This is a genomic window from Stenotrophomonas sp. TD3, assembly GCF_001939825.1.
In the GTDB taxonomy this organism is placed as follows: Bacteria; Pseudomonadota; Gammaproteobacteria; order Xanthomonadales; family Xanthomonadaceae; genus Stenotrophomonas.
In genome coordinates, this window is sequence record NZ_MOYM01000001.1 from 1,081,171 (window position 1) to 1,137,231 (window position 56,061).

The 56,061-nt window shown below is 66.9% G+C and carries 52 protein-coding genes (2 of these 52 cut by a window edge); 27 read left to right on the top strand and 25 right to left on the bottom strand.

The window, feature by feature from the left end; translation table 11 throughout:
* On the bottom strand, positions 1-1,437 hold the 5' portion of the coding sequence (locus BKE09_RS05080; protein WP_075675032.1) for an autotransporter domain-containing protein. Its footprint begins 1,437 nt before the window's first position; the window shows 1,437 of its 2,874 coding nt (coding positions 1-1,437); it begins with the start codon at positions 1,435-1,437; its stop codon lies off the left edge, out of view.
* A 232-nt stretch (positions 1,438-1,669) separates the two neighbouring features.
* On the opposite strand from BKE09_RS05080, the gene BKE09_RS05085 reads away from it, so the two are divergent.
* The 5 genes from BKE09_RS05085 to BKE09_RS05105 are packed head-to-tail and all read left to right on the top strand — an operon-like array spanning position 1,670 to position 7,696.
* Complete coding sequence (locus tag BKE09_RS05085) at positions 1,670-2,203, top strand: sigma-70 family RNA polymerase sigma factor (RefSeq protein WP_014036388.1); 534 nt, start codon at positions 1,670-1,672, stop codon at positions 2,201-2,203.
* Positions 2,200-3,168, top strand: a complete 969-nt coding sequence (locus tag BKE09_RS05090; protein WP_075675033.1) for a FecR domain-containing protein — start codon at positions 2,200-2,202, stop codon at positions 3,166-3,168. The genes BKE09_RS05085 and BKE09_RS05090 overlap by 4 nt, the downstream gene beginning before the upstream one ends.
* Positions 3,169-3,182: 14 nt before the next feature.
* Positions 3,183-5,978 (top strand): TonB-dependent receptor, encoded by a 2,796-nt coding sequence (locus BKE09_RS05095; protein WP_075675034.1) that lies wholly within the window; start codon positions 3,183-3,185, stop codon positions 5,976-5,978.
* Positions 5,979-6,023: 45 nt separating this feature from the next.
* Entirely contained in the window at positions 6,024-6,980 is a 957-nt protein-coding gene (locus BKE09_RS05100) for a hypothetical protein (RefSeq protein ID WP_075675035.1), read from the top strand.
* On the top strand, positions 6,977-7,696 hold the full coding sequence (locus BKE09_RS05105) for a hypothetical protein (RefSeq protein ID WP_075675036.1): 720 nt from the start codon (positions 6,977-6,979) through the stop codon (positions 7,694-7,696). The genes BKE09_RS05100 and BKE09_RS05105 overlap by 4 nt, the downstream gene beginning before the upstream one ends.
* An 82-nt stretch (positions 7,697-7,778) precedes the next feature.
* Here the strand turns inward: BKE09_RS05105 and BKE09_RS05110 are convergent, their stop codons facing one another.
* The 9 genes from BKE09_RS05110 to murJ all read right to left on the bottom strand — a co-directional run bounded on the left by BKE09_RS05110 (position 7,779) and on the right by murJ (position 19,096).
* Positions 7,779-8,444, bottom strand: coding sequence for a lysoplasmalogenase (locus BKE09_RS05110; protein WP_075675037.1), 666 nt, complete (start codon positions 8,442-8,444; stop codon positions 7,779-7,781).
* Entirely contained in the window at positions 8,441-10,324 is a 1,884-nt protein-coding gene (locus BKE09_RS05115; RefSeq protein WP_075675038.1) for a M61 family metallopeptidase, read from the bottom strand. Before BKE09_RS05115 ends, BKE09_RS05110 begins: the two co-directional genes overlap by 4 nt.
* 160 nt (positions 10,325-10,484) lie before the next feature.
* A complete protein-coding gene (locus tag BKE09_RS05120; RefSeq protein WP_075675039.1) occupies positions 10,485-11,063 on the bottom strand; it encodes a hypothetical protein in 579 nt (192 codons plus the stop codon).
* Complete coding sequence (locus BKE09_RS23185; protein ID WP_075675040.1) at positions 11,044-11,640, bottom strand: hypothetical protein; 597 nt, start codon at positions 11,638-11,640, stop codon at positions 11,044-11,046. Before BKE09_RS23185 ends, BKE09_RS05120 begins: the two co-directional genes overlap by 20 nt.
* A gap of 498 nt (positions 11,641-12,138) precedes the next feature.
* Complete coding sequence (ispH, locus tag BKE09_RS05130) at positions 12,139-13,089, bottom strand: 4-hydroxy-3-methylbut-2-enyl diphosphate reductase (protein WP_075675041.1); 951 nt, start codon at positions 13,087-13,089, stop codon at positions 12,139-12,141.
* 27 nt (positions 13,090-13,116) lie between these two features.
* Positions 13,117-13,641: a signal peptidase II gene (lspA, locus tag BKE09_RS05135; RefSeq protein ID WP_075675042.1), complete on the bottom strand. Its 525-nt coding sequence runs from the start codon at positions 13,639-13,641 to the stop codon at positions 13,117-13,119.
* Positions 13,641-16,472 (bottom strand): isoleucine--tRNA ligase, encoded by a 2,832-nt coding sequence (gene ileS, locus BKE09_RS05140; protein WP_075675043.1) that lies wholly within the window; start codon positions 16,470-16,472, stop codon positions 13,641-13,643. Before ileS ends, lspA begins: the two co-directional genes overlap by 1 nt.
* Positions 16,469-17,416 (bottom strand): bifunctional riboflavin kinase/FAD synthetase, encoded by a 948-nt coding sequence (locus BKE09_RS05145; protein ID WP_075675044.1) that lies wholly within the window; start codon positions 17,414-17,416, stop codon positions 16,469-16,471. Before BKE09_RS05145 ends, ileS begins: the two co-directional genes overlap by 4 nt.
* 75 nt (positions 17,417-17,491) lie before the next feature.
* Positions 17,492-19,096 carry a murein biosynthesis integral membrane protein MurJ gene (gene murJ / locus BKE09_RS05150; RefSeq protein ID WP_075675045.1) on the bottom strand — a complete coding sequence of 535 codons (1,605 nt, stop codon included), beginning with the start codon at positions 19,094-19,096 and terminating at the stop codon, positions 17,492-17,494.
* A gap of 117 nt (positions 19,097-19,213) precedes the next feature.
* On the opposite strand from murJ, the gene rpsT reads away from it, so the two are divergent.
* Positions 19,214-19,483, top strand: coding sequence for a 30S ribosomal protein S20 (gene rpsT / locus BKE09_RS05155; protein ID WP_005408560.1), 270 nt, complete (start codon positions 19,214-19,216; stop codon positions 19,481-19,483).
* Positions 19,484-19,706: 223 nt separating this feature from the next.
* Here the strand turns inward: rpsT and cgtA are convergent, their stop codons facing one another.
* The 3 genes from cgtA to rplU form a co-directional block, all read right to left on the bottom strand.
* A complete protein-coding gene (gene cgtA, locus BKE09_RS05160; RefSeq protein WP_075675046.1) occupies positions 19,707-20,759 on the bottom strand; it encodes an Obg family GTPase CgtA in 1,053 nt (350 codons plus the stop codon).
* 177 nt (positions 20,760-20,936) lie between these two features.
* The gene (gene rpmA, locus BKE09_RS05165) at positions 20,937-21,200 is read right to left on the bottom strand and encodes a 50S ribosomal protein L27 (RefSeq protein ID WP_075675047.1); all 264 of its coding nucleotides are present in this window, start codon (positions 21,198-21,200) and stop codon (positions 20,937-20,939) included.
* Positions 21,201-21,218: 18 nt separating this feature from the next.
* On the bottom strand, positions 21,219-21,527 hold the full coding sequence (gene rplU, locus BKE09_RS05170) for a 50S ribosomal protein L21 (RefSeq protein WP_005408557.1): 309 nt from the start codon (positions 21,525-21,527) through the stop codon (positions 21,219-21,221).
* 317 nt (positions 21,528-21,844) lie between these two features.
* On the opposite strand from rplU, the gene uvrA reads away from it, so the two are divergent.
* From uvrA to BKE09_RS05185, 3 genes are all read left to right on the top strand, one after another.
* The gene (gene uvrA, locus BKE09_RS05175) at positions 21,845-24,838 is read left to right on the top strand and encodes an excinuclease ABC subunit UvrA (RefSeq protein WP_075675048.1); all 2,994 of its coding nucleotides are present in this window, start codon (positions 21,845-21,847) and stop codon (positions 24,836-24,838) included.
* Positions 24,838-25,245 carry a thioesterase family protein gene (locus BKE09_RS05180; RefSeq protein ID WP_006424673.1) on the top strand — a complete coding sequence of 136 codons (408 nt, stop codon included), beginning with the start codon at positions 24,838-24,840 and terminating at the stop codon, positions 25,243-25,245. Before uvrA ends, BKE09_RS05180 begins: the two co-directional genes overlap by 1 nt.
* Positions 25,246-25,343: 98 nt before the next feature.
* Positions 25,344-26,069, top strand: coding sequence for an enolase (locus BKE09_RS05185; RefSeq protein ID WP_075675049.1), 726 nt, complete (start codon positions 25,344-25,346; stop codon positions 26,067-26,069).
* Positions 26,070-26,141: 72 nt separating this feature from the next.
* Here BKE09_RS05185 and BKE09_RS05190 read toward each other — a convergent pair whose 3' ends face one another.
* Positions 26,142-26,588, bottom strand: coding sequence for a copper chaperone PCu(A)C (locus BKE09_RS05190; protein WP_075675050.1), 447 nt, complete (start codon positions 26,586-26,588; stop codon positions 26,142-26,144).
* Positions 26,589-26,622: 34 nt separating this feature from the next.
* Here BKE09_RS05190 and BKE09_RS05195 point away from each other — a divergent pair, with 34 nt between their 5' ends.
* The 4 genes from BKE09_RS05195 to BKE09_RS05210 all read left to right on the top strand — a co-directional run bounded on the left by BKE09_RS05195 (position 26,623) and on the right by BKE09_RS05210 (position 30,335).
* The gene (locus BKE09_RS05195; protein WP_075675051.1) at positions 26,623-27,399 is read left to right on the top strand and encodes an enoyl-CoA hydratase/isomerase family protein; all 777 of its coding nucleotides are present in this window, start codon (positions 26,623-26,625) and stop codon (positions 27,397-27,399) included.
* 140 nt (positions 27,400-27,539) lie between these two features.
* Positions 27,540-28,448 carry an acyl-CoA thioesterase II gene (tesB, locus tag BKE09_RS05200; RefSeq protein ID WP_008265305.1) on the top strand — a complete coding sequence of 303 codons (909 nt, stop codon included), beginning with the start codon at positions 27,540-27,542 and terminating at the stop codon, positions 28,446-28,448.
* A gap of 4 nt (positions 28,449-28,452) precedes the next feature.
* The gene (locus tag BKE09_RS05205; protein WP_075675052.1) at positions 28,453-28,962 is read left to right on the top strand and encodes a pathogenicity-like protein; all 510 of its coding nucleotides are present in this window, start codon (positions 28,453-28,455) and stop codon (positions 28,960-28,962) included.
* 155 nt (positions 28,963-29,117) lie between these two features.
* On the top strand, positions 29,118-30,335 hold the full coding sequence (locus BKE09_RS05210) for a sigma-70 family RNA polymerase sigma factor (RefSeq protein WP_075675053.1): 1,218 nt from the start codon (positions 29,118-29,120) through the stop codon (positions 30,333-30,335).
* 51 nt (positions 30,336-30,386) lie between these two features.
* Here the strand turns inward: BKE09_RS05210 and BKE09_RS05215 are convergent, their stop codons facing one another.
* The gene (locus BKE09_RS05215; protein WP_014036369.1) at positions 30,387-30,947 is read right to left on the bottom strand and encodes an EF-hand domain-containing protein; all 561 of its coding nucleotides are present in this window, start codon (positions 30,945-30,947) and stop codon (positions 30,387-30,389) included.
* A gap of 156 nt (positions 30,948-31,103) precedes the next feature.
* Here BKE09_RS05215 and BKE09_RS05220 point away from each other — a divergent pair, with 156 nt between their 5' ends.
* Both BKE09_RS05220 and BKE09_RS05225 read left to right on the top strand, forming a co-directional pair.
* Positions 31,104-31,859 (top strand): arginyltransferase, encoded by a 756-nt coding sequence (locus BKE09_RS05220; protein WP_014036368.1) that lies wholly within the window; start codon positions 31,104-31,106, stop codon positions 31,857-31,859.
* A 38-nt stretch (positions 31,860-31,897) separates the two neighbouring features.
* On the top strand, positions 31,898-33,106 hold the full coding sequence (locus BKE09_RS05225; protein WP_014036367.1) for an endonuclease/exonuclease/phosphatase family protein: 1,209 nt from the start codon (positions 31,898-31,900) through the stop codon (positions 33,104-33,106).
* Positions 33,107-33,251: 145 nt separating this feature from the next.
* On the opposite strand, the gene purT is transcribed toward BKE09_RS05225, so the two are convergent.
* Entirely contained in the window at positions 33,252-34,439 is a 1,188-nt protein-coding gene (gene purT / locus BKE09_RS05230; RefSeq protein WP_046985246.1) for a formate-dependent phosphoribosylglycinamide formyltransferase, read from the bottom strand.
* Positions 34,440-34,576: 137 nt separating this feature from the next.
* Here purT and BKE09_RS05235 point away from each other — a divergent pair, with 137 nt between their 5' ends.
* The 5 genes from BKE09_RS05235 to BKE09_RS05255 are packed head-to-tail and all read left to right on the top strand — an operon-like array spanning position 34,577 to position 37,275.
* Positions 34,577-35,458: an SPFH domain-containing protein gene (locus BKE09_RS05235; RefSeq protein ID WP_075675054.1), complete on the top strand. Its 882-nt coding sequence runs from the start codon at positions 34,577-34,579 to the stop codon at positions 35,456-35,458.
* A 45-nt stretch (positions 35,459-35,503) separates the two neighbouring features.
* Positions 35,504-35,683, top strand: a complete 180-nt coding sequence (locus BKE09_RS05240) for a hypothetical protein (protein ID WP_014036364.1) — start codon at positions 35,504-35,506, stop codon at positions 35,681-35,683.
* Positions 35,680-35,859, top strand: coding sequence for a DUF4177 domain-containing protein (locus BKE09_RS05245; protein ID WP_075675055.1), 180 nt, complete (start codon positions 35,680-35,682; stop codon positions 35,857-35,859). The genes BKE09_RS05240 and BKE09_RS05245 overlap by 4 nt, the downstream gene beginning before the upstream one ends.
* 3 nt (positions 35,860-35,862) lie before the next feature.
* Complete coding sequence (locus BKE09_RS05250) at positions 35,863-36,456, top strand: PH domain-containing protein (protein ID WP_075675056.1); 594 nt, start codon at positions 35,863-35,865, stop codon at positions 36,454-36,456.
* A gap of 9 nt (positions 36,457-36,465) precedes the next feature.
* Positions 36,466-37,275, top strand: a complete 810-nt coding sequence (locus tag BKE09_RS05255) for a M15 family metallopeptidase (protein WP_075675057.1) — start codon at positions 36,466-36,468, stop codon at positions 37,273-37,275.
* A gap of 511 nt (positions 37,276-37,786) precedes the next feature.
* On the opposite strand, the gene BKE09_RS05260 is transcribed toward BKE09_RS05255, so the two are convergent.
* The 4 genes from BKE09_RS05260 to BKE09_RS05275 all read right to left on the bottom strand — a co-directional run bounded on the left by BKE09_RS05260 (position 37,787) and on the right by BKE09_RS05275 (position 41,408).
* Positions 37,787-38,158 (bottom strand): DUF423 domain-containing protein, encoded by a 372-nt coding sequence (locus BKE09_RS05260; protein WP_075675058.1) that lies wholly within the window; start codon positions 38,156-38,158, stop codon positions 37,787-37,789.
* A 104-nt stretch (positions 38,159-38,262) separates the two neighbouring features.
* The gene (locus tag BKE09_RS05265) at positions 38,263-39,336 is read right to left on the bottom strand and encodes an SRPBCC family protein (protein WP_014036359.1); all 1,074 of its coding nucleotides are present in this window, start codon (positions 39,334-39,336) and stop codon (positions 38,263-38,265) included.
* Between the two features lie 234 nt (positions 39,337-39,570).
* Positions 39,571-40,212: a response regulator transcription factor gene (locus BKE09_RS05270; RefSeq protein WP_006424175.1), complete on the bottom strand. Its 642-nt coding sequence runs from the start codon at positions 40,210-40,212 to the stop codon at positions 39,571-39,573.
* Positions 40,212-41,408, bottom strand: a complete 1,197-nt coding sequence (locus BKE09_RS05275) for a sensor histidine kinase (protein ID WP_075675059.1) — start codon at positions 41,406-41,408, stop codon at positions 40,212-40,214. The genes BKE09_RS05270 and BKE09_RS05275 overlap by 1 nt, the downstream gene beginning before the upstream one ends.
* A 151-nt stretch (positions 41,409-41,559) precedes the next feature.
* Between BKE09_RS05275 and BKE09_RS05280 the strand changes: the two genes are divergently transcribed.
* Genes BKE09_RS05280 through BKE09_RS05300 form a run of 5 tightly spaced genes read left to right on the top strand, consistent with a single transcriptional unit; the run spans position 41,560 to position 44,583 of the window.
* Positions 41,560-42,156: a GNAT family N-acetyltransferase gene (locus BKE09_RS05280; RefSeq protein ID WP_014036357.1), complete on the top strand. Its 597-nt coding sequence runs from the start codon at positions 41,560-41,562 to the stop codon at positions 42,154-42,156.
* Positions 42,102-42,947, top strand: a complete 846-nt coding sequence (minC, locus tag BKE09_RS05285; RefSeq protein WP_014036356.1) for a septum site-determining protein MinC — start codon at positions 42,102-42,104, stop codon at positions 42,945-42,947. The genes BKE09_RS05280 and minC overlap by 55 nt, the downstream gene beginning before the upstream one ends.
* Before the next feature lie 37 nt (positions 42,948-42,984).
* A complete protein-coding gene (gene minD, locus BKE09_RS05290) occupies positions 42,985-43,794 on the top strand; it encodes a septum site-determining protein MinD (RefSeq protein ID WP_005415682.1) in 810 nt (269 codons plus the stop codon).
* Between the two features lie 2 nt (positions 43,795-43,796).
* The gene (gene minE, locus BKE09_RS05295) at positions 43,797-44,057 is read left to right on the top strand and encodes a cell division topological specificity factor MinE (RefSeq protein ID WP_005408532.1); all 261 of its coding nucleotides are present in this window, start codon (positions 43,797-43,799) and stop codon (positions 44,055-44,057) included.
* Positions 44,058-44,103: 46 nt separating this feature from the next.
* Positions 44,104-44,583 carry a hypothetical protein gene (locus BKE09_RS05300; protein ID WP_075675060.1) on the top strand — a complete coding sequence of 160 codons (480 nt, stop codon included), beginning with the start codon at positions 44,104-44,106 and terminating at the stop codon, positions 44,581-44,583.
* Between the two features lie 86 nt (positions 44,584-44,669).
* Here BKE09_RS05300 and BKE09_RS05305 read toward each other — a convergent pair whose 3' ends face one another.
* From BKE09_RS05305 to BKE09_RS05315, 3 genes are all read right to left on the bottom strand, one after another.
* Positions 44,670-45,914 (bottom strand): DUF819 family protein, encoded by a 1,245-nt coding sequence (locus BKE09_RS05305; protein WP_049443746.1) that lies wholly within the window; start codon positions 45,912-45,914, stop codon positions 44,670-44,672.
* Between the two features lie 154 nt (positions 45,915-46,068).
* Positions 46,069-48,147 carry a S9 family peptidase gene (locus tag BKE09_RS05310; RefSeq protein WP_075675061.1) on the bottom strand — a complete coding sequence of 693 codons (2,079 nt, stop codon included), beginning with the start codon at positions 48,145-48,147 and terminating at the stop codon, positions 46,069-46,071.
* A 234-nt stretch (positions 48,148-48,381) separates the two neighbouring features.
* Positions 48,382-50,346: an oligopeptide transporter, OPT family gene (locus BKE09_RS05315; RefSeq protein ID WP_075675062.1), complete on the bottom strand. Its 1,965-nt coding sequence runs from the start codon at positions 50,344-50,346 to the stop codon at positions 48,382-48,384.
* A 255-nt stretch (positions 50,347-50,601) separates the two neighbouring features.
* Here BKE09_RS05315 and BKE09_RS05320 point away from each other — a divergent pair, with 255 nt between their 5' ends.
* Positions 50,602-52,356, top strand: coding sequence for an oligopeptide:H+ symporter (locus tag BKE09_RS05320; protein ID WP_075675063.1), 1,755 nt, complete (start codon positions 50,602-50,604; stop codon positions 52,354-52,356).
* A gap of 56 nt (positions 52,357-52,412) precedes the next feature.
* On the opposite strand, the gene BKE09_RS05325 is transcribed toward BKE09_RS05320, so the two are convergent.
* Positions 52,413-54,401 (bottom strand): prolyl oligopeptidase family serine peptidase, encoded by a 1,989-nt coding sequence (locus BKE09_RS05325; RefSeq protein ID WP_075675064.1) that lies wholly within the window; start codon positions 54,399-54,401, stop codon positions 52,413-52,415.
* 163 nt (positions 54,402-54,564) lie between these two features.
* Complete coding sequence (locus tag BKE09_RS05330) at positions 54,565-55,200, bottom strand: LysE family transporter (protein WP_005415673.1); 636 nt, start codon at positions 55,198-55,200, stop codon at positions 54,565-54,567.
* 137 nt (positions 55,201-55,337) lie between these two features.
* On the opposite strand from BKE09_RS05330, the gene BKE09_RS05335 reads away from it, so the two are divergent.
* Positions 55,338-56,061: the 5' portion of a LysR family transcriptional regulator ArgP gene (locus tag BKE09_RS05335; protein WP_075675065.1), read on the top strand. It continues 182 nt past the right edge of the window; 724 of the gene's 906 nt are visible here — the first part of the coding sequence; its start codon is at positions 55,338-55,340; its stop codon lies off the right edge, out of view.

Consider the following 56,061-nt stretch of genomic DNA (forward strand, 5'->3'; position numbering starts at 1 on the left):
GGCACCGGCATAGAAGCCCTGGGCCACGTTCAACGCCAGGTGCGCACCCTGCGCGATCACCAGCGCACCCTCCTCGGCGCCGTCATCGTAGAAAGTGCCGACGCGCAGGCGGCCACTGCCGGTGCCACCGGCCTCGGTAACGTCGAACAGCAGCTGGCCGCCGGGCATGATGTTGACGTAGCCGTGGGTCACCAGATCACCGCCGCGCGGCATCAGCGTGCCGAACACGCGCAGGCGGTTGAAGCCGTCCTCGCGCCAGGAGGGGCCGGTGCCATCCAGCAGCGCATCGGTATCGATGCCCACCGATGCGATATCGCCGTGACCGACCACGACGCTGCCCGGCATCACCCGCAGCTCGGGGGTGCGCAGCGCACCGCCCTCCAGTGCGATGGTGCCGTTGTCGACCAGCATGAAATCGGCGCCGGTGGTTTCGGCGGTGCGCCAGGTGGCGCCATTGCTGACACGGATCACGCCGGCGGAGTTGGCCAGGGTCGAGACATCCAGATCGGCCAGCCGCAGCTGGCCGCGCAGTTCATCCTGCAGGTCGGGGTCGGCAAGCAGCTGCTGCAACGACTGCGCGCCGATGCCGTTCGCCCCGCGCGTGGAGAAGTTGTACAGGCTCACCGCGTAGTTGATGTAGGTGCTGGCCCAGTCGGTGTTCCAGCGCGCGAAATCATCGTCGACGAAGGCCTGCAGCTGGCGCGCGGTGCGCAGGTAGCCCGGATTGATGTCGCCGCTGACGTTGCTGGTGACGGCCAGGGTGTCGCCCGGATCGCGGTAGCCTGCCGTGTTGATGATGTTGTTGCTGCGGATGTCCTGGCCCGGGAATGACTCCAGCTTGCTGCCGCTGCCATCCGGATCGAAGGTAACCGACGTACCCGTGGTGCGCGCCGGGTCGCGGAACACCAGCAGGCCGTTGGGCGCCACCACTTCGTACATGGCCTTGTGCAACAGGCCGGCATCCATGCCGCCGCCATAGTTGCCGGTGTAGATCTGGGTCATGCGCGGCGACGGTGCGTAGGTGATCCTGCCACCACTGCTGGCAGCATGGATCTGCACCGAATCGACCACCGGCAGGTCGCCGCCGAGATAACGGTTGACGCCGCCGGACTGCATGATCGAGCAGGACGAAATGCAGTGGCCGGACACGATGGTGTCCAGGCCCTGGGTGCGGATCATCGCCTGCAGCCACTCACCGGCGATCAGCGCGCCACCGTTGGACGTGCGCAGCACGACTTCGCGGATCGGACGGCCTTCGGCCTGCGCCTTGGCCAGCAATGCGGGCAGCGCCACCACATCGGCAACGGTTACGCCGCCGCTGAGGAAGACGCGATCGCCCTGCACGTGATAATTCATTGCCATGACGTCATCAACCGCCGCCATGGCGGTGATGCCCAGCAGCCCCGCCAGGGTCAGGCTCAACTTCGAATGCTTCATGTGTTCTCTCTCTCCACCCGCAACGCACGGGTCGAAAGTTCAACGTCCGGACGGTGTGCTCTCCCCCAGTGCACCGGCCCTCGAAACATGAACGCATTCACAATGGAATCGTGGGTCACGCACACTCTTCCCCATCCGGTCATCGTCGCGTAAAACTCGAAGACGTACCCGCCACCGACGTCCGAGGCCAGCCCTGTCCGCCCCCTCTCCTCTGATCCATCGCGCGCCGGACCTGTCCGCGCCGGCGGACGCGTTCATTGCGTTCGTGCGGGAGGAACGCGCGCCGTTGTGTGCGTTCCTGCGCACGCGCGGCGTTGGGCCGGAAGATGCAGAGGACATCGCGCAGGACTGCATGGAGCGGCTGATCCGCTATCGCGCGCACAGTGCCGACGAGCTGCGGCTGCTGCTGTATCGTATCGCCCGCAACCGCCTGGCAGACCGCGGCCGATCGTCGCAGTCGCGGCCGCATCTGTCCCTGGCCGAGCATGATGGCGGCAACGAGCCTTCCAGCACGTCGCCCGATCCATTGCGCCAGGCCGAGTCCGGGCAGATGCTGTCCCTGCTGCGGCAGGCCCTGTTCAAGCTGCCCGAGCGCGCGCGCGAGGTGTACCTGCTCAACCGGATCACCGGCATGAGCTATACGCAGATCGCGCGGCACTGTGGAATTACTGCCAAGACCGTGGAAAAACATATCGCCCGCGCCCTGCAGGGCCTGCGCCAGGAACTCGGATCGGATCCGCTGCACAACGACAGGGACAACGGATGAGTCACGCCAGGCCCAGGGAAGACACCCAGCTGTTCGAACGTGCCAGCACCTGGGTGGCGCGGCTGGAAGCTGCGGACTGTACGCCGGCCGAGCGCGAGACGTTCGAGGACTGGCTGGCCGAAGACCCGGCGCATGTCACCGCCTGGATCCAGGCCGAGACGCTGTTCCAGCAGGGCGAGGAACTGGCCGCCGACCCGTGGCTGCGCACTGCCGCGGCACGCGTGGCGCGGCCGGTGCGGCGCCGCTGGCTGCCGGCGCTGGGCGCTGCCGCAGGCGTCTGCCTGGCCATCGGGATCGGCTGGATGGTGGCGGTCGACGGCAACCCCGCGCCGCTGCGTTATGCCAACGATTCCTACCAGCCGCGGCAACAGACGCTGGCCGATGGCAGCGTAGCGACGCTGGATGCCGGCACCACCCTGCACGCCCGTTTCGGTTGGCGCCACCGCAACCTGGTACTGGAACGTGGACGCGTGCAGCTGCAGGTTGCGCCGTCGGGCAAGGCGCTGCAGCTGCGCGCCGGCGACAGCACCATCCGCGACATCGGCACCACCTTCCAGGTGGAACGCCTGCACGACGGCCTGGTCGAAGTCGCGCTGCTGGAAGGCGCGGTCGAGGTCAGCAATGGCGGAACCCAGCACACCCTGGCGCCCGGCCAGCAACTGCAGGTGCTGCCGTCGGGCCGCATCCAGCCCGGCCCGGCGCTGTCGTCCAATACCGCCGCTGAAGGCTGGCTGCAGGGACAGCTGGTGTTCGATGCCACGCCGCTGTCGATCGTGGTCGAACGCATGAACCGCTACGGCCGCACGCCGCTGGTGATCGCCGATCCGGAGATCGCCAACCTGGCGGTGAGTGGCACCTTCCGTGCCGGCGACGCGCAGGAACTGCTGTCGGCACTGGAACTGGGTTGGTCGGTGGCTGGCCAGACGCGACCGGATGGCGCGCTGGAACTGCGCCGCACGTACTGAGGAGGCCTGCGGTGATGGCAGTACCGGGCGCGCTGCAGGGGGGGCTGCTCCGCACCCTGTTCTGCCTCGCGCTGAGCATCCCCGCGCTGCCGTCTGCCGGTGCGGCCGAGCAGGCCGGCACCCTGGAGGTCGATGTTGGTTCGGGCCCGCTGGCACCGGCCCTGCAGCAATGGGCGCGACAGAGCGGCATTGCCCTGCTGTTCGATGCGCGTGAGCTGGATGGCCTGCGCACGGCCGGCACCCATGGTCACCGCGATGCGGCCGCGGCCCTGAAGGAACTGGTTGCCGGCATGCCGGTGAACATCCTGCGTACGCCTGCTGGCGGATTCGTCGTCCGCCGCACCCACCCCGCGCCGCCATCGCCGACGTCGGTCACGGCACGCGCCACGCCCGCAGCACCTCCGCCACACAAGGCCGCCGACGCTCCACCGCAGGTGGAACTGGCGCCGATCCATGTCACCGGCAGCCGGCTGCCACGCACCTCCGTGCAGACCACGCTGCCGGTCACCATCATCGACCGCGATGACATCCTGCGCAGCGGCTACGGCAGCCTGTTCGACCTGCTGCGGCACTTGCCGGGCATGAACGGCCACCCGGCGATGAGCACCTCGCGCAGCGGCGATTCGCAGTACCTGCCGGTGGGTGCGGCCACCACCACCAGCCTGGACGGCATGGGCCCGCGCGCGACCTTGTTCCTGGTCAATGGCCGGCGCCTGCCACGCTATCCCATGGTGTCGCTGGAACAGGGTGGGCTCACCAATCTTGGGGGCATCCCGCTCAGCTTCGTCGAACGCATCGAACTGGTGCGTGGCGGCGCCTCGGCCATCTATGGTGCCGACGCGATGTCCGGCGTGGTCAACATCATCCTGCGCGACCAGGCCGACGGCCCCGAAGCCATGCTGCAGACCGGCCTGAGCGGGCGCGGTGACGCCGGCCAGTATCGCGTGCAGGCGGCCACCGGTGGCGTGCGCGACGGAGGGGACCGCTGGTTCGCCGGCATCGACCTGCACCGCATCGACCACGTGGCCGGTGATCGCCGCCAATGGCATGCGGAAACCTCGCAGTACCTGATCGGCGCGTTCCGCGATGGACGCTACTGGCCAGCAAAACGCTGCGAAGGGCCCTTGAAACGGCGCGATGGTGCCTGCTGGTTCGACAGCGCACGCCCGCGTTCGCTGCAACCGGCTTCGGACACCGCCTCGGCCTACCTGCGCTACCGGCATGAACGCGGCGAAGGTCGCTATGCCTACGCCGAGGCGCGGGCCAGCCACAACCGGCAGCGCTTCGACCTTGGCCCGACCGCCGTTGCCATCGGCCTGTATGGGTTCACCTTCAACAGCGTGCTGCGCGAAGCCGGCAACGTGCGCCCGCATGTACGCGCCACCGACGCTGACGTCACCTTCGGCATCGGCCGTGACCAGGGCCGGCGCAGCTGGGATGCCGGCATCAGTGCACAACGCAGCGATGTCACCCTGTCCACGTCGGGCACCGTGCGCGCCGAACCACTGCTGCGTGCGGCGGAGACGCTGGACTTCCTGCCCGGCTTCACGTCGCTGCCGGCAGGCGCGGCCGAGCAGTTGTTCCCGTCGATCCGCAACCGTGGCCGCACTGAACAATGGCAGGGCTGGTGGGGCATGCAGCGCGAGTTGATGCCGCTGGCCGGCGGCCACGCACAGCTGGCCGCCGGCATCGACCTGCGCCAGGAACGCTGGACCTCGCATCCCGACGCACTGCTGAGCCAGGGTGACCTGGCGCTGGGCCTGCCGCAGGAGCAGCGCCACCTGGCGCGCCGCAGTGGCGGCGCCTACGCCGAACTCGGCCTGCCCCTGGCGCACACGCTGCGCATGGACCTGGCAGCACGCTGGGACCGCGATGGCGACTACCAGGCCTTCTCGCCCCGTGTGGGCCTGCGCTGGAGCCCCACGCCGCAGTGGTCATTCCTGCTTGCCAGCGGGCGCGGCTACCGTGCGCCCAGCCTGTTCGAGCAGCGGCGACCACCGGGCTACTTCGGCGCGATCGAACTGCCCGCCTCCAGCGCACTGCCCGACTGCGCGCAGAGCACCGGCAACGGACGCTGCAGCGTCACCGTGGACGTGGTGGAGAACGATGCGCTGAAGGCCGAGCGGTCGCTCAGTCATTCCCTGGCCGCCACCTGGACGCCGACCGACACGTTCTCGCTGTCACTCACCCACAACATCGTCGAACTGCGCAACGAGATCCTGGCCCTGCAACCGACCGACGCGGTGTGGAACCCCGGCACCTGGGAGCTGGACGAGGACGGCCACCTGAGCAGCCTGCGCCTGTCCTTCGACAACATCGGCCGCACCACCTCGCGCAACTGGGTGCTGCGCGGGGAGTACCACATCGACACCGGCAGCACCGGCCAATGGCTGTTCTCGCTCGATGCGCTGAAGCAGCAGGAGCTGCGCCGCGAACGTGGCCATGATGCAACGGTGGACCTGCGCGGCCATGTCACGCCGACGATGGCTGCCGTGCTCAACGTGCAGTGGCAGAACAGCAACTGGGACATCGCCCTGCGCGGCAACCAGGTGGGGCGCACGCGTGCCTGGCTGCCCGGCGCGGAATGCCCGGAGGAGCAGCGCGAGCAGAACCATTGCATGAACCCGCGGCAGCTGCGCTGGAACCTGCATCTCGCACGGCGGCTGGGGCCGCGCGTGGTCGCCGCACTGGACGTGCACAACGTGCTCGACACACAACCAGTGAACTACCTGGTCGGCAATGGCGGCCAGATGCCGGGGCTGGACGACCCGCTCGGCCGCTACTTCCTGCTGACCCTGCAGATCCGCTGAGCGTAGTACCCTACGCGCCCTGTTCCATCGGTCCCCCACCACCCCATGAAGGCCTATCTCTGGTTCTGGGGCGCGTTCCTGCTGTTCTTCGCGTTGCCCTTCCCCTGCATCCTCTACTTCGGCACATCGTGGCCGGTGCAACTGGCCGACCGCAGCGCGCCATGGCTTGCCCTGCTGCTGCTCGCCCTGTCGCTGGCCCTGTGGCTCGCATTGCTGCTCGCCTTCCTGCACTACCTGCTGCTCGGCCCACCGCGCGCCCTGCATCGGGTGCGCTCGATCCTGGCCGACGGCGAGCCGCGTGATGCGTTGATCGAACAGGCCGAGCAGACCGGCGTGCACGTGCGCGGCTTCGCGCAGTGGACGCTGCAGCTGGGCTTCCAGAACCTGTCAGGCACGCCGATCAACGAACAGATGCTGGTGGTGGACAGCAAGCCACAATTGCAGCGCTTCGTTGCCGGCAAGCGTATCGAGGTTCGCCTGAGCCGGATGCCGGGCGCGTTCCCCAATGTGGTGCTGGAGGGCGCCCAGCCGGAACTGGATGTCGCCAGCCTCTGGCGCCGCGGCGTCGGCGCGGCGATCGGCATCGTGGCGGTTGCCAGCACCTACGTGTTTGCCTACCGGCTGCAGAGCGAGGGCCTGGGCTGGACCTTCCTGTCCCTCGGCCATCCGCTGCTGGTGTGTCCGCTGGTGTTGTGCGGCTATGCGCTGGGCCTGCGCCTGCTGGGTCGCGTGCTGCAGGCCGATGCCCGCGGTGACGCGCTGAAGTATCGCGGCATCGGCGTGGAGGCGAAGGTGCTGAAGCTGCGCCAGACCGGAACCTACCTCAACGAACAGCCGCAGGTGGAATTCCAGCTGGAGTACATCGACCGCGAAGGCGGCGTACAGCAGGTGAGCGTGCGCCGTTTCATCCCGTTGATCGAGCTGGCCAACCTTCCCCGCGAGCAGGTCACGCTGCTGTACCACCCGGAAGATCGCGGTAACGTGCGCTTGGAGGGTATATGAAGCAGCCGCCCTCGACCCGCACCGTGTTCCTGGTACTGCTGCTGGTTCTGGCGGGCGTGGCCGTGGCAGGGGGGGCACTGCAGACGCTGGGCGAAACGCTGGGCCATTCGGTGCAGGCCGATCGGTTGCCGCCATTCGTTTCGTCGCAGCCGCCGCGCGAGCAGCCCGCATCGCTTGCGCCCGGCGTCACTGTGGCTGCCGGACCGCAGCCCGCGCCGATTCCCGCGCGCAGCAATCGCCTGTTCGATGCCGACCATCTGCTGGCCGCACGCCAGGCACTCGAAGAACTGCCGGCACTGGCCGGGCATCGGTTGACGGTGTTCCACAGCATCCACTTCTACGATGATGGCCGCATCAACCTGGACCTGGTCGATCCGCAGCACCCCTCGCGCGTGGACAGCTACCACTTCGAGCGCGGCCAGTGGCGCAAGGGCGCCCCGGTCGATCCGCAACGCTTCGCCCCCACCATCACCCTGCGCCGCAGCAGCACAGCGCTGGCCAACATCGATTTCGAGGCGGTGCCACGCGTCGCCCAGGCGCTGCAGTCACAGCGCAACGCCTTGATGGGCACACCGGGTGAAGTCGGTCACGTCTATGTGATCGTGCGCAAGGGTGGCACTCTGGTCTGGCTGCCGGACGAAGTCGCCGTTGACCGCCAGTCCGCACGCCTCTCGTTCGACGCACAGGGTGCCCTGCGCAGCACGAGCCACCGATAGTCAACACAAAAAGGGGACGGAGGGGATTAAGTCGTTTGTGCCTTGGTGCCGTCTGCGACTTAATCCCCTCCGTCCCCTTTTGCTATTTCACCGAGCGGGCGATGGCGTACTGCGCGCCGTAGTAGGTGGACAGCACCAGCAGGCTGGCCAGCGGCAGGCCGCCGGCGAAGCGGTCCCAGGCCAGCAGCGAATCGCTGGCGACGAACAGCAGCGCACCGGCGGCCGCCCAGCGTGTACTGCTGGCTTCCACCGCACCGGGCGGTGGCCGGCGCCACTGCCGTGCCAGTGCCAGTACCGCCATCGAGGCCAGCACCACCACGTACGCCAGCACCGGAATACGCATCGGTGCGGGCAGGTGCGGCCACAGGCCAAGTACATTGAGTACTGCGAACGCGCCGAGCAGGACGCTGGCGGCGAGCAGGCCGCGCCCGGCACGCAGGCCATCGCGGAAGGCGACGATGTAGCAGAGGTGCGCCAGCAGGAACGCCACCAGCCCCGGTACGAACGCGTCCATCGGCAGCATCAGCGCGATGTCACCCACGCACGACAGCAGCATGCCGGCCAGCACCGCGCGACGGTAGAACGGCTGCGCGGGATCACGCACCCGCCAGGCGATGGCGGCGATCAGCAGCGTGGTGGCCGGCTTGGCCAGCCAATGCAGCCAGCGCCCGTCGCCGTGCAGGAACGCGCCGATGATGGCGAGGATCGCTATCAGCAGGATCAGGCCATCGCGGGCGCGCGGCGTCATCGTGCCTTCCACAGGTCCGCAAGGCGGTCAGGCTTGCCGGCGATGCGCTCCAGCACCGGATACTGCAGGCCACCGTGATAGTCGATGTTCATCGTTTCGATGCGGTCGAACTGCTTCACCAGCAGCACGATCGGCGCCTTGTCGTTCGCCGCCGTGGCTACTGCATCCTTCAAGCGCTGGCTGCTGTACTCGCGGCCGCTGACCGCGATCACCTTCATGCCCGGCGCCAGGCCGGCATTGAACGCCGGGCTGTCCCAGATCACGTCGCCAACCACGCCGCTGTCGAGCACGGTCGCGCCCAGCGAGTACGCCAGCAGCGCCGCCTTCGCGCGCTTTTCCTGCGCCTTGTAGGCGTCGTTCGGAGTATCGCGGTAGGCCAGCTTCCAGCCCGCCAGTTCCAGGCCTCCGGTCAACGAACCATGGCCGTCCAGGCGACCGCGCAGGAACGTCGCCCAGTCGTACGGCGCGATGCCGTTCAAGGTCGCGACCACGTCGTCGAAGGTATAGGGGTTGACGTCCCAGTCGCCGTTGCCGACCCCGAAGAACGCACGTGCGAAGTCATCCAGGCTGCGACGGTTGCCGCTCAGTTCGCGCAGCTTGCCCTCCACTTCCAGCCACAGCATCTGGCCGCCGGAGTAGTAGTCCTCGCTCATCTGGTAGTTGCGGTAGGGCAACGTGCGGCGCTGGGCGATGGTCGGGTCGTTGGTGGTGTCCTGCAGCGGCCGCCAGGCCAGGCCCGGGCGGCCACGGTCATAGGTCGCGGCCACATTGGCCAGCATGTCGCGCGCCTGCGCCGTCGACCACAGCCCCGAGCGCGCCGCCAGCACCTGGCCCCAGAACTGGGTCTGGCCTTCGTAGACCCACAGCAGGCTGTCGCCCATCGGCGTGTTGAAGTTGGCGGTGGCCAGATCGGCGCCGCGACGGTATTTGCCATTCCAGGAATGGGTGTACTCGTGCGGCAGCAGATCGCGCATCCATGCATTGCTGTCCCACTCGGTGAAGTACCCCGGGTCGGCGCTGTTCTCGCTGGAACGGTGATGCTCCAGGCCGATGCCGCCGAGGCGATCGGTCAACGCCAGCAGGAATTCATAGTGGTTGTAGTGACGCGCACCGTAGAGCTTGTCGGCCTGCTGCACCAGCGCGCGGTGCATGGTGATCTGCGCCTCGCTCGGCTTCAGCGACTTGGCCTCGTCGGCGAACACATTGAGGTGTACCGGCACCTTCGCGCCCGGATCGAGATCGATGCGCTGGTAATGCTCGCCGGCAAACAACGGCGAATCGACCAGATGGTCATACGAGATCGGCTTGAACACCACGGTATCGCCATCGCGGCGCGCGGTCTCCAGCGCAGTGGCGAACGACCAGCCCTTGGGCAGGGTCACGCTGGCCTGCGCCTGCAGGTTGCGTGCATCCACCCCGGCCGGGTACAGCGAGTTGGCGTTCCACTGCAGGTTGAGCATCTCCGGGGTCATCACCACCCGGCCCTGGCTGCCGCCCTGCGAGGACAGGAAGTCGACGTGGGCGACGATCTCGCTCACGCCCTCGGGCACGTCCACCTTGAACGCATAGACGTTGTACTGGTCACGCTGCCAGGCCAGCGGCTTGCCGTTGGCGGTCACGCGCAGACCGGCCAGCTTGTCGATCGGGCCGGTGGGCGAATGGTTGCCGGGAATCCACTGCGGGTACAGCAGGGTCATCGGGCCGGGCTTGGCCGGTACGGTGGCCGTCACCTTGAAGATGCGCCGGGCCAGATCGCGCGCGTCCACATCGATGCGCAGCAGGCCGGGAGCCGCCGCGTTCGCCGGTGGCGAGGTCTGCGCCAGTGCAGGCGTGGCCGCCAGCGCAAACAGCAATGACATCGCCAGGGCTCGGGTCTTCATCGGGCAGGTTCCAACAACGATAGAGGTACCGATGCTAGGCCTGTCGCGCGTGTGGCCCCATGGCCGAAGGTCATGGCCGAGAGAACTGTCTACGCACATCCATCAGGGAGCCTGCTTGCCAGACCGATCATCGGCCTGGCAAGCCACCCGGAAGGAAAGTCTAGTTTGATGCGCCTTCTTTGTAAGCCGCCTCAATGGCCCCCTTCAATCTCGTCGGATCTTCGATCCTCACACCGGTCAAGCATTTGGAGCCGGTCGCATCGAAAAACACTGTCGATGCGGAGCCGCCCTGGAAGTGTGCATAACCAAACACCGGCGCGGGGGAATCGGCCAACGGCGCCCATACGATCTTTCCGAGGAGCAGTCTGGCCTTGGCAACATCCCGCTCGATGCATCCGCCCGACGCCTTCACGATGATCGTTACCTGGCCGGATCGCTGTTCAAGTTGGGTCACAAGCTCGATACCACCGAAACTGCGGGCGATGCCGGAAGCCGAAGCGGAGTCCGCGCGGAAGCCATTCTTAATACCCACTGCATCGGCGGCGGCCTGCGGCCCAGCATTTCGCGCCACCTCCAGCCTCTCGATGTAGTCCAGTGCTGCCAGTTGGGACTCTCTTGAGACGGCACTCCACATTTGAGAAGGAGGTGTCGCCGCAATCGCTGCGAGGGGAATGACCGCGGACAAGATGAGTAGTGCTTTCAGGGGCACTCTCACGAAATCACCAAGGATAGTTGGCATCGTGGTAGTCCTCATGCTGCTTGGTATAGGTTTTCCCCGATGCGACATGGTTGTTGTCACAGAATGCCTTGCCAATATCCACAAGCGAAGCACCACTTGACCACATGTCCCATAGCGTAGCGGAATTCTCGGAAATCAGCGGAATCTCAACGGTTCCTTCTGAAAATCCTCGAATCTGATCACTCACGACAGCGTTATTGACAACGGCCTTGGCCTCCCACACACAATTCCTTTCAACGTACTGGGCCTTGGTGATCGGAGCATCAATATTGGGAACACCGGCCACATGATGACCAATCTCATGACTGAGATAGCCTACCGTCTTGTAGAGCCCGGGCAGATCAAAGCTATCACAGGAGTACGGCGGGACCAGTATTTTCGCAGTAAGCGGGTCATAGCTGGGGGGGAGGCCATACGCCCTGACGCCCGCATGAGCCTGGATCTGCGAGGTAAGTGTTGTGGATGCAGCTGAGATGAAGTCTACGCACTGGCCTAAGCCAGTTACAGGATAGGTTTGCGCCTTCGCGTAGGCGGGATAGAGAAGTGAGAAGATCAAAATCAGGTATTTCCATACCATTCTCTAGCCCCGTTCCTCGGATCACAGCGATCCGACTCAAATCCTGGCGCTAATGATCCTTTCGCTCTATAGGAAAACTCCTAGAGACTCCGTTATCCACTCCCGATCACACCTGAAACGAGAAAGCCTTGGAACTTTCCGGCGTAAGAGGGCAACGGCTACGGACTTGAGACCAGGCGCCACATGCTTGCAGAACGACCGCTCTCGGGTGAGACAGCCGATGCGGCCACGCATCACAGTGGGGTACATTCACATCACCATGCTCGTCCTGTTCAGCCAACAGTGAGCGGCGCAAGGATACGTGTCTTCATCAGGAAGGCTCCAGCGACGGCACCGCTGCCAGGCTTGGAGCGCGTGCGCCCCCGCGGCCGAAGGTCATGAGTGGAGAGCCGATCCACGCATGGCGTGGATCTACTTGGTGAGATGCGCTCGCGCTGCAGGAATACACCAGACCGGGGGCAGTAAATCCACGCCATGCGTGGATGAGGCCTTCTCCGGTCAGTCGACCAGGCGCAGGCGCAGTTCCTTCGGCAGCGCGAACACCATCGATTCCGGTTCGCCGTCCAGCTCGCCCACGCCGGTGGCGCCCAGCTCGGCCAGGCGCGCGAGCACACCATCGACCAGCACCTGAGGCGCAGAGGCGCCGGCGGTCACGCCGATATGCTGCTTGCCGGCCACCCACTGCGGGTCGATCTCGTGCGCGCCGTCGATCAGGTACGACTCAACGCCCTCACGACGGGCCAGCTCGCTCAAGCGGTTGGAGTTGGAGCTGTTCGGCGAGCCGACCACCAGCACCAGGTCGCAGCGCTTGGCCAGGTCGCGCACGGCGTCCTGGCGGTTCTGCGTGGCGTAGCAGATGTCGTCGTTCTTCGGGCCCTGCATCGCCGGGAAACGCTCGCGCAGTGCATCGATGATGCCGCGCGTGTCGTCCACCGACAGCGTGGTCTGGGTGGTGTAGGCGAAGTTTTCCGGCTGGTTGATCACCAGCGTGGCGACCTGCTCCACATCTTCGACCAGGTAGATCTGGCCGGTACCGGCTTCGCGGTTCCACTGGCCCATGGTGCCTTCCACTTCCGGGTGACCGGCATGGCCGATCAGCACCACGTCACGGCCGGCACGGCAGTGGCGGGCGACTTCGAAGTGGACCTTGGTCACCAGCGGACAGGTGGCGTCGAACACCTTCAGGCCACGGCGCTCGGCTTCCTGGCGCACCGCCTGGGACACGCCATGCGCGCTGAAGATCACCGTGTTGTTGTCCGGTACCTCGTCGAGTTCCTCGACGAAGATCGCGCCGCGCTGCTTCAGGTCGTCGACCACGAAGCGGTTGTGCACCACTTCATGGCGGACGTAGATGGGCGCGCCCAGCGTTTCGATCGCGCGCTTGACGATCTCGATCGCACGATCGACACCGGCACAGAAACCACGCGGGTTGGCGAGCAGCACATCCATCAGTTCAATCTCCCGGCAGCGGCCGGCTTACGGTTTCGGGTTGGCATTATCCGCCTTTTTGGCGGACTTGCCGTCGAACAGGCCAAACAGGGCGATGCCGATGGCACCCACCACGATGGCCGAGTCGGCGATGTTGAACGAGGGCCAGGTGTAGCTGCCCACGTACCACTGGATGAAATCGACCACGTGGCCGTGCACCTGGCGGTCGATCACGTTGCCGATGGCACCGCCGATGATCAGCGCATACGGCACCGCGGCCTTCCAGTTGCCGCGGGCGGTGCCGCGCAGCCACCAGGCCATCAGGCCGCTGATGGCGATCGCCAGTGCGGTGAAGAAGTACTTCTGCCAGCCACCGGCGTCGCTCAGGAAACTGAACGCCGCACCGGTGTTGTAGGTGCGGTACCAGTTCCAGAAGCCGTCGATGACCACCACCGGCTGGAACTCCGGCAGGCTCGACAGCACCCAGGCCTTGGACCACTGGTCCAGGCCGATGATGGCGGCCGACAGCAGCAGCCAGACCAGGGCGTTCGGATGCGGACGTGCGGCGCTCATCAGAACCAGCTCCGCAGTTCGCCGGCGCCGGTGACGTTGCTCACGCAGCGGCCGCACAGTTCCGGATGGTCGGCGTTGCTGCCGACATCGGCGCGGTGGTGCCAGCAGCGCACGCACTTGGCCTTGGTGGTCGGCTGGGCGCTGACGAACACCTCGTCGGTGGTCGCCGGGCGCACCTGCACGTCGCCGCTGATGAACAGGAAACGCAGTTCATCGGCCAGCGGCTGCCAGCGCGCGGCCTGCTCTTCGCTGGCGGCGATGGTGATTTCCGCTTCCAGCGCGGCACCGATGGCGCCGTTGGCACGCATCGGCTCGAGCACCTTGGCGACCTGCTCGCGCACGGCCAGCAGCTGGTCGAAGTCAGCGGCGTTGAGCTGGGCATCGGCCGGCAGCGGCGCAAGGCCGTCATACCAGGTGGTGAACAGCACGTGGCCGGCATGCTCGCCCGGCAGGTAGCCCCACAGCTCGTCGGCGGTGAAGGTCAGGATCGGCGCGACCCAGCGGGTGAACGCTTCGGCGATGTGGTACATCGCGCTCTGTGCCGAACGGCGACCATGCGAATCGGTCGGCATCGTGTACAGGCGATCCTTGGTCACGTCCAGGTACAGCGAGCCCAGGTCCACGCTGCAGAAGTTCAGCAGCAGCTGCACGATCTCGGCCATGTTGTAGCCGTCGTAGGCCGCCTTGATCTTCTCCTGCAGCTCCCACGCGCGATGCACGATCCAGCGGTCCAGCGCGACCATCTGGTCGAGCGGCTGCAGGTGCTGGGCCGGATCGAAACCGTCCAGGTTGCCGAGCAGGAAGCGCGCGGTGTTGCGCAGGCGACGGTAGGCGTCGGCATTGCGCTTGAGGATCTCCTGCGACAGCGACATCTCGTTGCTGTAGTCGGCCGAGGCAATCCACAGGCGCAGGATGTCCGCGCCCAGCTTGTTCATGATGTCCTGCGGCTCGATGCCGTTGCCCAGCGACTTGGACATCTTGCGGCCCTGCTCGTCCACGGTGAAGCCGTGGGTCAGGCATTGCTTGTACGGCGCGCGCTTGTCGATCGCCACGCCGGTCAGCAGCGAGGACTGGAACCAGCCGCGATGCTGGTCGGAACCTTCCAGGTACAGGTCGGCCGGCTTGCCGAAGCCACGCGCGGCAAGCACGCCCTCATGGGTCACGCCCGAATCGAACCAGACGTCGAGGATGTCGGTGACCTTCTCGTAGTCGGCCGCTTCGGCGCCCAGCAGTTCGGCGGCATCCAGCGAGTACCACACGTCGATGCCCTCGGCTTCGACACGGTCGGCGACCTGCTGCATCAGCTCCACCGAACGCGGGTGAATCTCGCCGGTCTGGCGATGGGTGAACAGTGCGATCGGCACGCCCCAGGTGCGCTGGCGCGAGATCGTCCAGTCCGGGCGACCATCGACCATGCTCTGGATGCGCGCCTTGCCCCAGCTCGGGAACCAGCCGACGGTGTCGATGGCGGCCAGCGCATCGTTGCGCAGATTGGCCTTGTCCATCGAGATGAACCACTGCGGGGTGGCGCGGAACACCACCGGCTTCTTGTGACGCCAGCAGTGCGGGTAGCTGTGGCGGATCGGATGGAAGGCCAGCAGCGCACCGTTGTCACGCAGCACGCCGACGATGGCCTCCTGCGCCTGCCATAGATGTTGGCCAGCCAGCACCACGTCACCGGCCGGCGGGGTCGATTCCAGGTATACGCCACGGCCGTCGATCGGGGTGATCTGGCCGGCGTTGTACTTGTCCAGCAGGCCGTACTTCTGGCTGACCACGAAGTCTTCCTGGCCGTGGCCGGGGGCGGTGTGCACCGCACCGGTACCGTCCTCGTCGGACACATGGTCGCCGTTGAGCACCAGGATCTCGCGCTCCGGGTAGAACGGATGCGCCAGCAGCTGGTTTTCCAGCGCCGCACCGGTGGTTTCACCGTGCAGCACCACCTCGTCCACGCCATAGCGCTGCAGCGCGCGCTCGGCCAGGGCCGCGGCCAGCACCAGCCAACGGCGCTTGCCGTTGTGGGCCGGGCCTTCGGCCAGCACATAGTTGATCTCCGCACCCAGCGACACCGCCAGCGAGGCCGGCAGCGTCCACGGGGTGGTGGTCCAGATCGGCACCGCCACCTCGACGTCAGCCGGCACGCTCACGCCGAACGCCTGGCCGATGGCCTGCGCGTCACGCGCGGCGTAGGCCACGTCGATCGCCGGCGATTCCTTTTCGTGGTACTCGATCTCCGCCTCGGCCAGCGCCGAACCGCAGTCGAAGCACCAGTACACCGGCTTGGCGCCGCGCACCAGGTGACCGTTGGCCACGATCTTGGCCAGCGCACGGATCTCGTTGGCTTCGAAGTCGAAGCTCAGGGTCTTGTACGGGTTGTCCCAGTCACCGGTCACGCCCAGGCGCTTGAAGTCCACGCGCTGGATGTTGATCTGCTCTTCGGCGAACTCGCGGCACTTCTGGCGGAACTCGACGGCGTCGAGCTTCACGCCCACCTTGCCCCACTTCTTTTCCACCGCGATCTCGATCGGCAGGCCATGGCAATCCCAGCCCGGCACGTAGGGCGCATCGAAGCCGGCCAGGTAGCGCGACTTGACGATGATGTCCTTCAGGATCTTGTTGACCGCGTGGCCCAGGTGGATGCGGCCGTTGGCGTACGGCGGGCCGTCATGCAGCACGAACAGCGGGCGGCCGGCGGCGTTGTCGCGCAGCTGCTGGTAGAGCCCCTGCTCTTCCCACCGCGCCAGAATGCCCGGCTCGCGCTTGGGCAGATCGCCGCGCATCGGGAATTCGGTGGCTGGCAGGTTCAGGGTGGTCTTGTAGTCCTGGCTCACGCAGTGGCTCGCAATCTATGTTCGGAAAGGATGGCGCGCGCCTGTTCGGCGTCGCGGTGCATCTGGTCGGTCAGGGCCGCCAGATCATTGAATTTTTCTTCGTCGCGCAGCTTGGCGACGAACTCCACGTCGATGTGGCGCCCGTACAGGTCGCCCTGGAAATCGAACAGGTGGGCTTCCAGCAGTGGCTCCACGCCCTCCACGGTCGGCCGGGTGCCGAAACTGGACACCGAAGGCCACGGCTGGTCGAACACGCCGTGCACCCAGGTTGCATAGATGCCCGACAGCGCCGGGGTCTTCGGGAACCGCAGGTTGGCGGTGGGGAAGCCCAGCGTACGGCCGAGCTGGCGCCCGCGCACCACGCGCCCGCTGATCGCGTACGGACGGCCGAGCAGGTCGCCGGCACGGGTGAAATCACCGTCCTGCAACAGCTGGCGGATACGGGTGCTGGAAATGCGCTCGCCATGCAGGTCGACCGCTTCGATCTCGCCCGCGCTGAAGCCCAGCTCGGCGCCCATCTCCTGCAGCAGGGCCAGGTCGCCGCGGCGGCGGTTGCCGAAGCAGAACTCCGGTCCGATCCACACTTCGCGGGCGCCCAGCCGGTGCACCAGCAACTGGCGCACGAAAGTCTCGGCCGGCATCGCCGCCATCGCCGCGTCGAAACGCAGCAGGCCGATCGCATCGACGCCCAGCTCGCGCAGGATCTCGACCTTGCTGCGCGCCAGGGTCAGCCGCGGCGGCGGCGTGCCCTGGGCGAAGAATTCACGCGGCAGCGGCTCGAACGCCACGGCCACTGCGGCCACGCCCAAGGCGCGCGCGCGGGCAACCGCGTGGCGAACCAGCGCACGATGGCCCAGGTGGAGGCCGTCGAATGCACCGATACAGACCACGCTTCCGTTGGGGAACAGCTCCCCGCCCTCGACGCTTCTGAACAGCCTGCTCATCAACTCTCGTTCCGGCCCGACCGGGGCCGCCGCTTCAATGGTGTAACCCTGAAGTATAGCCGCCACGGGCCGCGATCAATGCCCGCGCAGGTCGCGCGGGCGGAAGCCCATCGCCAGCATGGCCACCGCATAGGTCGCGCCACCGCCGCCGACCAGCAGCATCAGGCCACCGATACGGTGCCATTTGTCCATGTCGGTGAAGTCGGGAACCCAGTGCAGCAGGGCCAGCAGCACGCCGACCATGGCCAAGCAGGCCACCCCCAGCCGCGCCAGATAGCCGCCCCAGCCCGGCAGGCGCTGGTAGACGTCGGTCTTGCCCAGCCAGTACCAGAGCAGGCCCAGGTTCAGGTAACTGGACAGCGCACTGGCGATGCCCAGTGCCAGGTGCAGGCCCGGCTGCTTGCCGATGGCCGTCATCACGCCCTGTGCCTTCAGCTCCTCCGGCACCATCACCTGGTACAGCACGGCCAGCAGGGCGAAGTTGAACACCATGTTCGCCACCAGTGCGGCCACACCGGCGCGCACCGGGGTCTTGGTGTCCTGGCGGGCGTAGAAGGCCGGCAGCACCACCTTCAGCAGGGCGAACGCCGGCAGGCCGAAGCTCAGGCCGTACACCGACAGCGCGGTCATGCGGGTATCGAAGGCGGTGAACTGGCGGTACTGGAACAGGGTTGCGATCAGCGGCTCGGCCAACAACACCAGGCCCAGCATGGCCGGCACCGAGATCAGCAGGGTCATCCGCAGCCCCCAGTCCAGCGAGCGCGAGAAGCCCTCGCGGTCGGTGCTGACATGATGGCGGGCCAGCGCCGGCAGGATCACCGTGCCCAGCGCCACGCCGAACACACCCAGAGGCAGCTCCAGGAAGCGATCGGCCAGCGACAGCCACGACTGCGAGCCGTCGGGCAGCTTGGCGGCGATGAGGGTATCCAGCAGCAGATTGATCTGCGCCACCGACGAACCGAACAGGGTCGGCACCATCAGCGTCAGCACCTTGCGCACGCCCGGATGGCTCCAGCCCCAGCGCGGCAGGGTCAGCAGGTTGATGCCCTTCAGCGAGGGCAGCTGGAACAGCAGCTGCAGGAGGCCGGCGGCCAGCACCGCCCAGCCCAGCGCCAGGATCTGCTTCTCTGGAGTGCCACCCAACCGCGGCGCCAGCCACAGCGCACCGGCGATCATGCACAGGTTGAGGATGACCGGGGTCAACGCCGGCATCGCGAAGCGCTGGAAGCTGTTGAGCGCACCGCCGGCCAGTGCGGTGAGCGAGACGAACAGCAGGAACGGGAAGGTCAGGCGGAACAGGTCGACCAGCAGGGTCTGCTTGACCGGGTCGGTATCAGCACCACTTGAGAATGCGACCGCCAGCTGCGGCGCGAAGATCAGCGCCAGCGCGGTGACCAGCATCAGCACCCCACCCAGGGTGCCCGCGGTGCGAGCCATCAGTTCGCGCAGTTCGGCGTGGCTGCGGGTCTCCTTCACCTCGGTGAACACCGGCACGAAGGCGGTGGAGAAGGACCCCTCCGCGAACAACCGGCGCAGGAAATTGGGTATCCTGAAGGCAACCCAGAACGCATCGGTAACCGCATTGGTGCCGAACGTGGTAGTGATCACCTGATCCCGGACAAGTCCGAGCACCCGCGAGACCATGGTCATGCTGCTGAACGACAGCAGGCCCCGCAACATCTTCGGTGAACTCACTCAGCGTCCCTCTTGACAATCGACTTGACGTGCATTTCTCGGGCCATCATACTAGCTAGCTTGCTGTTCCCATAACACCGATTTTTTCAGGAAACCACCACCGTGGCCAATATCAAGTCCGCCAAGAAGCGCGCCAAGCAGACCGTCGTGCGCAACGCGCGCAACGTGGCTCAGCGCTCGATGCTGCGCACCGCTGTCAAGAAAGTGATCAAGGCGCTGGACGCCAACGATGCCGCCGGCGCCGAAGCCGCCTTCGCCGTTGCCCAGCCGATCCTGGATCGCTTCAGCGCGCGTGGCCTGATCCACAAGAACAAGGCTGCTCGCCACAAGAGCCGCCTGAACGACCGCATCAAGGCCCTCAAGGCCGCCTGATCCGGCGTTGCCGCCCTGCCCTTCGGGGTTGGGCTGCAGACAAAAGCCCGGCCCCGGCCGGGTTTTTTGTTGCCTGCGATCCTGGCGATCCACAGGGACCGCGCGATGCGGTAGTGCCGGCCGCTGGCCGGCAACTCCAGCGAACTGCCGGCCAGCGGCCGGCACTACCGGGCAACAAAAAACCCGGCCAAGGCCGGGCTTTTCGCTTGGAACCACAACAGCATCACTGCGCGTTGCGGGCTTCCAGCTCATCTTCCTTCTGGCGATCGAAGAAGGCCATGATCCGGCTCATGATCGGGAAGGTACCTTCGCGACCCAGCGCTGAGACCAGGAACCACGGCTCCTTCCAGCCCAGCTCGGCGACGATCTGCTCGGCTGCGGCCTGCGCCTCGTCCTCGAACATCAGGTCGGCCTTGTTCAGCACCAGCCAGCGCGGCTTGTTCAGCAGCTCCGGATCGTGCTTTTCCAGCTCGCGCTCGATCGCACGCACCTGCTCGACCGGCGAAATGCCTTCCACGCCACCTTCCATCGGCGAGATGTCCACCAGGTGCAGCAACAGGCGGGTGCGCTGCAGGTGGCGCAGGAACTGCGCACCAAGGCCGGCGCCGTCCGCCGCGCCTTCGATCAGACCCGGAATGTCGGCGATCACGAAGCTGCGGTAGTTTTCCACCTTCACCACACCCAGGTTCGGGTACAGCGTGGTGAACGGGTAATCAGCCACCTTCGGCGTTGCCGCCGAAACGGCACGGATCAGGGTGCTCTTGCCGGCGTTGGGGAAGCCCAGCAGGCCGACGTCGGCCAGCAGCTTCAGCTCCAGCTTCAGCGTGCGCTCTTCGCCTGGCTCGCCCGGCAGCGCCTGGCGCGGCGAGCGGTTGGTCGAGCTCTTGAAGTGCATGTTGCCCAGGCCGCCGCGGCCACCCTGGGCCACCAGCAGACGGTCGTTATGTTGGGTCAGGTCGCCGATGACTTCATCGGTGGCGACGTTGATGACCACGGTGCCGACCGGCACGGTGATGGTCAGGTCTTCGCCGCCCTTGCCATAAGCCTGGCGGCCCATGCCGTTCTCGCCGCGCTGCGCCTTGAAGATGCGGTCATGGCGGAAGTCGACCAGGGTGTTCAGGTTTTCGTCGGCGCGGATGTACACGCTGCCGCCCGCACCGCCGTCGCCGCCGTCCGGGCCGCCGAGCGGAATGAACTTCTCGCGACGGAAGCCAATGCAGCCGTTGCCGCCGTTGCCGGCGAACACTTCGATTTCTGCTTCGTCTACCAGTTTCATTGTTTCGATGCCTGCGATGGGCGTGGCCTGCCGGCCGCCGCCTTGAATGTTATGCCTGCCGATGGCCGGCAGCCCGGCCTGGCCGGTCTTGCGTCCACTCTAACGAAAAGCCCCGCCGAAGCGGGGCTCTTCATGCAGCACTCCCATGCCGGGGCACGGGTGCCGGCGATGCCTGGATCAGGCGTCGGCCGAGACGATGCTGACGGTGCGACGCTTCTTGGCGCCCTTGACCGAGAACTCCACCTTGCCGTCCACGAGGGCGAACAGGGTGTGGTCACGGCCCAGGCCAACGCCCGAACCCGGGTGGAACTGGGTGCCGCGCTGACGCACGATGATGTTGCCGGCTTCGATGGTCTGGCCGCCGAAGATCTTGACGCCCAGGTACTTCGGGTTGGAGTCGCGACCGTTGCGCGAGGAGCCTACGCCCTTTTTATGTGCCATGACTGCTTCTCCTGATGCTTAGCCGGCGATGCCGGTGATCTCGATTTCGGTGTAGTACTGACGGTGACCCTGACGCTTCATGTGGTGCTTGCGGCGACGGAACTTGATGATCCGGACCTTGTCAGCACGACCCTGGGACAGGACCTTGGCGGTGACGGCAGCGCCCTTCAGCGCATCGCCCAGCTTCACGCCGTCGCTGTCACCCAGCATCAGGATGTTGTCAAACTTGATCTCGCTGCCGACTTCGACTTCGAGCTTTTCAATGCGGAGCTTTTCGCCCTGCGCCACGCGGTATTGCTTACCGCCGGTGACCAGTACTGCGTACATGACCAGGCCTTCCTCTGTAGTTATTGTGGTCTGAGCTGCCGCCATCGAGGGCGGACAGGAGCGGGATTGTACGCAGATCAACCGGCGCGGGTCAAGTCACCCCCTGAACGCCGCGGGAGACGGCACCGGAACGGGATCAGATCCCTTTCCACCCCGTGAAAAGGGATCTGACCCCTGCCTGACGGCCTGTCTCACAAGGTGAGACACAGGGCTGGCATTGTCGCCCATTGCCCCCATCTGGTCACCTCGGTAGGCTGACCGATTGCCGTTCCCTGCTGGCCCGGCACCCAGCCAACGCCCCCACAACCGGATCCCCCATGGCGATGGATTTCATCCGCATCCGCGGCGCGCGGACGCACAACCTGAAGAACCTCGACCTCGACCTGCCCCGCGACAAGCTGATCGTGATCACCGGCCTGTCCGGCTCGGGCAAGTCCTCGCTGGCGTTCGACACCATCTATGCAGAAGGCCAGCGCCGCTATGTCGAGTCGCTGTCGGCCTATGCGCGCCAGTTCCTGAGCGTGATGGAAAAGCCGGACCTGGACCACATCGAGGGCCTGTCCCCGGCGATCTCGATCGAGCAGAAGTCGACCTCGCACAACCCGCGTTCGACCGTCGGCACGATCACCGAGATCTACGACTACCTGCGCCTGCTGTACGCCCGCGTCGGCACCCCGCGCTGCCCGGACCACGGCTATCCGCTGGAAGCGCAGACGGTCAGCCAGATGGTCGACCAGGTGCTGACCCTGGACCCGGAACAGCGCTACATGCTGCTGGCCCCGGTCATCCGCGACCGCAAGGGCGAGCATGCCCAGGTGTTCGACCAGCTGCGCGCGCAGGGTTTCGTGCGCGTGCGCGTGGATGGCGAGCTGCATGAAATCGATGCGGTGCCGCCGCTGGCACTGCGCCAGAAGCACACCATCGAAGCGGTGATCGACCGCTTCCGCCCGCGCGAAGACATCAAGCAGCGCCTGGCCGAGAGTTTCGAGACCGCGCTGAAACTCGGCGACGGCATGGCCTCGGTGCAGAGCCTGGACAAGGCCGAGACCGCGCCGACCCTGTTCTCCTCCAAGTACTCCTGCCCGGTCTGCGATTACTCGCTGCCGGAGCTGGAACCGCGCCTGTTCTCGTTCAACGCGCCGATGGGCGCCTGCCCCGGCTGCGATGGCCTGGGCATGGCCGAATTCTTCGATCCGTCGCGCGTGGTGGTGCACCCCGAGCTGTCGCTGGCCGCCGGTGCGGTGCGCGGCTGGGATCGCCGCAATGCCTACTACTTCCAGCTGATCGCCTCGCTGGCCAAGCACTACAAGTTCGATGTCGACGCGACGTGGAACTCGCTGCCGCAGAACGTGCAGCAGGCCGTGCTGTACGGCAGTGGCGATGAAGCGATCACCTTCACCTACTTCACCGAAGCCGGTGGCCGCACCCAGCGCAAGCACCGCTTCGAAGGCATCATTCCGAACCTCGAGCGCCGCTACAAGGAAACCGAATCGCCGGCGGTGCGCGAAGAGCTGTCCAAGTACATCAGCGAACAGCCGTGCCCGGAATGCCATGGCGCGCGCCTGAACAAGGCGGCACGCAACGTGTTCGTGGCTGACCGCCCGCTGCCGGACCTGGTGGTGCTGCCGATCGACGAGGCGCTGAAGTTCTTCAGCGAACTGAGCCTGCCGGGCTGGCGTGGCGAGATCGCCTCGAAGATCGTCAAGGAGATCGGCGAACGCCTCGGCTTCCTGGTCGATGTGGGCCTGGATTACCTGACCCTGGAGCGCAAGGCTGACACCCTGTCCGGTGGCGAGGCACAGCGCATCCGCCTGGCCAGCCAGATCGGCGCCGGCCTGGTCGGCGTGATGTACGTGCTCGACGAGCCGTCGATCGGCCTGCACCAGCGCGACAACGAGCGCCTGCTCGGCACCCTCACCCGCCTGCGCGACCTCGGCAACACGGTGATCGTGGTCGAGCATGACGAGGACGCGATCCGCCTGGCCGACTACGTGCTGGACATCGGCCCGGGCGCGGGCGTGCATGGCGGCGAGATCGTCGGCCAGGGCACCCTGCAGGACATCCTGGAGGCACCGCGTTCGCTGACCGGCCAGTACCTGTCGGGCAAGCGTGCGATCGAGATCCCCGCGCGCCGGCACAAGCCGAACCCGAAGATGACCCTGCACCTGCGCGGGGCCAGCGGCAACAACCTCAAGGGCGTGGACCTGGCGATTCCGTCGGGCCTGCTGACCTGCGTGACCGGCGTGTCCGGCTCCGGCAAGTCGACCCTGATCAACGACACCCTGTTCTCGCTGGCCGCCAACGAGATCAACGGTTCCTCGCACCCGATCGCCCCGTACAAGGAGATCGAGGGCCTGGACCTGTTCGACAAGGTGGTGGACATCGACCAGTCGCCGATCGGCCGCACCCCGCGGTCGAACCCGGCCACCTACACCGGCCTGTTCACTCCCCTGCGCGAACTGTTCGCGCAGGTGCCCGAAGCGCGTGCACGCGGCTACTCGCCGGGCCGCTTCAGCTTCAACGTGCGCGGTGGCCGCTGCGAAGCCTGCCAGGGCGACGGCCTGATCAAGGTCGAGATGCACTTCCTGCCGGACGTGTACGTGCCGTGCGATGTCTGCCATGGCAAGCGCTACAACCGCGAAACGCTGGAGATCCTCTACAAGGGCTTCAACATCAACGACGTGCTGGAAATGACCGTCGAGGATGCACTGAAGCTGTTCGAGCCGGTGCCGTCGATCGCACGCAAGCTGGAAACGCTGGTCGACGTCGGCCTGAGCTACATCAAGCTGGGCCAGAGCGCGACCACGCTGTCCGGCGGTGAAGCACAGCGCGTGAAGCTGTCCAAGGAACTGTCGCGCCGCGATACCGGCCGTACCCTGTACATCCTCGACGAGCCGACCACCGGCCTGCACTTCCACGACATCGAAGCGCTGCTGGGCGTGCTGCACAAGCTGCGCGACGAAGGCAACACGGTGGTGGTGATCGAGCACAACCTGGACGTGATCAAGACCGCCGACTGGATCGTCGACCTGGGTCCGGAAGGCGGCCATCGTGGTGGCACCATCCTCGTCACCGGCACGCCGGAAGACGTGGCGGCCTGCCCGCAGTCGTACACCGGCCAGTTCCTGGCCCGCATGCTGCCGTCCACCAGCGCGCGCCCGGAGCAGCCGGCCGCCGTGGCCAACAAGCCCGATGCGCGTCCGCCGCGCAAGGTGAAGCCTGAAAAGCCTGCCAAGGTGGCGAAGAAGGCCGTGGCCGCCAAGAGCACCGGCAAGGCCAGCAAGAGCACGTCGAAGAAGAAGGACGCCTGATGAGCAGCGAACACAAGATCCTGGCCCGCATCCCGATCAGCGTGCGCTGGCGTGACATGGACAGCATGGGCCACGTCAACAACGCCAAGTACATTTCCTACCTGGAAGAAGCGCGCGTGCGCTGGATGCTGGGCGTGGACGGCGTGTCGATGACCGACCGCATCGCACCGGTGGTGGCCGCGACCAACGTCAACTACCGGCTGCCGATCGTGTGGCCCAACGACATCCTGGTCGAACTGTTCGTCGAGCGCCTGGGCAACAGCAGCGTGACCATCGGCCACCGCATCGTCGACCAGCAGGACGAGTCGAAGCTGTACTCGGACGGCAACGTGGTGGTGGTGTGGATGGATACGCAGACCGGCAAGAGCGCGCCGCTGCCGGAGGCGATCCGCAGCGCGTCGACCTGACGCGCTTGTGATAGTGCCGGCCGCTGGCCGGCAACCTCCAGATGTATCGCGGATGCCGGCCAGCGGCCGGCACTACCGATCCAATTCAAAGGACTGACATGATCCACCAGACTGAACTGAGCGACCTGCTGCCCGGCATGGTCCCCTTCCCCACCGACGTCTTCCCCGCCGACCAGGCCTGGCTCGGCCAGCACCTGCTGCCGCTGCTGAAGATCGACCTGGGTGTGCTGCGCCCGGAACTGGCCGGCCAGCTGGCGACGATGCTGTGCCCGATCGAGCCCTACGACGGCTGCATCGGCGAGACCACCGAAGAACACCACAACGATTTCACCGGCACCAACTGGATCGCCTTCGAACTGACCGCCGGCAACGAGATGCGCTTTCTCGGCAACGAGGGCTATTTCATCGGCGACGCGGTGCAGGACAAGGACGCGCAGGAACACATCGCGCAGATGCGCGACAGCTACGCCAAGGCACGCGACTACCACGCCGCGCATGGCCGCCTCGCCTGCTACTCGCGCTACGGCAAGGGTGAAGCCAGCGAGCGCGATTACCTGGATACGCTGGGCGGACAGATTTCCTGCGGCAACTGGATCGAGACGGCTGACATCCCGAACGCCTTCACCCTGGAATTCACCGACGCCGCCAACGACCGGCATGCACCGGACGATGCGGAGCTGGCAATCATCCGCCGCGATGGCAACGCGTTCTTCGCGGTGGCCGAAGTGGCCGGCTACAACTGGTGCGCCACCGGCGCCGATGCGATCGTGATGCTGTACGAGCCGGAAAGCCGCACGGTGCTGTTCTCGTACGACTGGACGTAAGCCCCCGTGGTAGTGCCGGCCGCTGGCCGGCATACCCGGTGTTGCCGGCCAGCGACCGGCACTACCATCCCGCTACGGCGCAGCCTTGCGCACGGTCAGCGTCGCACTCACTTCGCCACCGCCTTCCAGCTGCAGCCGCAGTGGCAGCGCCTGCCCGTCCTTCAATGCGCTCTTGCCCTGCATCAGCATCAGGTGCAGGCCGCCGGGCTTGAGCTCGGCACGCGCGCCCGGTGCCAGCGGCAGGCGCTCGATCGCGCGCATCCGGCTGACCCCGTCAGTGATGGTGGTCTCGTGCAGCGACACATCATCGAAGCTGCTGCTGGTCGCGCCGGTGATCGCCACTGCCTTGCTGCAGCCGTTGTGGATCACGCCGTAGCCGGCGGTCATCGGCATCGCCGGATTCGGTGGCAGCCGCGCCCAGCCCTGCTCCACCGTGACGCAGGCCGGTTCCGCCGCCGAGGCCGATGCTGCGGCCGCACACAGAACCCACAGTACGCCAACGAATGGTTTGGTTATCATCGCCCAGGTTCCTTCTTCGCAACGAGACCGCAGCATGACGACGCTCATCGAGGTGATCAACCATGGCCCCATCCGCGAACTGCGCCTGGCGCGGCCGCCGGTCAACGCACTGGACACCGAACTGTGCCGGCAGTTGATCCATGCCATCGAGCTGGCCATGGCCGAAGACGCGCACGGCATCGTGCTGTCGGGCAGCGAGCGCATCTTCACCGGCGGCATGGACGTGCCGCACCTGCTCTCGCATGGCGATGACAAGCACAAGCTGCTGGACACCTGGAACGCCTTCTTTGGCGCCGTGCGCACGCTGGCCGAGAGCCGCATCCCGGTGGTCGCGGCGATCACCGGCCACGCCCCGGCCGGCGGCTGCGTGCTGGCACTGTGCTGCGACTACCGGGTGATGGCGCGCAGCGCCGATCCGTCGCGGCCGTATGCCATCGGCCTGAACGAGGTGCAGGTGGGCCTGATCGCGCCGGAGGGCATCCAGCGCCTGCTGCGCCGTGCGGTGGGCGTGCACCGCGCCGGCGTCCTGCTGACCACCGGTTCGCTGGTACCGGCCGAACAGGCGGTGCAGATCGGCCTGGTGGATGAGCTGGCCGATGGCGATCTGGTGGTGGCGCGTGCCGTGGCCTGGCTGCAGAACCTGCTGAAGCAGCCACGGCAGCCGATGCTGCTGACCCGTGCGATTGCCCGTGCGGACCTGCACGTGGCGCTGCAGCCGGACCTGATCCAGCTCGACCGTTTCGTCGAGGCCTGGTTCGCCCCCGATGCGCAGAACGCCCTGCAGGCGCTGGTGGCGCGCCTCGGCAAGTAACCGGTAGTGCCGGCCGCTGGCCGGCATCCGCAGGCGCCCCAGGAGGATCATGAGGTTGCCGGCCAGCGGCCGGCACTACCGATGATGGGCCGGGCTGCACCGGTATAATCAGGCCCACTTTCACTGCTGTGGCCGCCCCCTTGAACGACACGCCCGAACCCGTCGTCTCCGAGCTGATCGACCTGCTCACGCTGGAGCGGCTGGAGGACAACCTGTTCCGCGGGCAGAGCCGCGACATCGGCACCAAGTACGTGTTCGGCGGGCAGGTGCTGGGCCAGGCGCTGGCTGCGGCACAGGCCACGGTCGACAACGGCCGCCACGTGCACTCGCTGCACGCCTACTTCCTGCGCGCCGGCAACATCGACCACCCGATCGTCTACGACGTGGACCGCACCCGTGACGGCGGCAGCTTCTCGGTGCGCCGGGTCACCGCGATCCAGCACGGCAAGGTGATCTTCTTCTGCGCGGCCTCGTTCCAGCAGGCCGAGACCGGCGCCGAGCACCAGCACAAGATGCCCGAAGTGCCGCAGCCGGAAGACATCGAACCGAACCGGCCGCTGCCGGCCGAAGTCCTGGAACGCCTGCCGATCAAGGTGCAGCGCTGGCTGTCGCGCGGCGGCCCGTTCGAGTTCCGCCACGTCTACCCGCGCGACGAACTGAACCCGCCCAAGCGCCCGCCGTACCACCAGGTGTGGCTGCGCCTGAGCGAACCGGTCGGCGATGCGCCGGAGCTGCACCAGGCGCTGCTGGCCTACGCCTCCGACTTCCACCTGCTGGGCACTGCCACGTTCCCGCACGGCATCAGCTACTACCACCCGCACGTGCAGATGGCCTCGCTCGACCACGCGATCTGGTTCCACCGCCCGTTCCGTGCCGACGACTGGCTGCTGTACTCGCTGGACAGCCCCAGCGCGCAGGATTCGCGCGGCCTGGCCCGCGGCCAGTTCTTCACCCGCAATGGCGTGCTGGTGGCCAGCACCGCGCAGGAAGGCCTGATCCGCGTGGTTCCCGACCAGGCAGCGGCCGCCGCCGTACCGGCGAAGGATTGATCCCATGCGCCAGATCTTCAGCAGCCAGCGCGTGGAAACCGTCGAAGGCGTGGCCGAGCTCCTGCGCGGGCATGGCATCGACGTCAAGGTGACCAATGGGCGCTCGTACAAGACCCGCCGCCGCGGCCAGTTCAGCTATACCGACCTCGGCAATGCCAATGCTTACCCGGCGGTGTGGATCGTGCGCGCCGACGACCAGCCGCGCGCGCGCGAAATCCTGCGTGAGGCGCGCCTGCTCGACACCACCCGCCGCGACCATCCGACCGCCGAATTCGCCTTCCGCGACGCACCGGAACAGGGCAGCGGTGGTCGCAGCTGGGCCTGGCGCATCCGCATCGCCCTGCTGGTGGTGATCGCCGGCGTGGCACTGGTGATCGGCCTGCGCCATCGCGGCGCCCCGGCGCCGGTCACACCGGCCCCTGCCCCGCAGGCCCAGCCGCAGCAGACGCAACCGGCTCCGCAGGCAGCACCGGAAGAGGAAGAAGTCCGGGTCCGCATCCAGCCCTCGAAATGACACACGGGTAGTGCCGGCCGCTGGCCGGCAGCCGCAGCCCGCCGGACGGGCTCATGAGGTTGCCGGCCAGCGGCCGGCACTACCGCACAGAATGCTGGTCACACTTCGCGCGCGGCTCCGTCATGGGACACAATCCCAGCAGGAGAGCCGCCGCCATGACGACGTTCGCCGCATCGATCGACCAGACCCTGGAACGCGAACTGCCCGCCGCCGCCAGCGGTTGCCAGCATGCCTACGGCCGCATCGTGCTGGCCTGCCAGAACACGGTCACCGCCATCGCCCTGGCCATCACCCGCGACCGCCAGGCCAGCGAGGACATCGCCCAGGAGGCCTTCGTGAAGGGCTGGCAGCAGCTGCACCAGCTGCGCAGCTCGACCAGCTTCCTGCCCTGGCTGCGGCAGATCACCCGCAACCTGGCCCGCGACTGGCTGCGTGCACAACGTGGCCGGCCGCTGACCGGCGAAGCGGCCGAGGTGGCGATGGGCATGGCGGCCGACCCGGCCCCGGGCGCGGCCGACCGCCTGCAACGGGTGGAAGAAGAGATCGCCGCCGAGGACATCATTTCCGCGTTGCCGGCCGACAGCCGCGAAGTCCTGCTGCTGTACTACCGCGAAGGCCAGCGTTCGCAGCAGGTGGCCGACCTGCTGGGGCTCAGTGACGCAGCCGTGCGCAAGCGCCTGTCGCGTGCCCGCGCCCTGGTGCGCGACGGCCTGCTGCAGCGCTTCGGCGAGTTCGCGCGCAGCAGCGCCCCGAGCGCGGCATTCGCCACTGCCGTGGTGTCGATGGTGCTGGTGGCCGCGCCCGGCACGGCCAGTGCTGCGGTGCTGCTCGGCACTGGTGTCGGCATCGGCGGCAGCAAGCTTGGCCTCGGCGGTGCCAGCGTTGCGGGCGGCACTGCGATGGGCTCGCTGACTGCCACGCTGGGCCAGCTGCACGTGCTGCCGCCCGAAAGCTGGGGGGCGGTGATCGGCGGCGTAGTCGGTGGTGCGATCGGCAGCTACCTAGGCGGACGCTTCCTGATGTCGTACACCGAAACGGCGTCCGAGCGCGCCGATGTGCGCCGGTTCCTCTACCTCAACATCATCACCGGCATGTTCTGGTGCCTGGCGATCCTGCTGGCTGTGATGCTGCAGGCGCCGGTCTGGGCGCAGCTGACGGTGCTGGCGGTCGGGCTGGGCGTGGTCAACTACCAGTGCCTGGTGCCGCTGCAGCGGGTAATGGCGCCGATGATCGCGCGTGATTCGGCGCGTCGCGGCCGCAGCGGGACCAACTGGAAATACGAGTCCATGTATGGCCGCACCGGCATCATCGCCATGAACCTGATGGTCATCGCGCTGGTGGTGTACTCACTGATGCGCAGCGGCCGCCTGTAACGGACAACGCCGGCAGTGCGCCGGCGTTGTCGTCATTCACTGCGTTGAACCTCAGCGCTGCGGCTTCGGCGCGGCGCCATCGCGCGGACCGCCGTGGCGCGGGCCACCGTGCATCGGGCCCTTGGCCGCATCGAACTCGGCCTTGCTCAGCTGGCCATCCTTGTTGGTGTCGGCGGCAGCGAACCAGGCGTCACGGCGCTGCTTCATGCGCAGCTCGCGGTCGGCCTTGTCCAGGTAGCCGTCCTTGTTGAGATCGAGCTGGTCGAAGCGCGCGGCCAGGCGCGGGTCGGCCTTGGCTTCCTCGCGGCTGATGCGGCCATCCTTGTTGACGTCGAGCTTGGCCCAGCGCTCACCGCCGTGGCCACGGCGGCCATGCTGCCAGCGCGGCAGCTCATCGCGCGAGAGCTTGCCGTCCTTGTTCTTGTCCAGCTCGTCGAACTTCGCGGCCAGGCGCGGGTTGGCAGCGGCCTCGCTGCGGTCGATCACGCCGTCGCCGTTGGTGTCCAGCTTGGCCGGGCGCTGCGCCGGCGTGGTCGGGGTGTCGGCCGCCAGCGCGATACCGGAAGCGGAGGTGCCGAGCAGCAGGGCCAGCAGCAGGGGGGTACGGATCATGAGGTCACTCCTGGGGATGGGAACAGCGTCGGGGTGATCACTTCACCCTCGGGGAACAACAACGCCCGGGCGCGACATCGGTTGACGCCGCCGCCAGTTCCATTCATCCGGCGGACAGTCGCCGCCACTGCGACAGGCTGGGGCTATGCTGTGCCCATGGCGATACACGGCGACAGAGACGACGAACTGCGACTTTTCCAGACCGGCGAGCACCCCTGCGGGTACTGGTCGGACCGGGTGGCGCGCGACCTGGTGCTGGACCCGCACGATCGCCGCCTTGGCGGCCTGTACCCGCTGGCGCTGAGCTGGGGCTTCCGCCGCAGCGGCGACCTGGTCTACCGGCCGCATTGCGCGCACTGCCAGGCCTGCGTGGCGGTGCGCATCCCGGTGGCGCGCTTCGCCCCGGATCGCAGCCAACGCCGTTGTGCCGCCCGCAATGACGACCTGGAGGTGCGGATCACCGCCGCCACCGCCCGCGACGACCTGTTCGCGCTGTACCACCGCTACCTCACCCACCGCCACGCCAATGGCGGCATGGACGACCACGGCCCGCACGAGTTCGAGCAGTTCCTGATCGGCAGCTGGTCGCATACCCGTTTCATGGAGATGCGCCTGCCCGGCCACGACGGCCAGCCCAGCCAGCTGCTGGGGGTGGCGGTGACCGACGTGACCGAGCACGGCCTGTCGGCGGTCTACACCTTCTTCGACCCGGACCACGCCGCGCGCGGGCTGGGCACCTTCGCGATCCTGCAGCAGATCGAGTGGGCCCGCCGCGAGGGCCTGCCGCACGTCTATCTGGGCTACTGGATCCGCGGCCACCAGAAGATGGACTACAAGCGCCGCTTCCATCCGCTGGAGGCCTACGATGGCCGCCGCTGGCACGATTTCGACAAGGATCTGGACGGGCGCTGACAAACCGCTGACACCGGGCCGGGTGCACAATACGGCCCATGAACGCCAAACCCCTGATCCTCGCCCTGGCCCTGCTCTGCGGCGCCACCGCCCCCGCCTTCGCCACGTCCCCCGCGATGACCGAAAAGCCGTCCGGCGCGCTGCGCCTGGCCACCTACAACACCTCGCTGTACTCCGATGACGCCGGTGGCCTGATCAAGGAACTGGAAGGCGACAGCGAGCACGCACGCAAGATCGCCGCGGTGCTGCAACAGGTGCGCCCCGACCTGGTGCTGCTGAACGAATTCGACTTCGACGATGCGCATCGCGCCGCCGACCTGTTCCAGAAGCGCTACCTGGACGTCGCCCAGCCCGGTGGCGGCAAGCCGCTGCACTTCGCCTACCGCTACCTGGCGCCGGTCAATACCGGCGTGCCCAGCGGCCTGGACCTGGACAACAACGGCGTGGTCGGCGGCGAAGGGCGCAGCCGCGGCAACGACGCCTGGGGCTACGGCCTGCACCCGGGCCAGTACGGCATGCTGGTGCTGTCGCGCTACCCGATCGATGAAGCCAAGGTGCGCAGCTTCCAGCTGCTGAAGTGGAGCGCGATGCCGGGTGCGATCCGTCCGGTCGATCCGCGCACCGGCAAGAGCTTCTACAACGACCACGTGTGGTCGCAGCTGCGGCTGTCGTCGAAGTCGCATTGGGACGTGCCGGTGAAGACCCCGGCCGGCGTGGTGCACGCGCTGGTCTCGCACCCGACCCCGCCGGTATTCGACGGCCCGGAAAAGCGCAACGCCGCGCGCAACCATGACGAACTGCGCCTGTGGCAGGAATACCTGTCCAAGGGTGACAAGCCGTGGCTGTGCGACGACAAGGGCCAGTGCGGTGGCCTGGCGCAGGACGCGCGCTTCGTGATCCTGGGCGACCTCAACAACGACCCGGTCGACGGCGATGGCCGCCATGAGGCGATCGTCGAACTGATCGAGAACGCCCGCGTGCTGCGCTACCCCACCCCGCGCAGCGTCGGTGGCGAGCAGACCAGCCTGGCCTATGCGGCCAAGGGCATCGAGCGCAAGGGTGCACCGTTCCACGCCACCGGTGATTTCGGCCCGAAGTCCGGCACCATGCGCCTGGACTACGTGCTGCCCTCGACCGGTTTCGAGTACGTCGGCAGCGGCATCTTCTGGCCGGCCAATGAAAGCCCGGAAGCGAAGATCGCCGACGGCAGCGACCACCACCTGGTGTGGGTGGACGTGAAGCCGTAACCCCACACAAAAAGGGGACGGAGGGGATTAAGTCGTTTGTGGAAAAACGACTTAATCCCCTCCGTCCCCTTTTTGTGTTGTACCGACCAACGGTCGGTACCCACCGGAATGCGGTAGGCGACGACCGTTGGTCGTCGCTGCTTTTTCAGGGGCGCAGTTCGACGCCGATCGCGTCGGCGGCATCACGCGCGATGGCGCGCGCTTCGTCGATGGTTTCCGCGCGCGCCAGGGTCACGCCGACGCGGCGATGGCCATGCACGCTGGGCTTGCCGAACAGGCGCACGGCGGTGTCCGGCACCTGCAGCGCGGCGGCGACGTTGTTGAAGTACGGCACGCCCTCGCCATGCGCCAGCAGCGCGCACGAGGCCGACGGGCCGCTCTGGCGGATCACCGGGATCGGCAGGCCGAGGATGGCGCGCGCGTGCAGCGCGAACTCGCTCAGCTCCTGCGAAACAAGCGTCACCAGGCCGGTGTCGTGCGGGCGCGGCGACACTTCGCTGAACCACACCTCGTCGCCCTTCACGAACAGCTCGACGCCGAACAGGCCCCAGCCACCGAGGTCATCGGTGATCGCACGCGAGATCTCTTCGGCACGCGCCAGCGCCTTGCTCGACATCGGCTGCGGCTGCCAGCTTTCGCGGTAATCGCCGTCCTTCTGCAGATGGCCGATCGGCGCGCAGAACGAGGTGCCACCGGCATGGCGCACGGTGAGCAGGGTGATCTCGTAATCGAAATCAATGAAGCCTTCGACGATGCAGCGACCGGCTCCGGCGCGGCCACCGGTCTGCGCGTACTCCCAGGCCGGGGCGATGTCCGCCTCGCTGCGCAGCGTGCTCTGGCCCTTGCCCGAGGACGACATCACCGGCTTGACCACGCACGGCAGGCCGATGGCGGCCACGGCGGCGCGGTACTCGGCTTCGGTATCAACGAAGCGGTATGGCGAGGTCGGCAGGCCCAGGGTTTCGGCGGCCAGGCGTCGGATGCCCTCCCGGTCCATGGTCAGGCGGGCGGCACGCGCGGTCGGGATCACCCGCAGGCCCTGCTCCTGCTCCAGCTGGACCAGGGTCTCGGTATGGATGGCCTCGATCTCCGGCACCACCAGGTGCGGCTGCTCCTGGGCGATCAGGGCACGCAGGGCCATCGCATCGAGCATGTCGATCACGTGCGAGCGGTGCGCGACCTGCATGGCCGGGGCATCGGCATAGCGGTCGGCGGCGATCACTTCCACGCCCAGCCGCTGCAGCTCGATGGCCACCTCCTTGCCGAGTTCGCCCGAGCCCAGCAGCAGCACGCGGGTGGCGGAGGGGGACAACGGAGTTCCAAGCTTGGCCATGGCGGTTCCAGCAGCGATGTGAAGGCGGGTGGGCATTCTAGCTGGCCGGGCACCCCGGCCATGGCATCCGACGAACGGTAGTCGACAGGTGATATCACTTTGATATCTTCCCTTCGAACCCTCAAGGACGTACCGCCATGAAAGAGAAGTCGCTGTCTTCCCTCAACGGCCTCGGCACGCTGGCCGGCGCCCTGCTCGTCGCCCTCGCCGGCGCCGCCCTGTTCGTAATGGGCGTGGCGGCCAAGGCCAGCACCGGCTCGCCCAACCTGCTGCTGATGCTGCTGGGCGCCCTGCTGGTGGCGCTGGGCGTGTTCATCCTGGCCGGCCTGTACACCATCCAGCCCAACCAGGCGGCGGTGCTGAGCCTGTTCGGCAAGTACGTGGGTACCGTGAAGGACAACGGCCTGCGCTGGAACAACCCCTTCTTTGCCAAGCGCCGGGTCAGCCAGCGCGTGCGCAACTTCGAGAGCGGCAAGCTGAAGGTCAACGAGCTGGACGGCAGCCCGATCGAGATCGCCGCGGTGATCGTCTGGCAGGTGGTCGATGCCTCCGAAGCGGTCTACAACGTGGACGACTACGAGAGCTTCGTGCACATCCAGTCCGAATCGGCGTTGCGCGCGATGGCCACCAGCTATCCGTACGACCAGCATGAGGATGGCCAGCTGGCCCTGCGCAGCCATGCCAGCGAGATCTCCCAGCACCTGAAGAACGAACTGGCCGAGCGCCTGGCCGATGCCGGCGTGCAGGTGATCGACGCGCGCATCAGCCACCTCGCCTACGCCGCCGAAATCGCCCAGGCGATGCTGCAGCGTCAGCAGGCCAACGCGGTGATCGCCGCACGCACGCGCATCGTGGCCGGTGCGGTCGGCATGGTCGAGATGGCCCTGGCCGAACTGCAGAAGAATGGCGTGGTGCAGCTGGACGAGGAACGCAAGGCGCACATGGTCAGCAACCTGTTGACCGTGCTGTGCTCGGACCGCGGCACCCAGCCGATCGTCAACGCGGGTTCGCTGTACTGAACCACCCTCGCAACGGGGCGCCCCACCGCCCCGCCAGGAGCTTGCATGAGTGAGAAGAAAGCCTACCCGCTGCGCATCAACGCCGACGTCCTGGCCGCCGCGCAGCGCTGGGCTGACGACGAGCTGCGCAGCCTCAACGCGCAGATCGAATACGTGCTGCGCGACGCCCTGCGCAGGGCAGGACGCCTGCCGAAACCCACCCCACCGCCGGAGGACAAGGAATGAGCAAGCGCTGGAGCTACCAGACCATCGAGGTCAAGACGTCCATGATGGGCCTGCTCAAGGCCGAGGACATCCAGAGCGAACTGACCCGCCAGGGCCAACTGGGCTGGGAGCTGGTCAACATCATCATCCCGGCGCCGATGCGCCCGGCGATGCTGGTGTTCAAGAAGGAGGCCTGAGCCATGGGCGCCAGCGACCCGAAACAGTACGAGGTAGCCGAGAGTTCGCCATTGCGCGTGCTGTGGATCGTGCTGCCGCTGCTCGCCGCCTTCGTGGCCTGCCTGTATGCGCAGTTGTACAAGGCACCGGCGACTGCGCCCTGGATCGAAGTAACGCTGTCGCCGCCCTGGTTCCGGATGGGCGGCAGCGCCGCCTGGAGCCTGCTGATGATTGCAGCGCTCGGCATCGGGCTGGGCGCGGCCTTCTTCCGCCGCCGGGTGGAACTGGCCGGCGACGTGCTGGACGTGCGCTCGACGATGTACCGCCGGCGCGTGCCGGTCGCACAACTGCGGCTGGACCAGGCCGAGGTGGTCGATCTCAGCCGCGACCGCCTCTATGGCATCCGCTTCAAGACCAACGGCTATTCGATGCCGGGTTTCTACTCCGGCCACTTCCGCCTGCAGGGCGGCGGCAAGGGTTTCGCGCTGGTCACCGACCGTGCACGTGTTCTCGCGCTTCCGGTAAGCGATGGCAGCACGCTGCTGCTCAGCCTGGACCGGCCGCAGGTGCTGCTGGACGCACTGCGCAAGGTGGCCGCGCCGGCGCTGCGGCAGTAAGCTGCGCCGATGCAACGACGCCCGCCCCTGCTGATCAATACCGAGGCCATCGAACTGTGGCCTGCCGACCTGCTGCGCGCGCGCAGCAACCTGGACGCGCGCCTGCTGTCACAGGCGCGTTGGGTGCTGCGGCGCAAGCGCGATGGACGCTACCTGGCGGCCGTACTACCGCACGGCGTGCATTCGATGGTGCCGCGCCTGCCGCGCGAGCCCGGGGTCGAGGACGCACTGGCACTGCTCGACGCCACGTCGGCGCGCCCATTCGGTGCTGCGCTGGAAGAACACTGGCTTCCGCTGGCCGGGCTGCAGCAGCGCCTGCAGCAGCTTGGCCTGGATGTGCAGCGTTATGCCGACGACAGCGGCCTGTCACTGGAACCGGAACCGTGCCTGCTGCACTTCGCCGGCCGCGACCGCTTCGCCCGCCCGCTCTGGCTGCGCCGCGGCGCCGCGCAGGGCTGGCGACGGATGCGCCTGCACGCCGCGCGGGATGGCATCGCACTGGACGCGATCTCCGGCTTCCGCAGCCATGCCTACCAGCTGGGCATCTTCGAACGGAAACGGGCGCGCGGGCTGAGCGTGGCCGAGATCCTGAAGGTCAATGCCGCGCCAGGTTTCAGTGAACACCACAGCGGCCACGCGCTGGACATCGGCACACCGGGCGATGCCCCGGCCGAAGAATCGTTCGAAGCCACCGACGCCTTCGCGTGGCTGCAGACCCATGCCAGCACGCACGGCTTCCAGCTGAGCTACCCGCGCGACAACCCGCACGGCATCGTCTACGAACCGTGGCACTGGTGCTGGAGACCGGCCAACGGCTGAGCCCCTCGTGACGGCTGCACGGGGAAATTCATGGAGCTGTCCGGGCGGGTAGGCTGGGCAGGGGACGCCGTGAATCCGTCCCTGGAGGCTTAGCCGCGCCATCCATGGCGCGGATACCCCTGCCCAGCCCACCCGCCCGGCCTCTGACAGTTTCCGTGTGCGTCCGCCACGGAATGGAACAAGAGAGCAAAGACAAAAGCGGGTCGCTTCGCTCGAAGCCTCTACAACAGATCAGCGTGCAGCTGTTGGGTCCGCCTTCAAGCGAGCCGAGCACCGCAGGTCCGGCGAGGGCGAAGAGGTGCGTGCGATTCTGTAGAGCCGAGCCACGCTCGGCTGCTCTCCGCACCGTCCCTCGACGGGCCGAGGAGCACAGGGGACCGGTGCGCAGCACCGGCTCGCGGTCGGCGGCGCGTTTCTTTTGGTTACTTTTCTTTTCGCGCGAAAAGAAAAGTAACGCCCATGAACCATCACGATCGCATCGGTATGGATCGGAGCGACAGCCCTGCGACCCTCACCGCCTCAACGCATTGATCGCCAGCACCACCCATCCAGCCATCATGCTGGTGCCACCGATCGGCGCCAGCCGCGTCGACCACTGCCACAGCGCCCCGCCCACCAGGCTGCCGGAAAACAGCAGCACGCCCAGCAGCAGCACGTACAGCGCCAGGTGCGCGATCGCCCCGTGCGCGCGCGGACCAAGCGCCACCAGTACCGCACCATGCGCGAACGCATACAGCGCCGCCATGTTCAGATGCTGCTGCGCCAGCGGATCGGCCACGCCATGCGATGCATAGGCAGACAGGCCGATCGAGGCAGCGGCCAGCAGCGCACCCAGGCAGGCCAAGAGGGACGGCTTACGCGCACGACGTTCGATATTGAACATGAGGGCTCCTTGCGCAGCGCCCCTTGCCGGGCGCCAGATCAAAAAAAACGCGCCGCAATGAGCGGCGCGTTTTCGTGTCCAACACTACATGGGTCAGCCGAGGCTTACTTGACGGCCCAGTAGATGTCGTAGGTCGCTTCCGGGGTGAACGACTTGTCGATGCCGTCCTTCCAGGTTTCGTACGGGCGGTCGATGACTTCGTTGCCCGAGGTCACGGCCCAGGCGCGCAGGCCGTTGCGGGCCACGTCCAGACCCGCCATGTGGCCGGTGTAGGCCGCATGCGCCGAACGGTGCGGAGCAACGTGCACGTACTTGACCGGAGCGCCGCCGTCGATCTTGACGGTCAGCTCGTCGGCAGCAGCACCTTCAGCACCCTTCTTCTTCACCGGCTGGGCGATGTCGAAGGCGTACTTCTCCTGGCCGAAGTCGGTGGTGATGATGCGGAACGGACCGGCGGCTTCAAGGCCATTGGCCTCCATCACGCGCTTGATCCACTCCTGGTTGTCCTTGATGGACTTGGTGATGGTGTCCTGGCCGCGGTCCACGTTGCCGGCGTTGACGACCAGCAGGTTCTCGGCCGGCACTTCAACGATGGCCAGATCGGTCAGCGGGGCTTCCGGCGTGCGGTAGTCGACGTTCGGGACGCTGGCGAGCATGTTGGCCATGCGCGACAGGCCCATCTTGATGTCGTCGCCGATCTGGCGGCTGACATACAGGCCTGCGTAACGGCCAAACAGGTCGAAGCCGTACTTCACCGAGTAGTCCTGGGTGATCTTGACGTTGCGACCGCCCTTGCCGGTCGGCTCCAGGCTGAAGGTGGTGACCTTGTCGTGACCCTTGGTGGCGTCCTCGATGGCGATCACAACACGCTTGTTCTCTTCGGCTTCGGTGATCTTCCAGGAGCCGGTGCCCAGGTCCTTGGAGGTGAAGTCGAGGGTGGCACCGGTACCGGAGGCCGGGCCGGACAGCTTCAGTTCAACGGCGGGATCGCGCAGTACCAGCGGGTTCCAGTCCTTGAAGCGGCGCAGGCTGCTGACCGTGTCGTACACGATCGTCATCTTGCGGTTGGTCTCGATGCTTTCGGTGATGTGACGCTCGCCCGGCAGACATACGCCAATGATGACGAACAGGCCAGCCACGATCCCCAAGGCGATCAGGAACTCGATAATACGGGTCATTCAGAGAGTCTCCGGGGCCGATCCCACGGCCGGGTTGATTGAAGCGAAGCGCCAATCCTAGCAGGCTTCGCGGGCATTGTTTATCGGGATTGGCGCACCGGTTTCCCTGCCGGCTGCGTATTTGTATGGACAAAGAATTCGAAGGGTAACGCATACCGCTACCCGGCAAGTAGGGGGCAACCTTGGCGGAAACCCCCGACCACCATCCAAGTCGTTGTACTTGAACGATTTTCCTCAGACCAGCTGGAGTTCGAACGCCTTCAGTACGGCGCGCGTACGGTCGCGCACGCCCAGCTTGGAAAGGATGTTGGACACATGGTTCTTGATGGTGCCTTCGGCCACGCCCAGCGAATTGGCGATCTCCTTGTTGGAGAAGCCACTGGCCATCAGCCGCAGGATCTCGGTCTCGCGGTCGGTCAGCGGGTCCGGGCGGTCCAGGCTGACGAACTCGTTGCGCATGTGCTCCAGGCCGGACAGCAGGCGCTGGGTCACCGCCGGCTGCACCAGCGAACCGCCGTCGGCCACGGTGCGGATGGCACCGACCAGCTGCGCCAGGGTGACATCCTTGAGCAGGTAGCCCTTGGCACCGGCCTTGAGCCCGGCCAGCACCAGCTGGTCATCGTCGAAAGTGGTGAGGATGATGGTCGGCGGCAGCTGTTCCTGCCGCGACAGCACCTGCAGTGCCTCCAGACCGGACATCACCGGCATGCGCATGTCCATCAGCACCACGTCGGGGCGCACCTGCGGTATCAGCTCGACCGCCTGCCGGCCGTCGCCGGCCTCGGCCACCACCTCGATGCCGTCGTCGAGCGCCAGCAGGGAGCGGATTCCCTGCCGCACCAGGGTTTGGTCGTCGACCAGGCAGACGCGAATCATCAACGCACTCCTTCAGGAACCTTGGTAAGGGCCGCCACCAGCACCGTTGCCGGCACCGTCGCCCGCAGCCGGAAGCCTTCACCGGGACGGGTTTCGATCTGCAGCTGGCCACCACATTGTTGCAGGCGCTCGCGCATGCCGCGCAAGCCATTGCCCACATTGACCATATCCGCGCCGACGCCGTCGTCGCGGGCCTCCACCACCACCCGGTCGGGGGCTTCACGGTACACCTTGATCCACAGGTGGCGGGCGCCGGCGTGGCGCACCGCGTTGGTGATGATCTCCTGGGTACAGCGCAGCAGCACGTGGGCCCGCTGCGGGTCCTCCACGTTCAGCGGATCCTCGATCTCCAGCTGGATGTCCAGCGAGGGCACGTTCTCGGTCAGCGGGCGCAGCGCCGCGGCCAGATCGATGGCACCGGTCTCGCGCAGCTGGCTGACCACCTCGCGTACGTTGCCCAGCAGCAGCTTGGCCAACGCGTGCGAGCGCTTCACGTGATCCAGCGCCTGGCCCTCGGCCAGGTGGCCGGCGACCTCCAGGTTCAGGGTCAGCGCGGTCAGCTGGTGGCCCAGCAGGTCATGCAGCTCGCGCGAAATGCGGGTGCGTTCGTTGACCCGCGCGCTCTCGGCCAGCAGGGCACGGGTGGCCCGCAGTTCCGAATTGAGCCGGCGCTGCTCGTCGCGGGCCTCGGTCTGCTGCCGCGCGACCAGGCTGGTCACGAAGATGAACATGGAAAAGCCGCCGTACAGCAGCGACTGCATCACCGCTTCGAACAGCGGGAAGCGCAGCAGCATGTAGTAGACCGGCGCCACCGCCAGCTGGCTGACCAGCAGCCACAGCACCCCCAGCCGTACCGACAGCATCCACGGGATGACCCCGGCCGCCACCATCATCAGGATGCTGCCCAGGCCCGAGCCGCTGAGGAAGCTGACCCCCAGCGCCGACACCGTCAGCAACAGCAGCAGGCCGCGGTCCAGCCAGCTGGTGTGGCTGTCGCTGCGCAGGATGCGGGTCAACCAGTAGTAGGCCGTGCCGAAGGACAGATAGGCGACGAACAGCAGGATGGCCCAGCCGCCCATGTCACCGCGGCTGTGCAGGTTCTCGAACTGCGAGTACGCCAGGGGCAGGCCGACCATGACCCAGGTGAACAGGCCGGCCAGGCGGAGGACGCGGGTATGGCTGAGGACTCCCAACATGCCAGCACTCTACGGGCCGCGCCTGCGCACCGCACCCCACGGAAGTCATGCCTGCCCGGTCGCCTGTTCATGCCGCAGCCCACCCCGGGCATGCAATAATCGTGCGCAGGGTCCCTTTGATGGACCAACCGCGTTACCCCACGGAGTCACAATGTCGATTGTCATCCGCGACGTGCGCGAGCACGAGCTCGATTCCGTCCTGGCTTTGAACAACAACGCTGGCCTGGCCATCCTTCCCCTGGATGCAGCCCGCCTGCGCCTGTTCTATGAAACCGCTGAGTATTTCCGCGTCGCCGAGCGCGACGGCAACCTGGCCGGCTTCCTGATCGGCTTCGGCAGCGACAGCCAGCACGACAGCAGCAATTTCGCCTGGTTCAAGCAGCAGCTGGACACCCCGTTCTTCTATATCGACCGCATCGTGGTCGCCAGCCGCCGTCGTGGCGGTGGCGTCGGCCGTGCGTTCTATGCCGACGCGCAGAGCTTCGCCGAGCTGCGCTACCCGCAGATGACCTGCGAAGTCTTCCTCGACCATGGCGCCGATGCCGCCCTGCTCTTCCACGGCAGCTTCGGCTTCCGCGAGCTGGGCCAGAACACCATGCCGCAGGTCGATGTGCGCGCCAGCATGCTGGCCAAGGAACTGTGCAGCTACCCGTGGGTCCAGGAGACCTACGGCGACAAGCTGCCGGATGTGGCATGGACACGCGCCCGGCAGCTGCCGGCGCAGGCACAGCGGCCGACGGGGACCTGAGCGTGGCGGTGAATTTCGATTACGAACAGGCCGGTGAACTGAAGATCGGCCAGGTGGGCATCGCCAACCTGCGCATCCGTACCCTTGATGTCGAGCGCCTCGTGCAGGAAATGCGCGAGCGCGTGACCCGCGCACCGAAGCTGTTCGGCCGCGCCGCGGTGATCCTCGACTTCGGCGGCCTGAGCCAGGTGCCAGACGTGGCCACCGCGCAGGCGCTGGTTGATGGCCTGCGCAGCGCCGGCGTGCTGCCGGTGGCACTGGCCTACGGCACCAGCGCGATCGACCTGCTCTCGCAGCAGCTTGGCCTGCCGCTGCTGGCCAAGTTCCGCGCGCAGTACGAACGTGCCGAGGCCGAGCCGGCCCCGCCGCCGCCCGCACCGGAGCCGCGCCGCGCGGCCCGTGCCGAACCGAAGCCGGCCCCGGCAACGCCGGTGGCCAAGGTGGCCGACGCCGCCGCACCGCAGCCGGGCCGCATGCAGCTGGGCAACGTGCGTTCGGGCCAGCAGCTGTACGCGGAAAACTGCGACCTGACCGTGATGGCCACCGTCGGCGCCGGCGCCGAAGTCATCGCCGATGGCAGCATCCATATCTACGGCACCCTGCGCGGCCGCGCGCTGGCGGGGGCCCAGGGCAACACCGCGGCACGCATCTTCTGCCGTGATTTCCATGCGGAACTGGTGGCCATTGCCGGCCACTACAAGGTACTGGACGATGTTCCGGACAACCTGCGCGGCAAGGCCGTCCAGGTGTGGCTGGAACAGGACCAGATCAAGATCGCTGCGCTGGACTGACGCAGCACCAAACTCATGCAGAACCAGGAGAAGTCCTTTGGCTGAAATCATCGTAGTCACCTCCGGCAAGGGCGGCGTCGGCAAGACCACTTCCAGCGCGAGCCTGGCCTGCGGCCTGGCGCGGCGCGGCAAGAAGGTGGCGGTGATCGACTTCGACGTCGGCCTGCGCAACCTCGACCTGATCATGGGCTGCGAACGCCGCGTGGTGTACGACTTCGTCAACGTCGTGCACGGCGAAGCGACCCTCAAGCAGGCCCTGATCAAGGACAAGCGTTTCGACAACCTGTACGTGCTGGCTGCCTCGCAGACCCGCGACAAGGACGCGCTGACCCAGGAAGGCGTGGGCAAGGTCCTGAAGGACCTGGCCGCCGACGGCTTCGACTACATCATCTGCGACTCCCCGGCCGGCATCGAGAAGGGCGCCTTCCTGGCGATGTACTTCGCCGACCGCGCGGTGGTGGTGGTGAACCCGGAAGTGTCGTCGGTGCGCGACTCCGACCGCATCATCGGCCTGCTCGACTCGAAGACCCACAAGGCCGAGTCCGGCCAGGACGTGCCGGCCTTCCTGCTGCTGACCCGCTACACCCCGCTGCGCGTGGAAAGTGGCGAGATGCTGAGCATCGCCGACGTCGAGGAAGTGCTCGGCCTGAAGGCGATCGGCGTGATTCCGGAATCGGGCGACGTGCTCAACGCCTCCAACAAGGGCGAGCCGGTCATCCTGGATGTCGAATCCGCTGCCGGCCAGGCCTATGAAGACGCCGTCGCGCGCATCCTCGGCGAAGAACGCCCGATGCGCTTCACCAACGTCGAGAAGAAGGGCTTCTTCAGCAAGCTGTTCGGAGGGTAAGCATGGGCCTGTTTGATTTCCTCAAAGCGAAGAAGACCACCGCCGAAACCGCCAAGAACCGCCTGCAGATCATCATCGCGCAGGAACGCAGCCACCGCGGTGGCCCGGACTACCTGCCGCTGCTGCAGCGCGAGCTGCTGGAAGTGATCAAGAAGTACGTAAACATCGACGTCGATGCGGTGAAGGTCGACCTGGTGAAGGATGGCCAGCACGACGTGCTGGACATCTCCGTGGCGCTGCCTGAAGGCCCGGACAAACCCTGATCCCCTGCCCCGCCCGTGCCTGCATGGGCGGGGCTGCCTGACCCGCATGACCGATACGACAACCGCCGTGGACATCACCTGCGTGGGCGACATCGCCTTCGCCGATGCGCAGTGCCTGCTCGCCGCGCACGGCCTTCGGCTGCACCACGTGGCGGCCGGCGAACCGATTCCCGGCAGCTACTGGGGCGAGCCCGAGGCGGGCATCATCGCCAGCAACGTGTACGTGCGCGATGACACACCGGTGCACTCGATGCTGCACGAAGCCTGCCACCTGATCGTGCTGCCGCCGGAGCGGCGTGCGCAGGTGCATACCGATGCCACCGACTCGGTGGCCGAGGAAGACGCGACCTGCTACCTGCAGATCGTGCTGGCCGGGCAGCTGCCCGGTGTCGGCAGCCAGCAACTGATGGCCGACATGGATGCCTGGGGATATACGTATCGGCTGGGGTCTACGAAGGCGTGGTTCGAGCAGGACGCCGAAGACGCGAAGGCGTGGTTGATCGAGCGCGGGTTGCCGGTGGCGTAACGCATCGGTAGTGCCGGCCGCTGGCCGGCAACCTCCTGAACCTGGGAAGCATCGCCTGGTTGCCGGCCAGCGGCCGGCACTACCCATCAGCCCTGCCCGGCCAGTGCGCGCAGGGTGATGCCGACGATGTAGGCCAGGTAGGTGCCGGTCGCATAGCCCATCGTGCCCAGCAGCACGCCCACCGGCGCCAGCGCCGGATGGAACGCGGCCGCCACCACCGGCGCCGAGGCCGGTCCACCGATGTTCGACTGCGAACCGATGGCGAAGTAGAAGAACGGCACCTTCAGCAGCTTGCCCAGGCACCACAGCAGCACGATGTGCACGGCAATCCAGATCAGGCCGAGCAGGAACAGCCACGGGCGGTCCAGCAGCGCCAGCAGATCCATCTGCATGCCGATGCAGGCGATCAGGAAGTACAGCAGCAGCGAGCCCAGCCGCGACGCGCCCGCGCCTTCCAGATTGCGTGCGCGGGTGAAGCTCAGGCTCAGGCCCAGCGTGGTCGACAGCACCACCACCCACACGAACGGCGCGTCCAGGCTGAACTGCGGAGCCCAGCTGACGTTGGCCTTGAACCACGCCGCCAGCGGCGCACCGATCGCATGCGACAAACCGACGCCGCCGAAGGCCACGGCGACGATCAGCATCAGGTCGGTGAGGCTGGGAATGCGCTCATGTTCGGCCTGGAAGCGCGCGATGCGCTCCTTCAGCTCATCGATGGCCGACGTGTCGGCACCGCTGCGCGCGTCGATCTTCGCTGCACGCCCGGCCAGGAAGATCAGCGCGGCCATCCACACGTAACCGACACCGACATCGACCACCGCGAACTGGCCGAAGGTGGTCGCATTGACGTCGAACACTTCACGCATCGCCAGCATGTTGGCACCGCCACCGATCCAGCTGCCCGCCAGCGCGGCCATGCCGGCCCAGGTATCACCGGCCACGGTGTCGGGATGGATCGCGCGCATCACCAGGAACGCCACCACCGCACCGAGCATGATGCTGGCGGACGCACCCAGGTACATCAGCACCAGCTTCGGGCCGAGCCGCAGGATGCCCTTGATGTCCACCGCCAGGGTCAGCAGGATCAGCGCCGCCGGCAACAGGATGTCGCGTGCGATCGGGTTGTAGAGCCTGGTGTTCTGGCCGTCGATCAGGCCGACGGTGTTGTAGATGCCGGGAATCAGGTAGCACAGCAGCAGTGCCGGCACGAAGGTATAGAAGCGCTTCCACAGCCCCTGCTCGCGCGAGGCGGTCCAGAACACGGCGCCAAGGGTGGCGGCGATCAAACCGAAGACGACGATGTCGTTCTGGATCAGGGCGGTTGAGGGCATGCAGGCGCTCTGGGTAGAGCCGGCCGCTGGCCGGCTGCTGTTGGCTGGAGGTGTGCCGACCAACGGTCGGCACCCACCGGCGGGAACATCGGCACCCACCGGTAAAGCAGATGGTGAAACAAAAGCGCCGCCCCGAAGGGCGGCGCTGCAGTCATCAGTTGCCGATGTGCTGCTTCAGCCAGGCGTTGACGGTGTCATGCCACAGGATGCTGTTGTTCGGCTTCAGCACCCAGTGGTTTTCATCCGGGAAGTACAGGAACTTCGATTCGATGCCCTGGCGCTGGGCGGCGGTGAAGGCAGCCAGGCCCTGCTCGACCGGAATGCGGAAGTCCTGCTGGCCATGGATGACCAGGATCGGCTTCTTCCAGTCCGCCACGTGGTTGACCGGGTTGAACTTCTCGTAGTTCGCGGCCTTCTGGTACGGCGTACCGCCCTGCTCCCACTCGGTGAACCACAGCTCTTCGGTGGCGTAGCCCATCATGCGCTGGTCGAACACGCCGTCATGGTTGACCAGGCACTTGAACGGGCTGTTCCAGTTGCCGGCAATCCAGTTGACCATGAAGCCGCCGTAGCTGGCACCCAGCGCACAGGCCTTGTCACCGTTGAGGAAGGAATACTTCTTCAGCGCCGCGTCCCAGCCCTTCTGCAGGTCTTCCAGCGGACGGTCGCCCCAGTGCTGGCTGATCGCATCGGTGAAGGCCTGGCCATAGCCGGTGGAACCGTGGAAGTCGATCATCACCACGGCGTAGCCCTGGCCTGCATAGGTCTGCGGGTTCCAGCGGTAGCTCCAGCCATTGCCGAAGCTGCCCTGCGGGCCGCCGTGGATCAGGAACGCGACCGGGTACGACTTGCCTTCCTGGTAGTTGTGCGGCTTGACCACATAGCCGTGCACGGTGTCGTTGTTCCAGCCCTTGAACTCGAACTGTTCGTAGTCGCCGAAGCTGACATCCTTGAGCACCTCGCCGGCAGCCGGGGTCAGCGCGCGCAGTTCGCCGATGGCTTCGCCCGCGGCCGGCAGCAGGCCGACCAGCACCTGGTCGTTGCTCTTCAGGCTGTTGCGGGTGATCGCCACGCTGTTGCCGGCCACGTCGACCGAGGTCACGCTGCCGTCGCCGATCAGCTTGGTGGCCTTGCCGCTGGCCACGTCGATCTGGAACAGCGGATGCTCGCCGAGGTCATCAGCGGTGGTGTAGATGCTGGCGCCATCCGCGGACAGGGTGATGCCGCCGGCCGAACGATCCCACTGCGGGGCGATCTCGCGGGTCTTGCCGCTGGCCACGTCCATCGCCATCAGGCCGAAGCGATCGGCCTCGAAGCCCGGGCGCTTCATCGCACGGTAGAACAGGGTCTTGCCGTCGGCGCTGAACACCGGGCCGGCATCCCAGGCCGGGTTGGAGGCGGTCAGGTTGACCGGTGCCTGCTTGCCCGCAGCGTCAAAGCGGTACAGGTCGAAGTTGGTCGACCACGGCTCCTGCTTGCCGGCCACGCGGATGCTGGCCACCACGCTGGCGCCATCCGGCGACCACGCGAAGTCATCATTGCCGCCGAACGGCTTGGACGGGGCATCACCATCGATGGTCGCGCTCAGCGCCGACGCGCCCTTGACCGCACCGGCCTTGGCCGTCGGCAGCGGAGCGACGAACAGGGTGTTGCGGCGGCCATCGTTCCAGGTATCCCAGTGGCGCACGAACAGCGAATCGAAGACCTTGCCGCTGGCCTTGGCGCCGGCCACGTCCTTGAGCTTCTTCTCGGTGCAGGCCAGGTCCGAGGCGCAGGCCTGGAACACGCCGGCGCTGAACAGCACGCGGTCGTCCTGCGGCGACACGTGGTAGCTGTCCACGTCCACCGGGAAGTCGGTCAGCTGGCGCGGGGTGCCGCCGTTGATCGGCTGCGCGTACAGCTGCTGGCTGCCGTTCTTGGCACTGAGGAAATACACGGTCTGGCCATCGGCCGACAGCGACGCGGAATTGACGCTCCAGCCAGCCGGGGTGATCTGCTTCGGCGGGGCCGCGTCACGCGTGCGCAGGTTGCGCGCGAACAGCGCGGTGGAGGCCTTCAGGTTGGCGTCCACGCTGCGCTTGGCGAACACCACGGTGCCACCATCGGCGGTCAGTACCGGCGCGGAGACGCGGTCCATGGCCACCATGTCGCGGACTTCCAGGCCACGGGCAGCGGCGACGCTGGGCAGGGCGGCCAGCAGGCTCAGTGGCAGCAGGGCATGACGCAGTTTCATCGGGGTCTCCGCAGGACGGCAAAAAACCGATGGTAGGCCCGGGTGGCCGGGACTGCCAAGGCCATCGGTCATGGCCGGGGACGGGTCGATGCCTTCGCCAGAAAAGGCAAACCGCGCCGTAGCGCGGTTTGCGGTAGTGCCGGCCGCTGGCCGGCAATCTGTCTGGTTGCCGGCCAGCGGCCGGCACTACCGGGTCAGAGCCCTTCCCTGCGGGAAGGGATCCGACCCCGTGCATCACGCCACGGCGCGCTTGCCGGTGCGGTAGATCAGCCAGCCGACCACGAACAGCACGGCCAGGCCGATCCACTGTGCGCCCGGCAGGTGGAACGGCACGGCCAGCACGTCGGCGCGGCTGCTGACCACGATCGGAATCGCGATGGCGATGCCCATCAGTGCCTCGCCGGTGATCAGGCCGGCAGCAAACAGCACGCCCGGCTTGTGCACGCGGTCGCGGCCTTCTTCGTCGTCGGCACGCACCTTGTGGAAGCGCTCGACCAGGTAGGCGATCAGGCCGCCGAGGAAGATCGGCACCATCAGTTCCAGCGGCAGGTAGATGCCGATGGCGGCGGCCAGCACCGGCACGCGGAAGCGGGCGTTGCGCGACTTCAGCCAGCTGTCGAAGGCGATGATGGCGGCGCCCACCACGGCACCGATGCCGATGAAGGTCCACGGCAGCTCGCCACCGAACAGGCCCTTGGCCACCGAGGCCATCAGGTTGGCCTGCGGAGCAGCCAGCGCGTTCGGGTGCAGCTCGGACTTCACGCCGATGCCGTAGGCGGTGGCCAGCAGGTTCAGCACCGGCGCCATGATCAGCGCGCAGGAGAACGCACCGATGCCCAGCATCAGCTGCTGCTTCCACGGGGTGGCGCCGACGATGTAACCGGCCTTGAGGTCCTGCAGGTTGTCACCGCCGACCGCTGCTGCACAGCACACCACCGCGCCGATCATGATCGCGGCCACCGCGCCCAGCGGCGCGCCGAAGGCGCCGACCGGCTGCAGGCCATCCTTGCCCAGCAGCACGACCAGCACGGCCGAGGCGAACAGGATGGTGGAGATGGTGATGCCCGAGACCGGGTTGTTGGACGAGCCGATCAGGCCGGCCAGGTAAGCCGAGACCGAGACGAACAGGAAGCCGGCGACGATCATGATGAGGGTCATCGGGATCGACACGTGCCACTGGCCGACGATGGCCTGGTACAGGGCCAGCAGCGGCAGCACGAACACCACCAGGGCGACCAGCATCCACTTCATCGGCAGGTCGCGCTCGGTGTGCGCCAGCACCGGGCCACCGCTCTTGCGGGCCGCGGCAAAGCCGCTCTTGACGCCGTTGAGCAGCGACTTGCGCAGCGAGATCAGGGTCCAGATGCCGCCGATCAGCATTGCGCCGACGCCCAGGTAGCGCATCTTCGCGCCCCAGATGGCGAACGCGGCCTCGGTCGAGGAAGCAGCGGCCACCGACGCGGCCAGTGCCGGATCGGTGTTCATGAAGAACGCCTGGTAGATCGGAATGGCGATGTGCCAGGTCAGGATCGAGCCGGACACCACCACGATGCCGACGTTGAGGCCGACGATGTAGCCCACGCCCAGCAGTGCCGGCGACAGGTTGGTGCCGATGAAGGCGGTGACCTTGGAGCTGCCGACGTAGGCCGAGGTGGCCCAGGCATCGGGAATCAGGCGCATGCCGCTTTCCGCGGCCAGCTTCACGAAGGCACCGATCACCGCCGAAATGGCGAGGATCTTCAGGCCCGGGCCCGGGTTCTCACCGGCCTTGAGCACTTCCGCCGCTGCCTTGCCTTCCGGGAACGGCAGCGGGTCTTCGACGATCATCGAACGGCGCAGCGGCACCGAGAACAGCACGCCCAGCAGGCCGCCGAGGCCGCCGATGCCCAGCACCCACCAGTACTTGAAGTCCGGCCAGTAGCCCATGATCACCAGCGCGGGGATGGTGAAGATCACACCGGCGGCGATCGACGAACCGGCCGAGGCGCCGGTCTGCACGATGTTGTTTTCAAGGATCGAGCCACCGCCCAGCAGGCGCAGCACGCCCATGGAAATCACCGCAGCGGGAATGGCGGTGGCGATGGTCAGGCCTGCGAACAGACCGAGGTAGGCGTTTGCGGCCGACAGCACCACCGCCAGCACGATGGCCAGGGCCACTGCGCGGAAGGTGAGCTGCTTGGGCGCAGCGTCGTGGTTCATGGAAGCCCCTGCTGGCAAAAAATCCCCTGCACGCTAGCGTTCAGGGGGCGGCAAGTCCAGTGCGCATGGTCACCGCCGGCCCTGGCCCACCCGGCCGCCCGACCGGTGCGGCAAGGCCAACCGGCCGATCCCGCAAAGCCGCGCAGCGCCTGCCGCAAAAAGGGGACGGAGGGGATTAAGTCGTATTTGTCATAAGCGCCGTGATCCGGCCCCTGCCCTTCTATAATCGCGCCCTTTCCGCTGTCCCCGCCGTCGATGACCGTTGCCGCTACCGCCTCCGACGACTTCCTGGGCCACCCCAAGGGCGTCTATGTCTGCTTCTTCACCGAAATGTGGGAGCGCTTCTCCTTCTACGGCATGAAGGCGCTGCTGCTGCTGTACCTGACCAAGTACCACCTGTTCGGCGACAAGGCAGGGCTGGACCTGCTTGGCGCCTACGGCGGCCTGGTGTACTGCATCCCGGTGTTCGGCGGCATGCTGGCCGACCGCTGGCTGGGCATGCGCCGGGCGGTGCTGTTCGGCGGCATCCTGCTGGTGCTCGGGCACCTTGGCATGGCCTTCGAAGGCCACGCGGCGTACCGGGTGAACGGCGAAGTGGTGCGCGACACCTCGGCGCTGGCGGTGACCTACCTGTCGCTGGCCCTGATCATCATGGGCGTGGGCTTCCTGAAACCGAACATCTCCACCATCGTCGGCAAGCTGTACGCCAAGGACGATCCGCGCCGCGATTCGGGCTTCTCGCTGTTCTACGCCGGCATCAACCTCGGCGCGCTGTTCTCGTCGCTGGTGTGTGGCTTCCTCGGCGAGGCGTATGGCTGGAAATACGGTTTCGGCGCGGCCGGCATCGGCATGCTGGCCGGCCTGGCAATGTTCCTGTGGGGCCAGAAGTACCTGCAGGGCCACGCCGAGCCGCCGCAACCGGCGGCGCTGAAGCAGAAGGTGCTGGGCCTGCCGCGCGAATGGCTCATCTATCTGTGCGCGGTGCTCGGCGTGCTGCCGGTGGCGTGGCTGATGTGGGCTGCCGGCAATGGTGCGTTCGCGCTGGGCGGCGAAATCAGCCTGGCGCTGATGCTGATGCTGGTGGTGCTGGGCGGCGTGCTGGTCTGGTTCGCCTGGTTCACCGGCAGCAAGTGCACGCCGGTGCAGCGCCAGCAGATGATCGCGCTGATGGTGCTGATCTTCATGGCGCTGGTGTTCTTCACGATGTACGAGCAGTCGTATGGCTCGTGGGTGACCTTCACCGACCGCCTGCTGACCAAGGACATCGTGCCTGCGCTGGTGATCACCGGCGGTACGCCGCTGCCGTGGTCGATCATCTCGCTGCTGCTGGCACCGCTGGGCTTCGTGGTCAGCGCGCGCCTGTCCGAACGGCGCCCGGGTTCGGCCGCACCGCGCACGTTCTTCGCCGCCATCGTCGTGCTGATGCTGGTGCTGCTGGTGCGCGACTGCCTGGTGATTCCGCAGACTGCCGGCTCGCTGACCTACCTCGGCGGCCTGTTCCTGGTGCTGCTGGCGCCAGCCTTCGCCGCACTGTGGACGTGGATGGACCGTCGCGGCTGGGAGCCGGGCAAGCCTGTGAAGTCAGCCTGGGGCCTGGTGATCGGCGCGCTGTCGTTCGTGCCGCTGGCGCTGGCGGCGCAGCAGGTCGGCGCCACCGGTGAGATGGCCAGCGTGTGGTGGCTGGTGCTGGCCTACTTCCTGCTGGCCAGCGGCGAGATGTGCCTGTCGCCGGTCGGCCTGTCGGCAGTGACCCAGCTGGCCGTGCCGCGGGTGATGAGCCTGATGATGGGCACCTGGTTCCTGGCCACCGCGTTCTCGGAAACGCTGGCCGCGCTGTTCGGCAAGCTGGCCGCGATCGAGGTGCCGGAAGGCGAATCGCTGGACATGGTGGCCGCGGCCGGCGCCTATGCGCACCTGTTCTGGCTGCTGATGTGGATCGGGCTGGGCTGCGCGTTGGCCGCCTTCATCGCTGCGCCGCTGCTGAAGCGGATGATGCACGGGGTCAAGTAAACCCCGCGCATGCGGAAAACCAGGGCGGCGGAAGGATCATCCGCCGCCCTGTCAGTTCAGGGCGCCTTGTCCTTGCCGGCCGCAGGTGCGGCCGTGGCGGTCTTGCCCCCCAGGCTGCGCGCCAGGAACGCCAGCAGCTTGTCGTAGTACTCGCTGCGATGGGCCTCGGTGTAGAAACCGTGGCCTTCGGTCTTGTAGTACAGGCTCTCCACCGGCGTGCCGGCACGCTTGAGCGCCGCTTCCATGCGCTCGGTGTGCTGGATCGGCGCGCGCTTGTCTTCGCCACCGGCCGCGAGGAACACCGGCACCTTGATCCGCTCGGCCAGGTTCACCGGCGACACCGCGCCCAGCTTGGCCGGATCCCCCAGCCATTCGCGCAGGTAGGTCACGCCTGAACCGCGGTCCTGGATGTCGCCACGGGTGTACATCATCGGCAGGTCGTAGACGCCGACATAACCGGCCGCGCACTGGTACAACCCGGGCTCGCGGGCGGCCCCCATCATCGCCGAGTAGGCTCCGTAGCTAGCGCCATAGATGCAGATGCGACGGCCGTCGGCGATGCCTTCGCTGATCGCCCAGCGGGTGGCATCGGTGACGTCGTCCTGCATCGCCGCGCCCCACTGCTGCGCACCGGCCTGGGTGTGGGCCCGGCCGTAGTTGCCCGAACCGCGGAAGTTGACCTGCAGTACGGCATAACCGGCGGCGGCCAGCATCTGCGTTTCGCGGTCGTACTGGCCGGAATCGAAGATGTCGAACGGGCCACCATGCGGCATTACCACCATCGGCAGGTTACGCCCGTCGCTGCCGGCCGGCAGGGTCAGGAAGCCATGCAGCGGCAGCCCGTCGCGGGCCTTCAGTGCAATCGGCTTCACGCTGGCGCTGCGGTCCACGTCGATCCAGTCGCTGCGGCTGATCAGGTGGTCAGCCTTGCGCGCCACCGTGTCGTACACGTAGAAATCGCCGGGATTGGTGCCTGACCAGGTTTCCACCAGCACGACACGGCCATCGCGGGTGCTGGAGGTGATGTAGACCGCGCCACCGAAGGCGGCTTCCAGACTGCGATACAGGCGTGCCTCCGGCGACTTCTCGTCGAAGAAACGGGTACGCGGCGTATCGCCCAGATACAGCGCGCCCACCGGCACATGGGTGCCAGGCCGATGGATGATGCGGTACGGATTGACCACCTCGTCACGCAGCAGGGTGGCGCGTTCGCCGGTCTGCGGATTCCAGCTGACGATCGCATCCGGCCCCTGGGTCTGCTCGACATTGAGATAGGCCAGGTTGTCATCGGCCGAGAAGCCGAGGGCGGTTTCGATGCGCTTGCTGACCGCCTCGTCGTTGATCAGCTTCCAGCTGTCACCGCTGCGGTCGCGGAAGTACAGCTTGTTGACGTTGTCGCTGCCCGAGCCGTGCACGAAGCGGACCTCGCCCGCGCCGTCGGTGGTGAACTCGCCGCGCCGTACCGGTGAGGACGCCACCCGCGAGCGACGGCCACTGGTCACATCCATGCGATCGACGCGGGTGAACGGATCCTCGGCCAGCGGCCACACAGTGACCAGCACGTTGCGCTCGTCGCCCGGCAGGTCGTCGGCCAGGAAGGCGGCCACTGCTTCGACCTTCTTCGGCTGGATGCGGGTTCCCGGGCCGTTGCTCTCCACGCGGTAGCCCACCAGCAGTTCGCCGCGATTGCCGTTGGCATCGATGGCATAGAGTTCGCCGGTGGGATTGGGCTGGTCGAGCGAGCCCCACTTCTGGGCCAGGCCGATCAGCAGGCGCTCATTGCTGACCCAGTCGAATTCCTGCGCGTGGTTGCGGCTGGGTGGCCGGAAACCACCGACCATCTGCTTGTCCTTCAACCGCAGCACGGCGATCGCGGTGGTGTCCTCCATCGGCACCGTTGCCGCCACGTACTCGCCCCCCGGCGAAATCTTGATGTCGGTGAAGGTCTCGCGACGCAGGTACTGCGTCAGGTCCACCGCCCCCACGCTGCCTGCGGCAACGCCCCCGATGACGGCCAGTGCGGCCGCCAGAATCGTCTTGTGCATCCTTCCCCTGCTCCTGTGGACACCTTGTCCTGGTGGACGATTCTAGGCAGGGCCGTACGTTTCCCGCCAGAGCCGGAAAAGACGACGGCACCGTTGCCGGTGCCGTCGTTGCCACTACCTTGGAGAGAGAGTCAGGACGTGGGTTCGGGGGGCGTGCGCCGGGTCAGTGGACCCCGCGCACCGCCAACATGAGGGCCAGGATGCTGAGGATCACGGCGATGGTGCCGTCGAGCACGCGCCAGGTGCTGGGCTTGGTGAACAGCGGCGCCAGCAGGCGCGCGCCGAGGCCCTGCGCGGTCAGCCACAGGCAGCTGGCAGTGACCACGCCAGCGGCGAAGGCCATGCGGGCGTTGCCGAAGTTCTCGGCGATGGAGCCGATCACCATCATGTCCAGCCAGAAGTGCGGATTGATCAGCGAGAAGCCGACCGCGGCCATCAGCACCGCGCGGCGGCTGCCGTCGTCGCTGTCAGCCTCGCCCATGCCACCGCCACCGGCGATCGCACGGCGTGCCGACTTCATCGCATACCAGGCCAGGAACGCGACACCGGTCCACAGCACGGCGGTGGTCAGCCACGGCAGCGCCGAAGTGAGCGTGCGCAGGCCGGCCACGCTGGCAAAGATGAAGATGGCATCGATGGCCGCGCAGGTGGCGACCACCGGCACGATGTGCTTGCGCAGGATGCCCTGGCGCAGAATGAAGGCGCTCTGGGCCCCGACCACGGCGAACAGGCCGATGCCGGTGGCTGCACCAGAGAACCAGGCACCGAGGCCGGTGCTGGCGGAGATGACCGAGAACATGGGATTCACTGCCTTGTATTGCTGGGGGGACGGTGCCTCGCGAAGGCGGACAGCACCGGAACGAGCGCCATTGTCGCGCCGCAACATGAAAAAGACGAGCTAAACTTCCTAAACCAACATTAGCGGAACTTAATTCGATGCGTATCGACCATGCCCAGCTGCGCGCCCTGGCCGCAGTGATCCGCGAAGGCAGCTTCGACCGCGCCGCACACTCGCTGAATGTCACGCCCTCGGCCATCTCGCAGCGGGTCAAGGCGCTGGAGGACCGGATCGGGCGCCTGCTGGTCAAGCGCGGCACCCCGGCCACCGCCACCGCCGAGGGCCAGCTGCTGGTGCAGCTGGCCGAGCAGACCGCCCTGCTCGAACACGATGCGCTGCACCGGATGGGCCTGGCCGACGAAGACCTGCCCCAGGCCAGCATCCCGGTGGCGGTGAACCACGACAGCCTGGAAACCTGGTTCCCGCACGCCGCCGCGCAGTTCGCGCAGGGCACAGGCACCACGCTGGACCTGCGCGTGGAAGACCAGGACCACACCGTCGAACTGCTGCGCCAGGGCACGGTGCTGGGTGCGGTGACCACGCTGGACGAGCCGGTGCAGGGCTGCCAGATCCACGCGCTGGGCAGCATCCGTTACGCGGCGACCTGTACCCCCGAGTTCCGCGAGCGCCACTTCGCCAAGGGCGTGACCGCACAGGCGCTGGCGCAGGCACCGGTGCTGGTGTTCAACCGCAAGGACGAAATGCAGTCGCGCTTCGCCCGGCGCATGGCCGGCGACGACCTGCCGAGCACCGCGCCGACCTGGTGGATTCCCTCCACCCGCGCCTTCGTGCAGGCCAACCTGGGCGGCATGGGCTGGACCA

Excerpts from the sequence above, each read along its gene's own strand:
- BKE09_RS05090 (WP_075675033.1), top strand. The coding sequence starts at position 2,200 with ATGAGTCACGCCAGGCCCAGGGAAGACACCCAGCTGTTCGAACGTGCC.
- BKE09_RS05095 (WP_075675034.1), top strand. The coding sequence starts at position 3,183 with ATGGCAGTACCGGGCGCGCTGCAGGGGGGGCTGCTCCGCACCCTGTTC.
- BKE09_RS05100 (WP_075675035.1), top strand. The coding sequence starts at position 6,024 with ATGAAGGCCTATCTCTGGTTCTGGGGCGCGTTCCTGCTGTTCTTCGCG.
- BKE09_RS05105 (WP_075675036.1), top strand. The coding sequence starts at position 6,977 with ATGAAGCAGCCGCCCTCGACCCGCACCGTGTTCCTGGTACTGCTGCTG.
- BKE09_RS05110 (WP_075675037.1), bottom strand. The coding sequence starts at position 8,444 with ATGACGCCGCGCGCCCGCGATGGCCTGATCCTGCTGATAGCGATCCTC.
- BKE09_RS05115 (WP_075675038.1), bottom strand. The coding sequence starts at position 10,324 with ATGAAGACCCGAGCCCTGGCGATGTCATTGCTGTTTGCGCTGGCGGCC.
- BKE09_RS05120 (WP_075675039.1), bottom strand. The coding sequence starts at position 11,063 with ATGCCAACTATCCTTGGTGATTTCGTGAGAGTGCCCCTGAAAGCACTA.
- BKE09_RS23185 (WP_075675040.1), bottom strand. The coding sequence starts at position 11,640 with ATGGTATGGAAATACCTGATTTTGATCTTCTCACTTCTCTATCCCGCC.
- ispH (WP_075675041.1), bottom strand. The coding sequence starts at position 13,089 with ATGGATGTGCTGCTCGCCAACCCGCGTGGTTTCTGTGCCGGTGTCGAT.
- lspA (WP_075675042.1), bottom strand. The coding sequence starts at position 13,641 with ATGAGCGCCGCACGTCCGCATCCGAACGCCCTGGTCTGGCTGCTGCTG.
- BKE09_RS05145 (WP_075675044.1), bottom strand. The coding sequence starts at position 17,416 with ATGAGCAGGCTGTTCAGAAGCGTCGAGGGCGGGGAGCTGTTCCCCAAC.
- murJ (WP_075675045.1), bottom strand. The coding sequence starts at position 19,096 with ATGTTGCGGGGCCTGCTGTCGTTCAGCAGCATGACCATGGTCTCGCGG.
- cgtA (WP_075675046.1), bottom strand. The coding sequence starts at position 20,759 with ATGAAACTGGTAGACGAAGCAGAAATCGAAGTGTTCGCCGGCAACGGC.
- rpmA (WP_075675047.1), bottom strand. The coding sequence starts at position 21,200 with ATGGCACATAAAAAGGGCGTAGGCTCCTCGCGCAACGGTCGCGACTCC.
- rplU (WP_005408557.1), bottom strand. The coding sequence starts at position 21,527 with ATGTACGCAGTACTGGTCACCGGCGGTAAGCAATACCGCGTGGCGCAG.
- uvrA (WP_075675048.1), top strand. The coding sequence starts at position 21,845 with ATGGCGATGGATTTCATCCGCATCCGCGGCGCGCGGACGCACAACCTG.
- BKE09_RS05180 (WP_006424673.1), top strand. The coding sequence starts at position 24,838 with ATGAGCAGCGAACACAAGATCCTGGCCCGCATCCCGATCAGCGTGCGC.
- BKE09_RS05185 (WP_075675049.1), top strand. The coding sequence starts at position 25,344 with ATGATCCACCAGACTGAACTGAGCGACCTGCTGCCCGGCATGGTCCCC.
- BKE09_RS05190 (WP_075675050.1), bottom strand. The coding sequence starts at position 26,588 with ATGATAACCAAACCATTCGTTGGCGTACTGTGGGTTCTGTGTGCGGCC.
- BKE09_RS05195 (WP_075675051.1), top strand. The coding sequence starts at position 26,623 with ATGACGACGCTCATCGAGGTGATCAACCATGGCCCCATCCGCGAACTG.
- BKE09_RS05205 (WP_075675052.1), top strand. The coding sequence starts at position 28,453 with ATGCGCCAGATCTTCAGCAGCCAGCGCGTGGAAACCGTCGAAGGCGTG.
- BKE09_RS05210 (WP_075675053.1), top strand. The coding sequence starts at position 29,118 with ATGACGACGTTCGCCGCATCGATCGACCAGACCCTGGAACGCGAACTG.
- BKE09_RS05215 (WP_014036369.1), bottom strand. The coding sequence starts at position 30,947 with ATGATCCGTACCCCCCTGCTGCTGGCCCTGCTGCTCGGCACCTCCGCT.
- BKE09_RS05220 (WP_014036368.1), top strand. The coding sequence starts at position 31,104 with ATGGCGATACACGGCGACAGAGACGACGAACTGCGACTTTTCCAGACC.
- BKE09_RS05225 (WP_014036367.1), top strand. The coding sequence starts at position 31,898 with ATGAACGCCAAACCCCTGATCCTCGCCCTGGCCCTGCTCTGCGGCGCC.
- purT (WP_046985246.1), bottom strand. The coding sequence starts at position 34,439 with ATGGCCAAGCTTGGAACTCCGTTGTCCCCCTCCGCCACCCGCGTGCTG.
- BKE09_RS05235 (WP_075675054.1), top strand. The coding sequence starts at position 34,577 with ATGAAAGAGAAGTCGCTGTCTTCCCTCAACGGCCTCGGCACGCTGGCC.
- BKE09_RS05240 (WP_014036364.1), top strand. The coding sequence starts at position 35,504 with ATGAGTGAGAAGAAAGCCTACCCGCTGCGCATCAACGCCGACGTCCTG.
- BKE09_RS05245 (WP_075675055.1), top strand. The coding sequence starts at position 35,680 with ATGAGCAAGCGCTGGAGCTACCAGACCATCGAGGTCAAGACGTCCATG.
- BKE09_RS05250 (WP_075675056.1), top strand. The coding sequence starts at position 35,863 with ATGGGCGCCAGCGACCCGAAACAGTACGAGGTAGCCGAGAGTTCGCCA.
- BKE09_RS05255 (WP_075675057.1), top strand. The coding sequence starts at position 36,466 with ATGCAACGACGCCCGCCCCTGCTGATCAATACCGAGGCCATCGAACTG.
- BKE09_RS05260 (WP_075675058.1), bottom strand. The coding sequence starts at position 38,158 with ATGTTCAATATCGAACGTCGTGCGCGTAAGCCGTCCCTCTTGGCCTGC.
- BKE09_RS05265 (WP_014036359.1), bottom strand. The coding sequence starts at position 39,336 with ATGACCCGTATTATCGAGTTCCTGATCGCCTTGGGGATCGTGGCTGGC.
- BKE09_RS05270 (WP_006424175.1), bottom strand. The coding sequence starts at position 40,212 with ATGATTCGCGTCTGCCTGGTCGACGACCAAACCCTGGTGCGGCAGGGA.
- BKE09_RS05275 (WP_075675059.1), bottom strand. The coding sequence starts at position 41,408 with ATGTTGGGAGTCCTCAGCCATACCCGCGTCCTCCGCCTGGCCGGCCTG.
- BKE09_RS05280 (WP_014036357.1), top strand. The coding sequence starts at position 41,560 with ATGTCGATTGTCATCCGCGACGTGCGCGAGCACGAGCTCGATTCCGTC.
- minC (WP_014036356.1), top strand. The coding sequence starts at position 42,102 with ATGGACACGCGCCCGGCAGCTGCCGGCGCAGGCACAGCGGCCGACGGG.
- minE (WP_005408532.1), top strand. The coding sequence starts at position 43,797 with ATGGGCCTGTTTGATTTCCTCAAAGCGAAGAAGACCACCGCCGAAACC.
- BKE09_RS05300 (WP_075675060.1), top strand. The coding sequence starts at position 44,104 with ATGACCGATACGACAACCGCCGTGGACATCACCTGCGTGGGCGACATC.
- BKE09_RS05305 (WP_049443746.1), bottom strand. The coding sequence starts at position 45,914 with ATGCCCTCAACCGCCCTGATCCAGAACGACATCGTCGTCTTCGGTTTG.
- BKE09_RS05310 (WP_075675061.1), bottom strand. The coding sequence starts at position 48,147 with ATGAAACTGCGTCATGCCCTGCTGCCACTGAGCCTGCTGGCCGCCCTG.
- BKE09_RS05315 (WP_075675062.1), bottom strand. The coding sequence starts at position 50,346 with ATGAACCACGACGCTGCGCCCAAGCAGCTCACCTTCCGCGCAGTGGCC.
- BKE09_RS05320 (WP_075675063.1), top strand. The coding sequence starts at position 50,602 with ATGACCGTTGCCGCTACCGCCTCCGACGACTTCCTGGGCCACCCCAAG.
- BKE09_RS05325 (WP_075675064.1), bottom strand. The coding sequence starts at position 54,401 with ATGCACAAGACGATTCTGGCGGCCGCACTGGCCGTCATCGGGGGCGTT.
- BKE09_RS05330 (WP_005415673.1), bottom strand. The coding sequence starts at position 55,200 with ATGTTCTCGGTCATCTCCGCCAGCACCGGCCTCGGTGCCTGGTTCTCT.